This window comes from Brucella pseudogrignonensis (assembly GCF_002252525.1).
Taxonomy (GTDB): Bacteria; Pseudomonadota; Alphaproteobacteria; order Rhizobiales; family Rhizobiaceae; genus Brucella; species Brucella pseudogrignonensis.
In genome coordinates this window covers 1-54,805 of sequence record NZ_NNRM01000015.1, presented here as the reverse complement: position 1 = coordinate 54,805, position 54,805 = coordinate 1, and the positions used below count along the sequence as shown (strand labels likewise).

The window sequence follows — 54,805 nt, the reverse complement described above, 5'->3', positions numbered from 1 at the left end:
GGCCGTCGCCGCAGTCCCGGAAGGCCTCCCCGCCATATTGTCCCTGGTGCTCGCGCTTGGCGTCCAACGCATGGCGGGACGAAAAGCCGTGGTCAAGACGCTCTCGTCGGTCGAGACGCTCGGCTCGGCTTCCGTCATCTGTTCGGACAAGACAGGAACGCTGACCCGATCCGAAATGACGGTCGAGCGCATCGTAACGGCGTCCGGCAGCAGCCGTGTCACTGGCGTCGGGTATGCGCCTGTCGGCAATCTGGAAGTTGAGGGCGGTGGAGGTTTCAAGGGGCCTCTGCGCGCCGAGCAGATCGTGGTTCTGAGCGGCGGCAGTCTGGCTGGCAATGCTGCCCTGCGCCAGGCGGAGAACGGAGTCTGGGAAATTCAGGGCGATCCCACTGAGGCCGCTTTTCTGGTTGCCGAGCGTAAGCTCGAAATTGACGACCGCCGCAGGCGACGCTTCGAACGCATCAACGAAATTCCGTTCAGTTCAGACCGCAAGATGATGTCGACCATCGAGATCGACCATGAGCATGGCAGCGAGCGGATTCTCGTTACCAAGGGAGCACCGGATGTTCTGATGGCTCGTTGTACGCATGTACGGATCGGTATGGATGTCGTTCCATTCGACGCCGGACAGCGCGCGCATGCCGCCGCCGAAGTTGAACGGCTCTCCGACGACGCCTTGCGCACTCTGTCGGTCGCCTATCGGCCGCTGGCCGATGGCGAAGACACGGAGGAGGGCGAAGACCTTGAACATGATCTGATCTTTGTCGGCACGGTCGGGATCATCGATCCGCCTCGGCAAGAAGCGGCCGTCGCCATATCGAAAGCCCGCCGGGCCGGAATACGCGTGATGATGATCACCGGCGACCATCCGCGTACGGCATCGCGCATAGCCGCTTTGCTTGGCATCGTCGATCGCGGCGCGAAGGCTTTGACCGGGGCCGATCTCGACGCAATGGACGATGCCGCGTTCGCGGCGGCAGTTCGCACGATTTCGGTCTATGCCCGCGTCGCTCCCGTGCACAAGCTGCGCATCGTCGATGCTCTGCAGGCCGATGGCAATGTCGTGGCGATGACGGGCGACGGCGTCAACGACGCGCCGGCGTTGAAGGCGGCGGATATCGGCATCGCAATGGGAATCAACGGGACGGAAGTTACCAAGGAAGCGGCCAATATGGTGCTGGCCGACGACAATTTCGCCACGATCGTCGACGCCGTGCAGGAAGGACGCGGAATCTTCGACAATATACGCAAATTCCTGCGCTATCTCTTGTCTTCCAATATGGGCGAGGTGCTGACCGTCTTCCTCGGCGTCATCGGAGCGGGCATGATAGGATTGGCTGACGCCGGCGGTGGCGAACTGGTTCTTCCGCTGCTGGCAACTCAAATCCTTTGGATCAATCTGATCACGGACTCCGGCCCTGCTCTTGCCATGGGTATCGATCCGGAAACGGACGACGTGATGGCGCGACCGCCTCGCAAATCCAACGAGCACGCAATCGACGCGCAAATGTGGCGGAGCGTTATCGCGCTCGGCCTGGTGATGGCGCTGGCAGCGCTTCTGACCATGGATTTCTATCTGCCCGGCGGGCTCATCGAAGGGTCTCAGAGCCTGGAACGAGCACGCACGGCGGGGTTCACCGTGTTGGTTTTCTCCCAACTGTTCAATTGCTTCAGCGCCCGATCAGAATCCAGCAGCGCGTTCAGCTATTTGTTCGCGAACAGGTGGCTTTGGGCGGCGGTCGGCTTGTCTGTTGTCCTGCAGATAGCAGTCGTCAATGTGAGCTTTCTCAACGCCGCGTTCGGAACGGTGCCTTTGTCACTTGATCAATGGTTGCTCTGCCTTGCGATGAGCAGCAGCGTCCTTTGGTTCAGCGAAATCCGGAAGTGGATCACCCGACGTTACAACAAGAAGCGGGACTTCGTTGCCGCCTGAGACAGCCGGTGGCACTAGGGCATCTTCGATAGAGAAACTAATGATCGTAACAGGCTTCGCATGACGCCCCGATAGCTCGCGTTCCACCCCCTGACGGTCCACGGCGAGGAATCCACATGACTATAAGCCCTTGCCGGATATCCAACGGCTCCTTGGGCTCGGCTTCTCACTATCGAAACCGTGCCCGCGGAGCACGACGTGGATCTTCTCAGGTTCGATGCCTGCGGTATGCTTCAAAGATGAGCATGGCTAGGAACGATCATGATGTCACACTGGACCTCATGGAGAATATTGCCTGCCACACTGTCGATAAACAGGTTCAGGATCGTGCTCCTGCTTTCTGTGCCGGCAATCACCAGATCAATATCGTTATCGTCGACATATTCAGCCAGTTGCCCCGCTGGATCGCCCTCCAGCGTGACGACTTGAACCTGGCAAGCTCCGCCTGTCATCAGAGATTGATCCAGGGTGTCTCTGGCTCGTTGGGCGATATCTTTTGAGAACTGGTGACTATAAGCCTCTTTGTTCTCGACCCAGTTCTTGAACGGAGGATCGAATGCATGGAACAGAATAAGGGTTTCAGGTCGGAAGAACCTGACAGTGGTTTCGAGCACGGCAGACGCAGCCGGGGAAACATCTGTCGCTACGACAATCCGGTCGCCTGTATCGACCGACTTCTTTTTCACCACAAGCACGGGCAGTCCGCTCTCTCGCAATAGAGACGTCGTCGTGCTGCCCAATAAGGACCGACCATCGGTTTCGTTGCGCGATATTCCCGTGACGATCAGATCAGCTTTATCCCATAAAGCGATCTCCTTGATCTCGACGAGTGGACGGCCTCGTCTGACGACGACGGCGCTTATGAGCCCATCAATACCTGTAAGCTCTTCACGCAGGCGTATAGCGTTGCGCGAAACGGCGCGCGGAACAGAGCTCATCTCAGGCTGCTCAAGGAAGTCGTCTTCGTCTTCGATCACATGAACCACCGTCAGACGCGCCTGCCACTGAAGAGCCAACTGAATGGCGCGCTCCTGTGACCTGTCGCAACGGGCCGAGAAATCCGTTGCGAAAAGTATATGTCTCGGGGGGCATGTTCTCCATGCCGTCCTCACCTTCAGTTCGCGGAGCGCTCGGTCGTCAGCTATCAATGGGAGGGACGCCCGTAGGCATGCCCTGTTCGGCAGAACGAATGTGCGAAGGCCGAAATATGATATCCGGCCGGTCTTCGACTGAAACGAAGCCCTCCGAGGCGTGGAGCCATTCCTGTATCATCAAGTCGATGACTTCCTTGCGCGGAAGGGCGAGGATCTCCGCCACAGCGTCGACCGCCATGGCAAGGTCGTGGTCGAAGGTGACCTCGCCGGTATTCCATGCGTGAGCGGCAGCAATGAACAAGGCTTCCCGCATTTCCCGCGGCACGACCAGTGCGACCGCCTGGTCAAGCCCAGCTATCGCAGTTTCAGAATCCAGCACATCTCACTCCTCAGTAATGCAGAACACGGCCGTACGCATATATTGTGCGACGCAAACGCAAGAGCGGGCCTGTCGAAACGCCGCCAATGAATACTTGCGATATCAGCTCGCTTGATTGATCGCCTGAAGCGTCACCAACGTGCCTTGCCGCCCTTCCAGAATCCCGCGCGCATCTTCAAGCCGGCCTATTCCAGCAATCCCGCCCGCGTTCGCAAAATCGCACGCCGCTTCGACTTTCGGTCGCATGGACCCGGCCGCGAACACGTCGCTGGTCAACTCGGCAGGCGTTACTTTGCGGATCGGCCGCCTATCGACCGTTCCCCACCCCTCATAAACAGCGTCCACGTCGGTCAGCATCAGGAAAGCGTCGGCCCCGAGCGCCTTGGCGAGAAGCCCGGCTGCTCTGTCCTTGTCGATCACCGCTTCCAGTCCCCGAAGCGTCCCATCGGCTTCGCGCATGACCGGGATACCTCCACCGCCGGCGCAGATGACAGTGACGCCAGCCTCGACAAGGAGCCTGATCGTCTCGATCTGGGTAATATGCTGAGGTAGTGGTGACGGGACGACCCGGCGCCAGCGGCCCTGCGCTTCTTCTACCACAGGCCAGCCATGTGCCTCTTTCGCCTTTAGCGCCTCGTTCTGCGTGTAGACCGGACCTATCGGCTTTTCCGCGCGAGCGAAGGCGGGATCGTCCCGGTCCACCTCTATCTGGGTCAGCAGTGTCGCGATCCTTGAACCCGCAGGCATCGCATTGGTCAGCTCCTGCTCGACCAGATAGCCGATCATGCCGACGCTCTCTGCACCCAGGACATCGAGCGGATAGGGGTCGACGTCTTTGTAGGCCGCCGCCTGTAAGGCGAGGAGACCGACCTGTGGTCCGTTTCCATGGGCGACCACGATGTCATGGTCGCGCGCCAGATCGGCCATCGCTGCGGCCGCCTTGCGAACGTTGGTGCGTTGCGCATCGGCCGTCATTGGCTCGCCGCGCTTGAGGAGCGCATTGCCGCCCAGTGCTATCACGACCCTCATGTCACGACCCCAAGGTTGCGACCAGCAGGGCCTTGATCGTGTGCATTCGGTTTTCCGCCTGGTCGAAGACGATGGACGCTTCGGACTCGAAGACCTCTTCGGTCACTTCCATGCTGTCGATGCCGTATTGCTGGAAGATCTTCTCGCCGACCTCGGTCTCGCGATTGTGGAACGCGGGCAGGCAGTGCATGAATTTCGCATGCGGATTGCCCGTCGCCGCCATGATGCCAGCGGTGACACGATAGGGTGTGAGCAGTTCAATGCGTTCCTTCCAGACCGAGTCCGGCTCCCCCATTGACACCCACACATCGGTGTAGACGAAATCGCAGCCGTTGACGGCCTCGTAAGGATCTTCGGTCAGGGCGATCTTCGCACCGGTCCTGGCTGCGATCTCCTGGCACTGACGCACCAAATGGTCCTCAGGCCAGCAGGCTTTCGGCGCGCCGAGGCGCACATCCATGCCGATCTGCGCGGCGCCTGCCAGCAGCGAGTTGCCCATGTTGTTTCCGGCGTCACCGAGGAAGGCGAAACTTACCTGGGACAGGTGCTTGCGCGTGTATTCCCGCATGGTCAGGAAATCGGCGAGAATCTGCGTCGGATGGAACTCGTCGGTCAGTCCGTTGTAGACCGGAACGCCGGCATAGGCCGCCAAGGTTTCCGCCTGTTCCTGTCCGAAGCCGCGATACTCGATGCCGTCATACATCCGCCCGAGAACGCGGGCGGTATCCTTCATCGACTCCTTCTTGCCGATCTGGGTGCCGGTTGGCCCGAGATAGGTAACGTGGGCGCCCTGGTCATAGGCGGCCACCTCGAAACCCGTGCGTGTGCGCGTCGAATCCTTCTCGAAGATCAGCGCGACGTTCTTGCCTTTCAGGCGTTGCTCCTCGTAGCCGCCATATTTCGCCTGCTTGAGCGAAGCTGACAGTTTGAGCAGGAAACGGATCTCGTCCGGCGTGAAATCGAGCAGCTTCAGGACACTGCGACCTCTCAGGTTAACGGGCATGATAGACCTCCTTTAAACCGGATCCCGGATGAGGGGGCACGTCATGCAATGACCGCCACCCCTGCCGCGGCCGAGTTCGGCGCCCGGCACGGTGATGACCTCTACGCCTGCCTTGCGCAGTTGGGTGTTGGTGTAGGTGTTGCGGTCGTAAGCGACGACGACGCCAGGCTCGAGCGCCACGACGTTGTTGCCGTCATCCCATTGCTCGCGTTCAGCGACATAGGCATCGCCGCCCGTCTCGACCACGCGCAACTGCTTCAGCCCCAGCACCTCGGCCGCGACCTCTACGAGCGGCCGCTCTTCCTTGCGTACATCGATCGTGCCTTCGCGCTCGCCCGGACGAATGGAATAGGGCTCGATCTTGTGGGCGACATCCGCAAACAGCGTCACGAGATCGCGGTCGCAGAAGCTGAAGACGGTGTCGAGGTGCATGGAGGCGCGCTCGATAGGCAGTTTGCAGGCGATCACTCTTTCCGCGCCGCCCTGTGCGAACAGCGACCGCGCGAGCTGACCGACGGCCTGTGGTGTCGTCCGCTCGCCCATGCCCACAAGAACCGTTCCGTTGCCGATCGGCATGACGTCGCCCCCCTCGAGAGTGGCAAGGCCGTGGTCCTTGTCGGGATCGCCCCACCAGACCGGGAAGCCCATGTCGCGGAAATCCGGGTGGAAGCGATAGATGGCGGCGATGTTGACGGTCTCGAGCTTGCGCGCGTTCCAGCGCATCGGATTGAGCGTGACGCCGCCATAGATCCAGCAGGTCGTGTCACGGGTAAAGAGGTGATTGGGAAGCGGCGGCAGGACAAAATCCTCCGGCCGCAGCGTTTCGGCGAGAAGGCCGGCGCTTTTGATCGGTAACTCCGTCTTGCTCAGTCCGCCCAGCAGGATCAGGGAAAGGGCGTCCGCCTCGATCTCCATCAGATGCGCCCTGAGATCATCGGCGAAGCCGACGCCAACCGTGTCGTCATTGACCCGCCGTTCAAGAAGCCATCGGCGAGCCTCGGGAATCTGTAGCGTTTCTACCAGCATCTCGCGCAGAAACACGACCTCGACGCCGCGATGGCGCATGGCGTCCACGAAGGTCAGATGCTCGACGCGGGCCTGCTTGACCCAGATGACGTCGTCGAAGAGCAGTTCGTGGCAATTCGACGGGGTGAGCCGGGCAAGCGCTGCCCCAGGTCGATGGACCAGAACGCGCCGAAGCTTGCCGACCTCGGAATGGACTCCGTAGGCGTGGGGCATGACAATCTCCTTCAGACGATGATGGCGGCGATGCTGAGGCTCGCCATGATGATGACGGTGAGGATCACGAGAAGCGGCCACATGAAGCGCAGCCACCGTTCGTATGGGATGCGACCTATGGCGAGCGCACCCATGACCACGGCGAAGGTCGGATTAATGAGATTCACGATGCCATTCGCCGACTGATAGGCAGTGACCACCAGATCGCGGCCCACGCCGGCAAAATCGGCGACCGGGGCCATGATCGGCATCGACAGGACTGCAAGACCCGACGACGACGGCACGAAGAACGACAGCAGGATCTGAAGCCAGTACATCACGTTGATAAAGGCGACCTTGCCGAGGCCTGCGACCGAACCTTCGGCCCAATGCAGTATGGTGTCGGTAATCTTGCCCTCATCCATGATGACAACGATGCCGCGCGCCAGACCTATGATCAGGGCAACACCGAGAAGGTCGCGTGCTCCGTTAACGAAGGCATCCGTGAAGTTCTTCTCACCCGTTCGCGCAATGACGCCTATGACAATGGCGGAGGCGAGGAAGAGACCGCTCATCTCGCCCATCCACCAGCCGCCCTTGAGCACACCCCAGATCATCACCACGAAGGTGATGCCGAAGACCGCAAGCACGACCTTGTGTACCAGGGTGAAGTCGATCGTCCCCTCGTGATGAGCGCTGAGGAAAAGCTTCTCGTTGTCGGCTTTCATGTCGTAGACGAGCGATTTGCTCGGATCGAGCCGAACCCGTTCCGCATACCGCATGACGTAGGCAACGCAGGCGAGCCAGCTCAGCCCGAGAATGACGACGCGCAAAACCAGCCCTTGCGTGAACGGCACGCCGGCCGCGTCAGAGGCGATAACGGTGGCAAATGCGTTGACCGTGGACCCCAAGACACCAACGCCTGCTCCAAGGAGGATGATGGCGACGGCGGTAACCGCGTCATATCGCGCGGCGATCATAATCGGGATCAGCAGCATATAGAAAGCGAGCGTTTCTTCGGCCATTCCATAGGTGGTGCCGCCGAAGGCAAACAGCGCCATCAGGAACGGGATCATCCACTTTTCCCGTCCCTTGAGCTTGGCCATAGCGCGCTCGATTCCGGCATTTATCGCGCCTGTCGAGGTGACGACCCCGATGAACCCGCCAATCACCAGGACGAAAAGAGCGACATCGATGGCGTTTGCGGTGCCGGCTGCGGGGTCGTAGAACCCGCGGATTGGCGCCATGATGATGTCGACTATCCCCTGCGGCGCCGGCTCAGCGACCGCATAGGTCCCGGCGACGGGCACTTGCTTGTTCAGGGCCGCATTCTGAACACGGTCGTACTGCCCGGCCGGTATGATCCATGTGAGTGCGGCGACTAGAACGATCAAGCCAAAGAGGATGGTGAATGCGGTTGGGAACTGAAAACGTCGTTCCTCCGGTGCTTCAGAAACAGTGCTCATACCCCCTCCCAGGAAATAGTTGACAAGCTAAGCTGGCATCTGACCGCAAGCGAATGCTCCGGAACAGAGAAAGGCTTCTCCATCGAGCCAAAGTGACCATTGCTTATTTTCTAGGCCAGGGAATTGATCTGAGTCAACAGATGATGACTAGTAGAATTCAACGCTATGGCACTTTCCCGAAGGCTGATTCCTGGGCTGTTGTGTTCAACCAAGGCGTCGGTCAACGATCTCGCGCTGCATTGTCTGCTTGCTGACCGAATTCTGGGAAAGGAGCCGCGCTTCGATATCCGGCGCAGTCAGGTAAGGTATACCGGATGCCAAGCGTAGATATCGATCAACATCGGTTTGGGCGAAGACAATATCAAGTCGGTTTGCCGGAGAAGCTCGCACCCGGTATGCCCTCGATGACACATTTCACGGCCCGGAGTTGAAGATCTGTCAAATGTACTCCGGTGACCGCGACCGTCCCGCCGTGCACGTCGATCTTCAGCCTTTCCGGATCAAATCCGAGGTCATTGCGGATACGCGCCGAAGCTGCAAGCCTGATACCTTCGTCTCCACGCGCAATGTGTTCGATACCCGAAAAGGAGGTCGCCTTTAAAAGGTCGCGGCGGCTGACGATCCCGATAACCGCACGGTCGGACGTTACCGGAATACGCTTGATGTTGCGGCTCAGCATCATCTCGGTCACCGTCGCCAAGGAGGTGGTATCAGCTACTGTCACAACTTCCGGGGACATGACATCACCAACGCGCCAGCTGTTGCAATGAATGTAATTTTTAAGATCGTTCTCATCGGTCATCGGATGGTCCTGCCGATCGAGCAAAGACCTTCCGATCTCCTTGCGGGACATCAGATCGCCTTCCGTAATGATCCCAACGAGCTTTCCGTCGCTATCCGTCACCGGCAGACCGCTGACGCCACGCTCCAGCATGACTGAAACAGCGTGACGCACATGAGCATCCACACTGATCGTGGCAACGTCCCGCGTCATGATGTCGGATGTGATCATGTCTAACCCCTTTTCAAAAACCGCAGCGCCAAACTGATCAGGCTGCCTTGCCTGTCATGTCGAGAACCACACGGCCGTCGACGCGGCCGGCTTTCAGCTCCTGAAATATCCGGTTGATGTCCTCAAGCGGCGCCGGCGTGACCTGAGCCTTGATTTTGCCTTCGGCAAAAAAGGCGATGGCCTCGTCAAGATCCCGGCGCGTGCCGACGATTGAGCCCCGCACGGTTATGCGCTTCAGGACGACATCGAAAATAGGGGTCGCGAATTCGCCTGGCGGCAATCCGACCAAAGCAACGGTGCCTTTTCGTCGAACGAGCTGGAGCGCCTGCGAGAACGCCGGAGGCGATACCGCGGTGACGAGCACTCCGTGTGCTCCGCCGCCTGTTGCTTCGAGGGCCTCGGCGATGGCGTCCGGGGACCGCGCGTCAAGCGCCAGATCGGCTCCGGTTCTTCTGGCCAATGTGAGCTTCTCAGACGCCAAATCCAGTGCAACGACCTTCAGTCCCATTGCTTTGGCGTATTGGATGGCTACCTGGCCCAGGCCGCCGATGCCGGAGATTGCGACCCATTGCCCGGGTCGCGCTTCGGTTTCCTTGAGCCCTTTGTAAGTCGTGACCCCGGCGCAGAGAATAGGCGCGACCGCCGCGAAATCAACGTCGTCAGGCAGTCTTGCGGCGAATGCAGCATTGGCAATCGCGTATTCCGCGAAGCCTCCATCGCAGCTGTAGCCCGTATTGTGTTGATGCTTGCAAAGCGTCTCCCAGCCGGTTTCGCAATGTTCGCACCGCATGCAGGCGTCATGGAGCCATGCGATGCCGACGGCATCGCCGATTACAAAGTCCGTGACACCTGGACCGAGTGCCGCGACGGTGCCTGCTACCTCATGGCCGGGAATGAAGGGCAGGGATGGCTTGACCGGCCAGTCGCCGGAGGCGGCATGCAGATCGGTGTGGCACACGCCACAGGCGGCCACTTTCACCAGCAGTTCGCCCGGGCCGGGTACGGGTATCGGAACGTTTTCGATCAACAGTGGCTTTCCGAATTCATGAACAATTGCAGCTTTCATAAGTCCTTGCATGACGACAAACCTCCCGTTCGAATAAATCGCTGCTGTATTTCGATCGATTACCTGGATAAGGCTGCGCGGATCACCGCGGCCTCACTTATTGCAAGAAGGTTCGGAAGCGGCGGAGCGCAAACACAAAGAGCGCCGCGCCGATCAGCACGAGAGCCAGCAGCTGTGGCCAGACCACATCGAGGCCCGCGCCGCGAAACAGGATCGATTGTGCAAGGATCACGAAGTGGGTGTTTGGCGCCGCGAGCATGATGTCCTGAATGATCTGCGGCATGCTTTCGCGCGGTGTGAGGCCGCCCGAAAGGACCTGAAGAGGAAGCAGGACCAGCATCAGCAGCAGGCCGAACTGCGGCATCGAGCCGGCGATGGTGGCAAGGAAAATTCCCATGCATGTGGTGGCGATGAGCTGCAACGCTGCACCCGCCAGAAAAAGGCCGACGGAACCCTGGATCGGCACCTGAAGAACCCCCTGCACGACGAACACGATCGACACGGCGCAGGCAACAAGCACGACCAGCCCCATCGACCATATTTTGCTCAGCATGATCTCTGTCGGCGTCACCGGCATCACGAGAAGATGCTCGATGGTGCCATGCTCGCGTTCACGTATGAGCGCCGCGCCCGTGAGCACGATCGAAAGCATCGTGATCGATGAGATCACATTGGAAATGGCGCCGAACCAACCCTTGTTGAGCTCCTGGTTGAAGCGAGAACGCAGAGCGAGATCCACAGGAACCTCGGTGGTTCCACGGTAGCGGTCGAGATACTCGTTGACTTCGCTGGAAACGATGGACTGGATATAGCCGCCGCCGCTGAAGGCCTGCGACATGCGGGTGGCGTCGACATTGAGCTGGATCGTCGGCGTTCGACCGGCAAGCAGATCACGCTGGAAATTCGGGGGAATGTCGAGGGCGAAGGTGTCGAGCCCCGCATCCATGCGACTGTCCATCTCATGCTGCGATATGATCTTGGGAATGGAAAAATAAGGCGGATAGAACGCGGTCAGGATCCGGGAGGAGACAGGCGACTGGTCCTCGTCGACGACGGCGATGGCTGCCTTGTTGAGCGTCTCGGGCATCGAGGTCGAGGCCGTGTAGATCGACAGGGTGAAGGCATAGAGGATAAGGACGACAAGCATAGGGTCCCGGGCGAGACCGCGTAGCTCCTTGACGCCGAGTTGAAGGATATTGGCCAAGCGCATGGATCACCCCGCCTGTTTCTTGAGGAGCGCCGCGCTGCTGGCGAGAAGAACCGGGACAGCGATCAGGAGCGGGATGAAGGACGCTGCGAGATCGCGGAACTCCAGCGCTTTGGAGAACGTACCGCGGGCGATTGTGACGAAGTAGGTCGCCGGATAGATCTGTCCGATAAATGCGCCGGCCCCCTCTAGGGAGGAGACCGGATCGATCATTCCGGAATACTGGACGGCCGGAATGAGTGTGATCAGCGCGGTCCCGAAGATCGCAGCGATCTGGCTGCTCATGAAGGTGGAAATGAGAAGTCCCAGCCCGGTCGCCGCCGTGACGTAGAGAAGTGCAGCACCGGTCAGCGTCAGGAAGCTGCCTGTCACCGGCACCCGGAACACGAAGATCGCGAAGGCCGTCAACATGAAGAAGTTGAGCATGGCAAGCGCGGTATAGGGTAACTGCTTGCCGAGGAGGAACTCCACCCGAGTGACGGGCGTCACGTAGAAATTGATGATAGAGCCGAGTTCCTTTTCGCGCACGACGCTCAGAACGGCGAGCATGGCGGGGATCATCATCAACAGCATCGGGATGACGGCCGGCACCATGGCCTTGAGGCTCTCGACGCTCGGATTGTAGCGGTATCGAAGGGCGATCTGGAAGGTGCCGGTGGTTGCCGCGTCGCCATAGAGTTCACGTGCCTTCTGGGTGAGCCATGTCTGATGCATGCCTTGCACATAACCCCGCACAGTCTCGGCCCGCGAAGGCATTGCACCGTCGATCCAGGCGCCGATTTCGACCTTGGTGCCCCGCGCGACATCGCGCCCGAAGCCTGGCGGGATCTCCAGTGCGAGGCTGAGTTCGCCATTGCGCATGCGTCGATCGAGGTCGTTGTAATCGACGATCGGCGCCTTCTCCGTGAAATAGCGGGATCCGGCGATCTGGAGTGTGTAGTCGCGGCTGATCGTGGTGTCGTCCCGGTCGAGCACGGCAAAGGACAGGTTCTCGATATCCATGTTGATGCCGAAGCCCACGACGAACATCAAAATGACGCTGCCGAGAATGGCGAGCGTCGCGCGGATCGGATCCCGGCGCAATTCGAGCGATTCCCGCCGCGTATAGGCGAGCATACGGCGTAGGTTGAAAGTCGAGCTGGCGGATGAAGCCGGCGGGGGCGCGGCGGCTTCATCCGCCTCTTCACGCTGCGCGATTGGGGCGGACGCAGGTGAAGTCTTGTCGCCGATAGCCTCCTCCAGATAGGAAATGAAGGCTTCCTCCAGCGTCCCAGCTGAACGCTTTTCGATGATGCCGCGTGGCGTGTCGCTGACAAGCACTTTGCCGGCATGCATGAGTGAAATACGGTCGCAAAGCTCGGCTTCGTTCATGAAATGGGTCGAAACGAAGATCGTCACGCCATCCTTGCGCGACAGGTCGGAGAGGATCTGCCAGAACCCGTCGCGCGCCACCGGATCGACGCCCGATGTTGGTTCGTCCAGGATCAGAATGTCGGGCGCGTGGATCATCGCTACGGCGAGCGACAATCTCTGCCGGATGCCGAGCGGCAACGCATCCGGCAACGTATCCATGATTTCATTGAGGTCGAAGCGCTCGGCCATGTCCGCAATGCGCGCCGGGATTTTATCGGGCGGCAGGCTGAACAGCCTGGCGTGCAGGTCGAGGTTCTGGCGGACCGTAAGCTCGGTGTAGAGCGAGAAAGCCTGGCTCATATAGCCGACCTTCCGTCTGACCTCGATATCTTTCGGATCGACCTCGTGGCCGAACAGCTTTGCGGTTCCCTCGGTCGCCGGCAGGAGGCCGGTAAGCATCTTCATGGTCGTGGTCTTGCCGCAGCCGTTCGAGCCGAGGAAGCCGAAGATTTCGCCGCGCGGAATCTGGAAGCTGACATTGTCGACGGCGGTGAAGTCGCCGAACCGCATGGTCAGGTGTTCGGCTTCGATGGCGAAGTCCGCCCGCCCCTCGTCGGATCGGGGCGGTATGACCACCTCGTGGTGACCGGAACGTCTCTCTTCCGGAAGAAGGGCGACGAACGCGGCATCGAGGTTGGCCGCTCCGGTGCGCGCGAGCAACTCCTGCGGCGTTCCGGTCGCAAGGATCTTGCCGTCATCCATCGCCACCAGCCAGTCGAAGCGCTGCGCCTCCTCCATATAGGCGGTCGCGACAACCACACTCATCGACGGGCGGTCGCGGCGGATATCGTCGATCAGCTCCCAGAATTGCCTGCGTGACAGGGGATCAACGCCTGTGGTCGGTTCGTCGAGGATCAGCAGATCCGGGTCATGGATCAGGGCGCAGCAAAGTCCAACCTTCTGCTTCATTCCGCCCGACAATTTACCGGCAGGGCGATCGGGGAAGGGGGCTAACCCGGTGCGCCGGAGCAGGTCGCCGATGCGGATCTCACGCTCACGCTTGTCCTGGCCGAACAGGCGCGCAAAGAACTCGATATTCTCGAACACCGACAGCGTCGGGTAGAGGTTTTTTCCGAGGCCCTGGGGCATGTAAGCGATCTGCGGGCAGGTCCGGTCGCGGTGCTTCTTGTCGGCGATGTCGCCGCCCAGCACCTCGATATGGCCGTCCTGAACCTTGTGCGCGCCCGCAATCAGGCTGAGCAGACTGGATTTTCCGACGCCGTCGGGACCTATCAGCCCGACCATGATGCCGGCGGGAATGTTGAGGCTGACAGCATCAAGCGCGCGAGTCTTGCCGTAAGACAGGCTGACATCCCTGATTTTGACGACGGCGGAAGGAGATCCCTGCGCGTCGTTCTCTCCCGGCGATAAACTGCTCATTTCACCAGGGCCTCGGTGAAATGTGCAGGCCATTCGGCATCCTGCGCAATGCGGACATAGGCCATACCGGGGAGCCCAGTCTTGACGTACTGAATATGCTCGCGCAGCAGTTCAGGCGATATTTTCGCCCTGATGCGGAACATCAGTTTTTGCCGCTCCTCCTCGGTCTCGACGGTCTTGGGTGTGAATTGTGCGACGTCCGCCACGAAGCTTGCCGTAGCGGGGATGACGTATTGAGGGGCGGCGTCGAGAACCAGACGAACCTCGGATCCCATCTGAATGCGGCCCGCCTGTTCGGTCGGCAGGAAGAAGGTCATGTAAACGTCGCTGAGATCGACGATATTGAGGACGCGGCCACCAGACGACAGCACTTCGCCAGGCTGGGCAACGCGGTACTGTACGCGCCCTTCGCGGGGTGATCTCAGCGTGCTGTCATTGATATCCGCAACGATGCTTTCGATGGCCGCCTGCGCAGCCACGACGGAGGCCTCCGCATCGATGATCTGGGCCTTGGCGGCGCCGATGGCGGCCTCGGACGCGGAAAGCGACGCCTTCGCAGCCGCGACAGCTGCCCGTGCTCTCTGTGCCGATGCCCGGTCATCGTCAAGTGTTTGCAGGGATGTCGTATTGGTTCTGATCAGTTGCTCGGTGCGTGCGAGTTTGCGCTCTGCGGCATCCTGTTCAGCTTCGCGCTGGCCGATCACCGCTGCGGCAGCTTCCCGCTCCGCCTCGCGCTGGGACTGAAGGCTTCTCGCGGTGTCGACGCTGATGATAGCGCGCTGCAACGAGGCTTCGGCCTGCTTCCGCTGCGCTTCCAGTTGCTGGGTATCCATGATGGCCAGCACCTGGCCGGCGCTGACGAACGCGCCTTCGTCGACCAAAATCTCCTTGATGCGTCCGGGGGTCTTCGTGGAAATGTCGATTTCGGTGGCCTCGATCCTACCGTTTCCGCCGGCGATCCCGGCCGGAAGCCCGGATCCGTCATAAATGCGCAAGCCGTAATAAGCGCCGGCGACGCCGGCAAGGACGACGATCGCGACAATCCAGTTCTTGAGAGATTTCATGCGCGGACCTCCCCTCGCGGAGCGGCCGCACGAGCGTACCGCGGATGGCTATGGAGATTATCTGAGGTCATCATGCGAAATGTCATTGCCATGGAAAAGAGCCTGTGTTGGTCACGGAAAGCCGCGCTCGGGCAAATACGAGACGGTCCCGCTTCCCTCCCCGGTTGCGAACGAGTGGTTGATTGCGCGCGATAATCGAGAGAGCGAGGAAGTCGGGCGAGAATGAGTCGTCGCAGCGATCTGCTGCCTTCGCACGGCTTGCAACTAATCTGCCTTGTGGTCTCGAGATTCAAACCTAATAGAAAGCTCGCCGTAGACGGGTTTTTTTGCACGTTCTTCATGGTTCACCAGAGTGTTTGCGTGAAGAACTGCTATTTGCCCCAGCCTCATCAACGCTTGTCTTGAAATCGCGAGCATATCATCACTCGATGACTAAAATGTCAACGGTGGACGCCGATTTGTCTTGAGCGGATGGTTCGGGCGTAGGATTGCGAGCGCCGCCGCCGCGGCGGCGAGGGATGGCCAGGTGACTGGTGGCTCAACCTGATGCCAGATCGCCAGCATCGTCCAGATCGATACCGACACGACGACGAGGACCAGCAAGGCGCCGCCGACACGCGAGCGTGAGCGGCTGTCGGTCGGGAGGGCGAGGCCCGGCCTAATGCGGTCGTGCATTCCCGTCTCCATGGCACGCGCCCTCCCAAAAGGTGGCAAAAGAAACTCAAGCGGGTGACTGTGGTCGCCGTCTCAGCGCAAAGGCAAAAATGATCATGGCCAAGCCGTTGAAAAGGAGATCGAACGCCAGCAGCGCCCCGATCAGCCACAGGCTGTTGACAGGCCATCCGGCAATAACGATCGCCCCGGCGACGAATGCAATAATACCCGCCAGCACGAGCCAGCCCCATCCTTGCGCGGGTCGCAACGCAAAGCCGGTAACGATACGCATAGCGCCCGCCGTGATGATGCTCAGAGAAAAAAGCAGCGTCAGGATCGTCGAGGCGAAAAGCGGGTTGGCAAATGCGAACAGACCGGCGACGATGTAAAAGGCACCGATCAGCAGCCAGCCGGCGAACTGTCTCCAACCTTTGACGTTGAAGGCGCAGATGACCTGCACGGAGCCTCCGACGAGCATCATCGCACCGACGAAGAAAACTGACGCCACAGTGGCCATAAGGACATTGGCGAGAGCCAGTACTCCAACTGCCGCAAGGGCGATGCCTGCGCCGACCAGCACCCCCATCTCGATCGCAGACGTTCGAGATCGTCCCGAGTGAGCTTTAATGAGTTCAATGCTGCCATGCAGCTCTCCTTATGTCTGTGCAGCGCAGAGCGATTCGCGGTCGCCGCACCCCACCCTAAAACCCTAGATGCAAACCGGTTGAGATTCCCCGCTAAACAGAGTAAACGACACCGTATCGTTTAACAAGCCAACTCGTCAAGGAACGCCAACTGAAGGAGTGTTCCGTCTCCGGGGGCATTCCCTGCCAATCCCTGTGACGTCAGAAAGGGCCGACTTTGCCCGCAAGCCCCTCCGTTCATAAGGCAACGTTGCAGAAAGCGCTTCAATGACGCGGACCGACAAGATCAATCACGCGCGTGTGGCGAGCCACCACGGCGGACGGCCGACACCGGCGGAGTCTGAACGCATATCGGCCCGGATCATGGCGGCTGCGCGCAAGCTGTTCCTGCGAGACGGGTTTGCGCAGACGAGCATGGACGCGATCGCCGCGGAAATTGGAATTTCCAAGCGGACTCTTTATTCGCGCCATCCAGGCAAGGCCGCACTTTTCGAAGCGATTGTCCTCGATGTTGTAAACACGGGCCTATCGAATATCGTCACGGAGCAGTTGTCGGGCAAGACTCCGCGGGACAAGCTGCTGGCTTTGTCGTTGCGCATTCTAGAAGTAGCGACTGATCCGCTCATCATTTCCCTGGAAAGAGTTGTTGTTGGCGAGTCGTGGCAGTTTCCGAAGTTGGCGAGTCTCGTCGGCCAGTATGGAATGCCGCCGATCCGCGAGGAGGTAATGGCCGTGCTGCGCGACCACGGTGCAAGTGAACCCGGTCTGGCCCGTGATGCGGAGATATTCCTGTCCATCACGATGATACCGCAACTGCGGCAGGCCGTTCTTCAGCGGACGCCGCCGGGGATCGCGGGGATAGACCGGGCCGCCCTTGAACGCACCATCGATATCTTCGTCCGAGGAATTGAGATGGAACTATGAGTGGCATCCACACGATCGGAAAACGCCGCGCAATAACACGCTGGCTGCCTGTTTCGGACTGTGCCTCCCGATCTCAGGACACAATGGTTCCGAGCAGAGCCACGGTTGAAGGCGTCACGCAGGTGGGTGCGCTGGGGGCGGCGACGAGACACGCGAGCATCGATGCCGACGTTGGTCTGGGGGACCACCTCGGGGCGGGGGCGATGCAAGCAGCGCAGACCGTCGGCGTAGCGGCGAGCGTGGCCGTCAGTGCGCCGATCACTGTTTTCGAATCGACTATGCGGCGCAGCATCGGCGAGCAGGTCGAAAGACTTGGCCGCGCGGCAGGTAACGCGCTCGGATCGGCAGTAAGCCGATGACCCGAGCCTCTTCTGCAAACGCATGGAATCGAAAGGCCACCACTGGAATGGGTTGTCTGCGCACGCTTAGGGATGGTCCCGCCAGAAATCAATCAATGGAAGTCCGCCGAAAAAGATGATTCAAGTTAGCCCCTTTCTATCTTTCACGATTGCGGTCCTGCTCCTCATCGTGGGCAAGATCTTGACGATGAACATCGCGGTGCTGCGAAAGTACTCGATACCGGAGCCTGTTGTCGGCGGCATTTTGTGCGCCTTGCTAGTGGCTTTGGCCTACTGGATTGCGGGCTGGAGAATCCAGTTCGAACTCGGCGTGCGTGACCACCTGCTGCTGCTGTTCTTCGCCAGCATCGGTCTGAAGTCGGATACGGCCACCCTTTTGCAGGGCGGCAGGCCGCTCATCGTGCTGCTCGCGCTCGCAACCGCGTTCATGCTCATCCAGAACGTCACGGGGATGGGGATCGCCGCATTGTTCGGGCTCGATCCGAAGGCCGGCCTGATGGTCGGGTCCGTCTCGCTGACGGGCGGGGTCGGCACCACGGTCGCCTGGGCGCCGATCTTCGTCGGGGACCTCGGGATCGCCAACGCGATGGAGCTCGGCATCGCCAGCAACACGGTCGGGCTGATCGCGGCATGTGTGATCGGCGGCCCCATGGCCGCCCTGCTGATCCGCCGCAATGGAATCGTCACCTCGGGCGACGCAGATATCGACGTCGGCGCCGCCCATGAGGAGCCGGAGCCGAAGATGGACTATTTCTGCCTGCTCTGGGCGATCCTGGCGCTCAATGTCGCGGTCATGCTCGGCATGGCGCTCGACTCCCTGATCGCGCTGACGGGCTTCAGACTCCCGACCTTCGTCAGTTGCCTGCTGGCCGGCATTGCAATCCGCAATCTGATGCCGCTGGCAGCCGGGGCGGCCATCACCCGCATCTGGCCCGGCGTGCGACAAGGATTGTCGCTTCTGTCCGACCTCTCTCTCGGCCTGTTCCTGACGATGGCGCTGATGGGCCTGCAACTGTGGCAGTTGAGCGGCGTCTTCACCTTTGTCGTCGCCGCGCTCGCGGTGCAGATCGCGCTCACGATCGTCTACACGGTTTTCATCGTCTTTCCCGCCATGGGGCGTGACTACGAAGCGGCCGTGATATCTGCCAGCTTCGGAGGCATCACGCTCGGATCCACTGCCACTGCCATCGCCAACATGACGGCCGTCACCCAGCAATATGGCGCGGCGCACAGGGCCTTCATCGTCGTGCCGCTCGTCTGCGGCTTCTTCATCGACCTCGTCAATGCGGTCGTGATCGCCATATTCGCAGGATAGCGCCGGCTACGTTTCGTCCGAACCCCAAGAGAAAAAAATGGATGATAAGAACCAACATGACCTGCCGACAGGCTCTTCTGAGGACAGGCCCGCCGACCGTGCCCCCGAAGCGTTGGCTGACGCTCCGGTCGAGGCGGGGCCGACCAGGACGGGAGTCCGGGTCGGCGTGCTCGTTATCGGGCTCATGGTCGCCTTCGTAGCCTGGTACGCCGTTTCCGACAAGCTCGCCCCCTATACCGACCGCGGCACGGTCAGCGGCTACATTGCCCGACTAGCGCCCCGTGTTTCAGGCCCGGTAATCAGCGTCCACGTTGAGGACAATACGATTGTCCAGGAGGGCGATCTTCTTTACGTGGTCGACCCGCGCCCGTTCGAGATCGCGGTCCAGCAGGCGGAAGTCGAACTCGAACAGGCGACCCAGTCAATCAACGCCTCGTCGGCGGCGCTGATCGCTGCACAGGCCAAGGTGTCGCAGGCCAGGGCCAAATTCGAAAACGCCAAGACCTCGAACGCCAGGACGCAAAGCCTTGTCCAGCGTGGTGTTGCCGCGCGGAAGCAGGAGGAAGCATCTCGCGCGGAACTCGAGGTCGCGCAGGCGGAGGTCGATGCGGCGGAGGCTGATCTGTCTAGCGCGGAAGCCGAGTTGGGGGCGGCGGGCGCCAGCAATCCGCGCATCAAGGCCGCTCGACTCAAGCTGGAAAGGGCGCAGCTCGACCTGATCTACACACGGGTCGTGGCACCGACGCTCGGCGTGGTCACGAATCTCGATCTAGCAGTCGGCCAGTACGTGAGCGCGGGTTCGGCCGCTCTCACCTTCATCGACGGAAGGGGAGCCTGGATCACGGCCGATATGCGCGAGAACCAGCTCGCCAATATCGAGCCGGGCAACAAGGTGGGCCTGCTTTTCGATGCCTTGCCGGGGCAGATTTTTACCGGGACCGTACACAGCGTCGGCTGGGGCATCGATACCGGACGGACCGCATCCAGCGGTCTGGTGCAGAACGAGCCGGAAACGCGCTGGTTCGAGCCGGCCCGCCGGTTTCCCGTGCGCATTGAACTCGATCGAGCGCTTTCGGAATGGCCTCGCACCGTCAGGGTGGGCGCGAAGGCCACCGTCGTGGTCTACGCCGCAGGCGAAAGCAATCCGTCAGCGTGGATCGCAATGGCCCTGCACCGCGCCCAGTCGCTTCTGTCCTATCTGTATTGAGGTGGGGCCATGTATGTTTCGCCCCGGCCGAGCTTTCGCGACGACCCAAATTTTCCTTTGCGCATGGCGCTGCTTGCGGTGATCTCGGTGGGCGCGATACCCTTTGTCATGCCCTCTATGCCGGCGCTGATGGCGGCCCTGCCGTTTGGCCTGATGGCCGGCATGCGCAAGGCCTTCGATCCGAAGAAAGCCATAGGAGGTCCTCTGGCGCTCATCATGATGATTTGGTTGGCAAGCGGCGTGCTCACCCTTCTCATGTCTTGGCCGGTGGCGTTCCTGATCGCGGTCGGCAGCCTCTATTTCGTCGCGTTCTATCTCATCCAGAGCACCGGCAACCCGATGGGGATGCTGATCCTGGTGTCCGTTGGCCTCGCCTCTATCCTGGGTATGAACTCCATCACTGCGCTCGACGCCCTAAGTGATTCGGTGGTCGAGGCGGGCATCCTCGCATTGATCGCGATTCCGGTCCTTTACCTCCTCATTCCGCCGGCTACCCAGGAGAAAATGATCGACGAATATACGCCCGCACCGGGCAATCACGTGCGATCGGCGCTCATCCGGGCGGTCGTCCTGCTCGGGCTCAGCTTCTGGCTCTACAGCTTCATCGATATGTCCAACATGATGATGGCGATCGCCGCGATATTCGTGCTGTGTTTCCCGACACGCGAGCAGTTGTTTGCAGAGGCCCGGGAACGGATCTTTGCGACGGTGCTAGGTGCATCCGCAGCGGGTGTCGCCCTGTTCCTGATGACCCTGAACGCCCATTTCTTCATGCTGGTCGGTCTGGTCTTTCTCACGGTGCTATATTTCGCCACCATGATGATGATCGGCCGCCATCCTCCGATGGTCTACCAGTTCAGCGCATCGGCCGCTCTGTCACTGATCGTTGGTGCCCTTACCACGCAGGAACCTTCCTATGCAGCGTTAACCCGCCTGGCACTGACCTTCGTCGGAACCGCAGTCGCAGCGCTGATGACGGCGACGCTCGAAAGCATGGCCAATGCGTGGGAACGACCAACCCTGCGGCGCTGAACGAAAGCAAGGGTTTGAACATTTTAAATGACTCGCGATCAAGCGCTCCTCTCTCAAGGTAATTTGGCGCGATTACTCCGAGTTTGTGAAAAAACGCGAAACGAAGAGCACATCACAGCGTCGGTCATCGGCTGTTGACTGCCTTTCGTTGCGCCGATAGACTGGACAACCGTTTATTTGGAGAAATTATGCCCAACCGAATGATCCGGCCCGTCCCGGAAGACACCACCCGTGAGCGCATCCTGAAAGCCGCGATACTTCGCTTCTCCACCCACTCCTATGAGGAAACCGGGTTGCGAGACATTGCCGCCGATGTCGGTGTCGACATGGCCTATGTTCATCGTTCCTTCGGTTCGAAGGAAGAGCTGTTCCGGGCAGCAGTCAAGGCGATACTTCAACCGGAGGCCTGGCTCGTCGGCGAGGCGAGCGAGTTGCATATGACGCTCGCGCAAGACATCCTCGCTGAGAAGGGCGCCAACGAAATCCGGCCTTTTGACATCCTCGCGCGATCTTTTTCCAGTCCAGAGGCATCGCGTGTTTTTCGTGAGCTCATCGACGACGGGTTCGTCAAGCCGTTCGCTTCCAAATGCCCGCTCATGTCCGAGCGGCGCGCGTCAATGGTCGCCGCGTTTCTGGCCGGGGTCAGTATTCTTCGTGACGTCATCGGCACACCAGCCCTCCAGAAGAGCGGAAGTGATCGTGAACTGATGGCTCTGGTCTCCCAGATTGTCGAGTTCATCATGAACGAAGACAAGGAATGCCAGACCATGAGGGCCACCGTGCCGATCAGTCGGGAGACATAATGAATGATTTGAGCAGGTCAGGAATGAGGGCGGCAGATGTCCCTCACGATACTCTCGGCACGGAGGCCTTCCGCGCCATTGATCGGATGCGCGAAGCCTGGAGCGCGCGGATCACCGGCGGGCTTTCGCCCGCGGCGCTGGCGCTAGCATTGTTCGACTGGTCGATTCATCTGGCCTCGGCGCCGGGGAAGCGTCTGGAGCTTATCGACAAGGGGGTGCGGAAAAGCGCCCGGCTGTCGGGCTATCTCTGCGCCGCCAGTCTCGGTGACGACACTCCATCCTGCATCGAGTCCTTGCCGGGCGACTACCGCTTCACCGGGGAGGCGTGGAAGGGACTCCCCTTTGCGGCCTATGCCCAGGCGTTCCTGCTCGCCCAGCAGTGGTGGCACAATGCGACGCGGGAGGTGCCGGGCGTCGCTCCTCACCACGAGGACGTGGTCTCCTTCGCCGCGCGGCAAGTGCTCGACATGTTCTCGCCCTCCAACAACCCGTTCACTAATCCCGAGGTGATCAACAAAACCATCACCACTGGAGGGGCAAACTTCCTCTCGGGGTTCCAGAACTGGTTCGAAGATGTGAACAGGCTTGCAGGCGGCCGCCCGCCCGTCGGTGCGGAAGGGTTCGCACCGGGCCGGGATGTCGCGATCACTCCCGGCAAGGTCATCTTCCGAAACCATCTGATCGAACTGATCCAGTACAGCCCCACGACCAACACCGTGGTGGCGGAGCCGGTGCTGATCGTGCCGGCCTGGATCATGAAATACTACATCCTTGACCTGTCGCCGGAGAACTCCCTGGTACGCTATCTGGTCGGGCAGGGGCACACGGTGTTTGCCGTTTCCTGGCGAAACCCTGGGGCAGACGATCGCGATCTGACGCTGGACGATTATCGCCGTTTGGGTGTCATGGCCGCGCTCGACGTGATCGCCGCCATCGTTCCCGACAGCAAGATCCACGCCACTGGCTATTGTCTAGGCGGTACGCTTCTCGCGATGGCGGCGGCTGCGATGGGGCGCGCCGGCGACGGGAGGCTGGCAACGCTCACCCTTTTCGCAGCCCAGACGGATTTTTCCGAACCCGGCGAACTGGCGCTGTTCATCGATCCGAGCCAGATGCATTTTCTTGAAAGCATGATGTGGGATCGGGGCTATCTGTCGGCGAGCCAGATGGCCGGCGCCTTTCAAATCCTGAAGAGCAATGACCTCGTCTGGTCGCGACTGGTCCACGACTATCTCATGGGCGAACGCACGCCGATGAACGACCTTATGGCCTGGAATGCCGATTCCACGCGCATGCCTTACCGCATGCATGCCGAATACCTCCAGCGTCTCTACCTGGACAACGAGCTTGCATCCGGCCGCTTCATCATCGATGGCCGTCCGGCGGCGCTGCAGAATATCCGCGTGCCGATGTTCGTCGTGGGAACGGAACGCGATCATGTCGCGCCATGGAGATCGGTCTACAAGATCCACCAGCTAGCCGATACCGATGTTACCTTCGTTCTCGCCAGCGGCGGGCACAACGCAGGCATTGTCAGCGAGCCGGGCCATCGCGGTCGCCGCTATCGCATCGCGACCAGGCTGGCAGCCGACATCTGCCTCGGACCCGACGAATGGGCAGCAGAGGCAGAGGAGAGGGGCGGTTCCTGGTGGGAGGCGTGGCTGCCGTGGCTGGCTACACATTCAGGCAAGGTTCGTGTAGCCCCGCCTCAGCTTGGTGCCGCCGAGAGGGGTTTTCCTGCCATTGCAGAAGCGCCCGGTGCCTACGTGTTCCAGAAGTGAGAGTGCGATGGCGGAAAAATTACTGACAAATCATACCTTCGCCGATTTACAGGTCGGCGATACCGCAAGCCTCACACGGGTGGCAGGTGATACCGACATCGATCTGCTGGCAGCGATGCTCGGCAAAAGGCCGGCAGTTGGTGACGGGGCAGCGGAGGCAACGACGTTCTTCAACGATATCGTTGCCAACGGGCTTTGGACAGGCGCGCTGGTCTCTCTGGTGATCGGCACAAGGCTTCCGGGGCCAGGGACGATCTATCTGGGACAGGATTTCCGTTTCGTGAAGCCGGTCGCCGCCGGCGACACGATCACGGCAACCGTGCGGGTGGTGCAGAAAAACCCGGACAATCGCACTGTTGCACTGGAGACGATCTGCGCAAATCAGAAAGCGGAACTTGTCCTGACCGGTAAGGCCATGGTGATCGCGCCCGACAAGTCGGTCGAATGGACCGCAACACCCTCCTCCGTCGCATTGCAGGATACAGGGCGAGCAAGCCGATATGAGGCTTTTGTTGCCGAAGCTCGTAGTCTCCCCCCGGTTCGGGCCGCCATTGTACACCCGTGCTCCGCCGGAGCAATCCTGGCTGCGGTCGAGGTCCGCCAACAGGGCCTGTTCGACCCGCTGCTGGTCGGGCCGGAGGCGAAGATTCGCGCAGCCGCCGAAGCCTCAGGGATCGATCTCGGCGACATGGCGATCGAGGACGTTGCGCACAGCCATGCGGCAGCCGCGCGCGCCGTGGAACTCGCGGTCGGCGGTACGGTTTCGGTTCTGGTCAAGGGCAGCCTGCATACCGACGAGCTTCTGGGCGCCGTCCTCGCCACCGGGTCCGGTCTCAGAACGGAGCGGCGCGTCAGCCACGTCTTCGCCTTCGACGTCCCGGCCTATGGCAAGCCGCTGATCGTCACCGACGCTGCGATCAACATCCAGCCGACGCTCGACCAGAAACGCGACATCTGCCAGAACGCTATCGACCTTCTTCTAGCTCTTGGCGTCAAAGAGCCGCGCGTGGCGGTGCTCGCAGCAGTCGAGACCGTCAACGCGAAGATGCCATCCACCCTTGACGCCGCGGCGCTGACCGTCATGGCGGCGCGTGGCCAGATCATCGGTGGACGTGTCGATGGCCCGCTTGCCTTCGACAATGCCATCGATCTCGATGCGGCGAAGACGAAGGGCATTGTCTCTCCCGTCGCGGGCGAGGCCGACATCCTGCTCGTGCCGGACCTTGAGGCTGGCAACATGCTCGCCAAGCAACTGATTTATTTCGCGGGGGCGACCGCGGCCGGCATCGTGCTCGGCGCGCGCGTGCCGATCGTGCTGACCAGCCGCTCCGATCCGCTTTCGGCGCGCATCGCCTCGGCAACGCTCGCAAGACTGCTCGTCGCCCGCAATCAGGTACCCGGAACGGGGGCCATCTCATGAGCCAGCAACTGCTTGTCACCTTCAATGCCGGCTCCTCCACGGTCAAGATCGGCCTGTTCGCCGTTGAAGGCGGTGGCCTCACGCGAATCGGCAAGGGAATGATCGATTTCCGCAAGGCCCCGTTGCGCTTCGAGCTTTCCGAAGGCCCGGATCGCTTCGATGTTGAGCTGGAAGCCAAAGCGGAGGAAGAACTGGACGAGGTCTTGCGCGAAGCGTTCGACCGGCTGTCCTGGCACTATGATTTATCCGGCATCGCCGCTATCGGCCACCGCGTTGTGCACGGCGGTGACCTGTTTGACGGACCGGTGCTCATCAACGATCAGGCGATGTCGCAGATGGAAGCGCTGATACCGCTTGCGCCGCTTCATCAGCCCCAGGCGCTGCGCCTTGTCCGGGCGATCGCGCGCCTTCGGCCAGAAATCAGGCAGACCGCCTCCTTCGACACGGCTTTCCACCGCTCGCATGCCGACGTCGTCCGCCGCTTCGCCCTGCCGCGGCAGCTCTACGAAGAGGGTATCAAACGCTATGGCTTCCACGGCCTTTCTTATCGATCGATTGCCAACCAGCTTATCAGCAAATGGCCGGAGCAGGCGGCGGGCAAGGTCATCGTCGCCCATCTCGGTTCCGGCGCCAGTCTTTGCGCGATGCACAACTGCGTCAGCCGCGACACCAGCATGGGTTTCTCAACGCTGGACGGCGTACCGATGGCGACGCGCTGCGGGGCGCTCGACGCCGGCGTGGTCATACACCTCTTAAAGGCCGGGCGAGATCCTGGCGAAATCGAGGATCTCCTCTATCACCGTTCGGGTCTGCTGGGCGCTTCCGGCATCAGCGCCGACAGCCGCGTGCTTCTGGAGAGTGATGAGCAGCAAGCCAAGGAAGCAATCGAGCTGTTCACCTTCAGGGTCGCCGGTGAGATTGCCCGGCTTGCCTCGACGCTGGGCGGCCTCGACACTCTCGTATTCACCGCCGGGATCGGCGAGCATCAGCCGACGATCAGAGCTGATATCTGCACCCGGCTGATGTGGCTCGGCATTGATCTCGATCCTGGAGCGAACGCCGGGAGCGGTCCCGTCATCAGCAGTCCTGCCAGTCGTCTTACCGTCCTTGTCATCCCGACCGATGAGGAGCAGGTGATCGCCACTGACGCCTTGAGAATCTCGGGAGGCTGAGCGATGGCTGCGATCGTTGATATATTCGGAAGACGTGGCCTCGTCGTCGGCATCGCCAACGATTCCTCCATCGCAGCCGGCTGTGCAACCGCGTTCAAGGCTGCCGGCGCCGATCTGGCGGTCACCTATCTCAACGATAAGGCTGTCCCGTTCGTACGCCCGGTCGCCGATGCCCTGGGCGCGTCGCTGTTCATGCCCTGTGACGTTCGCATTGATGGGCAGCTCGAGGCGGTTTTCGACACCATAGCAAATGAATGGGGCCGCCTCGATTTCTTGCTTCATTCGATCGCCTTCGCGCCACGACAGGACTTGCAGACGAGCATCGTCAACTGCTCCGCTGACGGTTTCGCGCAGGCCATGGATATATCGTGCCATTCCTTTATCCGAATGGCGCGGCTCGCCGCCCCGCTGATGAAGGAAGGCGGATCCTTGATAACCGTCAGCTTTTTCGGGGCTGAGCGCGTCGTCGACAACTACAATCTGATGGGACCGGTGAAGGCGGCCCTGGAAGCAAGCGTACGCTACCTGGCCGCCGATCTCGCAGCGCGGGACATCCGCGTCCATTGCCTGTCCACCGGGCCGATCGCCACCAGGGCAGCTTCCGGAATCGAGCGTTTCGATGAGCTCATCGACACGGTGCGTGAGAGAACACCATCGCGACGCCTCGTGAGCATCGCTGAGGTTGGGCGTATCGCCGCATTCCTGGCAAGCGAGGCGGCAACGCCTCTGTCGGGGTCGGTGGTATACGCCGACAACGGTTTCCACATCACGGCCTAGCCAGAAGGCGGGCTGATGCAAACTAAGTCGGGGTCGCCGCTCGCGCGGCGACAGGGTGAACTCTGTCATATCGAGAGCGCGATGCTTCGAATGCATAAGTAAGAAATCGGTTCAGTCAATGCGTGAATTCAGTCTACGCCTTACGCTACTTCTTCTCACAAGCCTGCTTGCAGCCTGTGCCGGCCGCCCCGGCCCGGAACTGCTCGCCCAGAGGGCCGAAGCCGTTCCGGGGGCCAAGCTCACGACGGTTTATGTGGCGACCACGCGCAAGCGTGATGAGAACGGTATCTACACGTCGGGTCGTAGCCGCGAGGTTAGCTATATCCGCTACAGGGTCTCCATCCCGCCAGGTCACAAGACGGGCAATGTCGAATGGCCGAAATCGAAGCCGAACCCGAAGACGGATTTTGTCACCGTCGACCAGCACATTCTCGACGCGGCGACATTCGAGGCGGAAGTCACGCGTAAACACAACGGCAAACCGCCGAGTGTCGGCGTGTTCGTGCATGGCTACAACACCAATTTCACCGAGGCCGTGTATCGCATAGCCCAGATGACAGCTGACGCCGGCGTCGATGCCGCCCCGATCCTGTTTGCCTGGCCGTCCGAAGGCGCTTTGAGCGGCTACGTCGCCGACAAGGACGCGGTGACGTTCTCGCGGGACCAGTTGGCGGATCTGCTCAGCACCCTGGCGCGCAAACAGACCCAGGGTCCCATCACGCTCGTCGGCCACAGCATGGGGGGATGGCTGACGACGGAAGCCGTGCGCCAACTGCGGCTTACCGGCAAGGACGCGGCGATCCGTCGACTGCAGGTCGTGCTTGCGGCGCCCGATATCGATGTCGACGTGTTCCAGGCACAGCTTGCGACGATCGGGACACTGAACCCGCCGATGACAATCCTTGTTTCCAAGGATGACAGGGCGCTGAAGGTCTCGGAATTTCTATCCACAGAACGTCAGCGCCTGGGCAGGATTGACGTGACGGATCCGAAAATCGAGGAGGCGGCGCGCAGGGCGAATGTGCAGGTGATCGATATATCGGATATCGAGGCCTCAGACAGCTTCCGCCACAATCGTTTCGTCGGTCTCGCTGCCTACTATCCGAAGCTTTCGGGCCGGGATGGAACGAGCGACCCCCGAAATCTCAGGCAAGCCGGAGCGTTTGTATTCAATTCGGCTGGCGCGGTCCTTTCCAGCCCGTTTGTCCTTGCCGGCAAGATCGTCGGCGGAAACTGACACGACGCGAAGCAGCTTTCTTCACGCAACTATCGCAGGAGAATACTTATGATATTCAATTACACCGCAAGCCTCGACGCCGCCGACCTGCAACTGTTGCGATCGCGATGGCGATGGCTGCTGGTCGCCGGCATCGTGCTCGTGTTGATAGCTCTTGTCGCCCTCTCCAACCTGTTGCTGGCCACGGTCGTTTCCGTCCTCTTTGTCGGTGTCACGATGCTACTGGCGGGTGCGGCGCATATCGTCTTCGCATTTCAGATGAAGCGATGGGGCCAAACTGTCGGTTTGCTCGTTGTCGGTGTGCTTTATGTCGCGGCCGGTGTGATGACATTCTGGAACCCGGTCCTGGCATCCACTTTCCTGACACTACTGATGGCTCTCAGCATGCTCGTCGCAGGCATTGTCAGGACTGCCGCCGGTCTGGCGATCCGCCCGGCTTCCGGTTGGCTATGGCTCGCGGCGGCCGGCGCCGCGACGGTGCTTGTTGCACTTGTCATCCTTGCGGGCTGGCCGGTCAACAGTTTGTGGATCATCGGCGCACTGCTGGCGATCGACGTCATGGTGACCGGCTGTGCCCTGAGCGCATTGGCGCTCGCGCTGCGACGGTCCCTCAGGATCGACCGCAATCACGAATAAGAACCGGAGGTTGGAAACGACAATGAAGCAAACAACACCGTTCACCGTGGAGGTCCGAAAGAAACGCCGGATGCAACAGCACGAACTCTCTCCAAGCCGCGCCCTGAAAAAGACAGACGAGACCAGATCCGCGCCGGAAGGGGAAAACACAGCCCCGAATGAAATCACGCCTCAGAACGACCCTGCGGCCCACCGTCCCCGCACACGGTAAGGCTGAACGCTGGCCCGCCGGACTCCCTGACACAATCGTGAGGCACAAGAAAAAGGATTTTCGCCCTCTCAATCATCAGCTGTTGACTCACGGAGTATGTTCATTAGGGTAAAGCTGATGTTTGGTGACGAGGGGGGGAATGAAGACGCCAAAAGATATTGTCGTTTATATCGATACAGCCGATGTTTCTGTTTGTCGGGTTTATATTGATTATGCTGTCTCACTCGCAAGCGCATGGGATGCGCATGTCGTTGTGGCCTTCGTGCCGGAAGATTTAATCGCCACTCCCTCCCATGGCTTCGCCCGAGGGCAGGCGATCAACAGCATGATAACCTCCTTCGAAGGGCGCCGGCATGACGCCGAAGAGCAGCTGCGGGGGCTCCTTTCGGATGTAGCGTCCGCTACCGGCGTGAATTGCGAGCTTCGCATATGTTCCGGTGAAACGGGCGAGGCGCTGATGCTGCACGCCCGCCACGCAGCCTTGGCGATCGTCGGAACGGGGCGTGACCCGGACCGCGCTGAGACGGCTCTCACCGTCTCGGAGGATATCATCTTCGCCTCCGGTCGCCCTTCGATCCTTTTGCCCACATTCTGGCAAAGCGATGGCGCCGTGCCCGAGACGATCGTGGTTGGATGGAATGCCAGCCGGGAAGCGGCCCGCGCCATTGCCGATTCGATGGCGTTCCTGGCCACCGCTCGCGCCGTCCACGTCGTCGTTGTTCCCGAGCCCAAGGTCGCGCGGCTTCTGGGGGAGGACCCCGGAAGCGATATCTCTCTCCATCTCGCGCGCCATGGGATCAGGGTGACGCTTGACCGCCTGGAAGGCAGCAATGCCGGTGATCTGATCCTGTCGCGCGCGGAAGAGGTTGGCGCCGACCTGGTGGTCATGGGCGCCTATGGGCAGTCCCGGATCACCGAGTTCGTTTTCGGCAGCGCAACACGCACCATTCTGGCCAATCCGAAAATCCCGATCTTTCTTTCGCGATAAGACGTGATCGTCCAACAGGGTGGGTGGGCCCCGCAGGCCGTCGGCAAAAAGAGATTACAACACAGGAGAAGAAAACATGTCCGATCTGGTCGTCGTCGGTTTCGATACGGTTGATGAAGCCGACAAGGTGCTTCTCAAGCTCGCTGCTCTCAGAAAAGAATATCTGGTCGATCTGGAAGATGCCGTCGTCGTCGTTCGTGACGGCGAAGGCAAGGTCCATCTCAAGCAGAGCCTTAACCTGGCGGCTCTCGGCGCCACATCGGGCCTTCTCTCGGGAACGATCTGGGGCGGCCTTGTGGGCCTGCTCTTTCTCAATCCGCTTGCCGGCATCGCCATTGGCGGCCTGACGGGAGCGGGTGTCGGCGCCTTGTCCGGCTCCCTTGCCGACTATGGCATCGACGATACGTTCATCAAGTCTCTGGGCGAGACCATTCCAAGCAATTCGTCTGCGCTGTTCGTTCTTGTCCGCAAGGTCCAGCCGGAAAAGGTGCTGGCGGAGTTCGAAGGCCTGCGTGGTCGAGTTCTCAAGACGTCCCTGTCGCCAGAGCAGGAAGAGAAGCTGAGGATCGCCTTGTCCGAAAATGTAACCGGGTCAGGCAACGCCTAGGTGGCCACGCCCGGTTGATGTCCGATCGGGAAGGGAAACGTCCAGCATCGCTTACGTGGGAGGGGTATTTTTTGCAGGTACATATCAGGGGCGGGATCGATCTTCGATGGGAAGGCAAGCCGATAGACACGATTGAAGATGCGGTCGTGGCTCGCTCGGTTGCGCTTATGGGAGAAGATTACCCGCGCCTGCGCCCGGTTATCGATGTCGCGATCGGACAAGCCGTGCGAGCCGGCGAGCGGCTGTTTACGGATCGTCACCGCCCTCATCTGACGTTTACAGCCCCTGTTGCTGGAACAATCCGCGCAATCTCGCGCGGCGCGCGTAGAAGCCTCGATTCCATTATTATCGACGTCGAGGACGAAGCCGCCGTCGAATTCGACAGGCCCTCACGGCCAGATCGCATGACCATGCAGTCGCTCCTGCTCCAAAGCGGTTGCTGGCAGTCATTTCGCACCCGGCCATTCGGTCGGCTCGCCGATCCCCGGCAGGCTCCTGATGCGATTTTCGTAACAGCCACCGATACCGCGCCGCTCGCAGGTGATCCGGCCCCCGTCATAAGGCGCTTCGAATCATGGTTTCGTCTCGGCGCGGAGGCGCTGCGTCACCTGACCGACGGTCCCGTTTACGTCTGTCACGGGGCCGATGCCTCCCCGGCCGTTCCCGAAGCCGTCAAGGCTGTCTGTTTCGCGGGCAGGCATCCGGCGGGTCTGGTTGGAACCCATATCCATCATCTCAATCCTGTCGGTGTAAACAGGATGGTTTGGCACATCGGCTATCAGGACGTAATCGCGCTGGGATGCCTGCTCGATACGGGCCGGATATGGACACGGCGCGTCGTTGCGCTGACCGGACCGGGGACGTGCAGTCCGCGCCTCGTTGTCGCTCCCGCAGGCGCGAATCTGAAAGATCTTTTCGGCGCCTCGCTCACCGGTCCCTCGGTTCAGTTGCTTTCGGGCTCTCCGCTCGGCGGAACGGTCGAGCATTTCCTGCGGCGTTATGACGTGCAGGCCACCGCCATCCCACACAGGCATCCGCTCCGGCGCTCCTTTCTCATGCGCTACCTGACCTCATTCAACGAGCAATTTCCGGCGCCGCTCATTCCCAATGCCGTTCATGAACGGGCCGCGCCTTGCGGGATCCTGCCCGCGCCGTTCCTGCGCGCCATCAGCACGGGCGATGTGGAAACCGCCGCGAAACTTGGTGCGCTGGAACTTGTGGAAGAGGATCTGGCGCTCCTGAGCCATGTCGACGGGTCGGGCACGGATTATGGCGCCCTGTTGCGTGCGACGCTCGATGAGTTGGAGGAAGCGATATGATCGCCTTCTTCCATGACCTGCAGGCGGGCCGCGTCGGCCGCACCTTGTTGTCCGACAGCGCCACGCCCGCGCTGCTCGGCGTGATCGTCCCGGTCGTGTCCGCGCTTGTCGCAGATACGGAACAGTTCGCAGCGCGGCTGCTGATCTCTGTCAGCCTGACCCTTGCGTGGCAGCATGTCTTCACACGTGTCCGGGGTCTCAGGCCGGGACTTGACGGTATTGTCGCCGCCACGCTGATCGCCCTTCTTGTCCCGGCCGATGCGCCGCTCTGGCAGCTCGCTTTGGGCGTCAGCTTCGGCGTGGTGATCGCCGAACAGGTGTTCGGTGGGCGCGGGCGCAATTTCGTGCATCCTGCCGTCGCCGCCCTTGCCTTCGTGATGTTCTCCTTCACTGAAATCGACTATCGAGCCGGGCCAAACATTCCTCTGGCGGCATTGCTTCCGGCTTTGGTTCTCCTGCTCCTCAGCGGCCAGGCGTCATGGCGATTGCTGCTTGCGGCCTACTGCACGATGGCCCTCATGGTTTGGGCGCAGGGAAGCGATCCGTCGGTCAACCTGCTTTCGGGTGCGATCGGCTGCGCGATCCTCTTTCTGGCGGCAGATCCTGTATGTTCCTGCACGACAAATCCAGGTCGTTTTGCACAGGGCATTCTGACCGGCGTGCTCATCGGCCTGTTCTCGCAGGCCGGATCGACTTTTGGAGCCGCGATCTTCGCGATCCTGATGAGCAGCATTTTCGCACCATTGATCGATTACGTGGTCGTGGCGATCCATGTAAGGCGGAGGGCAAGGCGACATGGCTGACGCTCGTCCTCCCAGCCCGCGCCCGGGCATGTGGCGCCGCTTTCTGAACCGTCCGAACACCGATGGCGTCAAGACGATCGGCATGTCGCTTCTGGTGGCCATTGGCTGCGGCTTTACCGTCTCCATCGCAGCGGTCGTCCTGCGGCCGATCCAGCAGGCCAATATCGTCGCCCAGCAACAGGGCCGCATGGTGCAGATGCTGGAAAACGTTCCGGGCATCGGGGAGATATTGAAGGAATCTGGCGCAAGCGGCGTCGAAACGCTCGTCATCGACCTCGCAAGCGGAACGGTCGCCGCCGATGTCGATCCGGGAAGCTTCGATCAGCGAGCGGCGGCGGCGGACGCAGAGCGAAGTTCGGCCCTGCCGCGCGCTGACGACCTCGCTGGTCTCAGCCGCCGCGAAAACCACGCGCTTGTCTATCTTCTGCGCCGCGGCGAGGAACTGGCGCTCGTTGTGCTTCCGGTCCGCGGCGCCGGCTACCAGTCGACCATCCGGGCCTATCTGGCGCTGGAGGCCGATCTCGACACCGTTGCCGCCTTCACGGTTTATGAGCAGGGTGAGACGCCCGGCCTCGGCGCCCGCGTCGCCGAGGACGGTTGGCAGGCGCAATGGGCAGGCAAGCGCATCTTCGACGATGGCGATTTCGCCATTTCCGTGGTGCGCGGCAATGCCAGCGGCCCCAATGAAGTCGACGGCATCTCCGGCGCCAGCGTCACGAGCTATGCGATCTCGGACATGCTCGAATTCTGGATGGGCGAGCACGGCTTCGGGCCGTTTCTCGACAGGCTGAAGAAAGGCGAGATCGAATGACTATCCCTTTCCGCAACCTGACAGATCCGCTCATCGACAAGAACCCCGTCACCGTCCATATCCTCGGCATCTGCTCGGCACTGGCGGTCACGACATCGATGTCCACCGCTCTCACCATGTCGATCGCCCTGACCGTCGTGCTCGGCCTGTCGGCAGGCGTCATCAGCGCCATCCGCCGACACATCCCGTCCTCCGTGCGCATCATCCTGCAGATCACCATCATCGCCTCGCTGGTCATCGTCGCCGACCAGATGTTGCAGGCTTTTGCCTATGAGATGAGCCAGCGGCTGACGGTGTTTGTCTCGTTGATTGCCACGAACTGCATCGTGCTCGGGCGCACCGAAGCCTATGCGCTGCACAATCCGGTCGTTCCCAGCATCGTGGATGGCGTCGGCAATGCACTCGGCTACAGCCTGGTGCTGCTCACTGTCGCCGCCATCCGCGAGTTGTTCGGCGCCGGAAGCCTGTTCGGCGTCGGCCTGCTGCCACTCGTGGCCGACGGTGGCTGGTACCAGCCACTCCGTCTTATGCTGCTCGCGCCGAGCGCATTCATCATCCTTGGCCTTCTGGTCTGGGCTGTTCGCAGCCTGCGCCGGGGCCAGAGGGAAGCGCCTGAATTCGAGTTGCGCGAGCAGCAAAGGACGACTGAGACATGATCGAACTGTTCCAGCGCTCCATTTTCGAAGAAAACCTCGCGCTGTCCTTCTTCCTCGGCATGTGCACCTTCCTCGCCGTCTCCAAGCGCGTGGAAACAGCCTTCGGCGTGGGTGTTGCGATGATCGTCGTGCAATCGCTCAGCGTGCCGGTGAACTACCTGCTGCACGCCTATATCCTGAGTGCCGGGGCGCTCGCGTGGATGGGGCTGCCGGATGTCGATCTCGGTTTCATGCGGCTGATCACCTTCATCGGCATCGTCGCGGCGATGGTGCAGATCATCGAGATGCTGCTCGATCGTTACGTGCCCGCCCTCTACGGCGCGCTTGGCATCTACCTGCCGCTGCTCGCCATCAACTGCGCCATTATCGGCGGCAGTCTGTTCATGGTCGAGCGGCAATATGATCTCACTGAAAGCACGGTCTATGGGATCGGCACCGGGATCGGCTGGGCGCTGGCCATCGTCGCGCTCGCGGCGATCCGCGAGAGGCTGCGCTATGCCAATGTCCCCGAAGGATTGCAGGGCCTCGGCATTGCTTTCATCGTCACCGGTCTCCTGTCCATGGCGTTCTCCGCCTTTGTGGGAGTGCGCGTGCTATGACGGAGATCCTGCTCGGCATCGGCTTCATTTCCTTGCTGCTCGTCGCGCTGGCAGCCGTTGTCCATAAGGTTCGGGAGTATCTGCTGCCGTCGCGACCCGTGGCGGTCACCGTTAACGGCGGGCGTGAGATTGGCGCTCTGGCGAATTTCAAGCTTCTCGATATTTTGAATTCCAACGGCATCGCCGTGCCCTCGGGCTGCGCCGGCGCGGGAACGTGCGGCCTGTGCCGCGTCAGCGGCGTCACGGGTACGGGAGAGCCGTTGCCGACGGAACGCGCCCGGCTTTCTCCTGCCGACGTTCGGGCTGGAATGCGGCTCGCCTGCCAGATCGTGGTGCGAAACGACCTCGCCGTCACCGTCCCGGACGAGGTGCTCGGCATCACCACGATGAACTGCCGCGTGGCATCGTCGCGCAGTGTCACGCCTTTGATCAAGGAAATCGTGCTCGCCTTGCCGGAGGGCGCGGAATTCGACTTTCGTGCGGGCAATTTCGTGCAGGTCACCGCACCGGCCTATCGTCTCGACTTCTCCGGCATCGCGCTTGAACCGCAGCATGCCGCCGAATGGAAAAAACTCGGAATTGACAAGCTCTCGTCGCAAAGCCCTCAGCCCGTCTCTCGCGCCTATTCGGTTGCCAGCCGACCCAAGGATGTCGGCATGATCGTGCTCAACATCCGTCTGGCCACGCCACCGCCAGCCAAACCGCATGCACCTCCCGGCATCGTCTCGTCATGGCTGTTCGGTCTGCGCGAGGGCGACCCGATCGAAGTGGCGGGCCCGTATGGTCACTTCGGGGCGCAGGATACCGGGCGCGAGATGGTGTTTATCGGCGGCGGCGTCGGCATGGCGCCCTTGCGCGCCATCATAACGGACATGCTCGAGCGTCAGGGAAGCCGCCGCAAGATCAGCTTCTGGTACGGCGCGCGAAGCCGTGGCGAACTGTTCTACGCCGACGAATTCGACGAGCTTGCCCGGCGTCATGAGAACTTCCGCTGGGTGCCAGCCCTCTCCGAACCAGCCAGAAACGACCCCTGGGACGGTGAGTTAGGCTTTGTCCATGATGTCGTCTTCCGCGCCTATCTGAAGGATCACCCGGCGCCGGAGGACTGCGAATATTATCTGTGCGGCCCTCCGCTCATGATCGAGGCCATCTACGCGATGCTCGATGAATGCGGTGTGGAGAGCGAGAGCATCTTCAATGACGATTTCGGGATCTAGGAGCATGACGACAAGGCGCGAGATCGTATTTGGACTGGGAGCCCTGGCCGGACTGATGTCCTTGCCGTCTTTGGCCCGAGCCGGTGCCGATGATCTCACGCGCATCTCCGGGCGCGCTTTCGGCACACGATGGCAGGTCACCGTTCCGGCCGATGCCGATGCCCGCAAGATTGGCGCGGATCTCCGGCACTTACTGGCCGGGATCGATCATTCGATGAGCCCGTTTCGTGCGGGTTCGGAGCTTTCGCGCTTCAACAGCCGTTCGGAAATCACACCGTTCGCAGCCTCCGAGCCGCTTCGGACGGTTGCTAGCAAGGCACTCGAGATTGCGCGATTGACCGGCGGCGCGTTCGATCCGGCCGTCGGGCCCGCTGTCCATCGTTACGGTTTCGGGCCGATCGCTGCCGGGCGGTCCGGTCGCTACACCGCTTTTGCCGTCAGTGCCGAAGGCCTCTCCAAAGCAGAGCCGGAACTTTCGCTCGATCTGTGCGGCATAGCCAAGGGCTACGCCGTCGACCGGCTTGCAGGACACCTGAGAGATCAAGGGCTGCCGAGTTTCCTGATCGAGGTGGGTGGCGAAGTCTATGGTTTCGGTGCGCGCCCTGACGGCCGTCCATGGCGCGTCGGCATTGCGGACCCGCTTCGCACCGGTGTCCACACGACGCTTCCCCTGACAGGCGTGGCGATGGCGACCTCGGGCGATGCGATCAATGCCTATGAGATCGCGGGCCGCCGCTACAGTCATACGATCGATCCCGCAACCGGAGAGCCGGTTCGCAACAGCGTCGCCTCGGTTTCCGTTCTGGCCCCGACAGCGCTGGAGGCCGACGCGTTTGCGACCGCCCTTCTGGTAATGGGTCCTGAAGGCGGCCTTGCATTCGCCTCCGCCAACCGTCTGCCCGCGCTTTATCTGCTTCGCGAGGCGGGAGGTCTTAAGGCCAGAGCCAACAGGTTGTTCATCGACCAGGGGAGGGCATAAAGCCATGCAGACCATTTTCGCCGCTGTTCTTCTGACCGGGCTTGCCATGCTCGCGCTGGCCGCCGGCCTTTTTGCCGGCCGCGCACCGCTCAAGGGATCGTGCGGCGGCGCGGCCTGCGGCGGCAAATGCCATGCTTGCGAACGATCCGAAGGAAGCGGGACATGAAACTCGACACGGTCGCCGATCATATGCGCACGGACCTGATCACGCTAACGCCGGACATGGAGATAGTACGGGCCGTGTCCGTGCTCATGCAAAACGGCGTGTCGGGTGCATGCGTCATCGACGGCGCCGGCGATCTCGTCGGCGTTCTGTCCAAACGCGATTGCCTGAAGGCCGCACTCAACGCCTCCTACTACAAACAATGGGGTGGCAGTGTCGCCGACTATATGAGCACCGAACTCGAGACGCTCGATGCGGGTATCGACATCGTCGAAGCGTGTGAGCGCTTTGTCGCAAGCTCGTACCGGCGGTTCCCCGTCACCCGCCATGGCCGACTTGTCGGCCAGATCAGCCGTACCGACGTCCTCAACGCCCTTTCACGGCAGTGGACATAACAAAGCCCCGGAAAAGAAAAGGACCGATATCATGACACGACAGCTCTCCAGAAGATTGTTTCTCGCAGGAACCAGTGCGGCAGCGTCCGCAGGTATCGTCGGGACAGCCAATGCGCAGGTGGCCTCCGGCGGCGCTGCAACCGTCTCCGTGCAGGAAGCCCTGAAACAGCGCCGCTCTACCAAGCGCTTCGGGCGTGGTGACGTTGCGCGCGAAAAGGTGCTCGAAGCACTGTGGGCGGCCAATGGTGTCAACCGCGCGGACGGTGATGGACGCACAGCGCCCGCCTGGCACGGTGCGAAGAACGTCGATATCTACGTCGCGCTGGAAGATGGCGTCAGTCTCTACGACCCCGTGGCAAACGCTCTCAACAAAGTGGCCGATACAGATATTCGCGCGGATGTCAGCCCCACGGCTTTCGTACGCAGGGCGCCCGTGGTGCTGATCTATGTCTCTGATGCCGAGAAACTTGCCGCTGCCGCCGGTGACCTGGCCAAGTCTGCGCCCGAAGAACTGGTTATCGCCGCACGCGTCAACTCAGCCATCATGGCCCAGAACGTCTATCTGTTCTGCGCTGCCGAAGGGCTCGGCACATGCCTCCTCGGTACGGTGGACCGCGAAGCTATTAAAACAGCGCTGAAGTTCCCGGATCATCTTTCGGTGACATATATCCAGCCCTTAGGCGAAATCGGCTGATCCGGAGCGTGGTCATAGAGCGGCATGCAGGCCTTGCCGCATATCCGGTGCTTCTGCAGAGACACAAGCCTTGACGGCCGCAATTCTCTGGTGCGCGCTTGGCCTCCTCGCTTTGGTCGGCGGAGCGGATATACTGGTGCGCAGCGGGTCGACGCTCGCGCGCCGGCTGAGCATATCCCCGCTCGTCATCGGGCTCACATTTGTTGCGATCGGGACAAGCACACCTGAGCTGGCGGTGGGCATCAATGCCGCGTTGACGGGAGAAGGAGGGTTGGTCGTCGGGAACATCGCCGGCACCAACACCTTCGGTCTGCTGTTCATCCTTGGACTATGTGCTATCGCTCGGCCCGTTGTTTTGGAACCGGTCTCCGTTGGGCTTGAACTCCCTGCAATGATAGCCGCCGCACTGGCGTTCTGGGTGTTTGCAGCTGATGGTTATCTGTCGAGAGCCGAGGGCCTTGTGTTCCTGCTTGGTGGTATCGGCTATATCGTCCTGGTCGTTCGAAGCGCGCGCTTAAGAAGTTCGCCACCCGACAAAGAGTTGCCAGTCCTGCCACGCCCGATGCGCGACGCTCCGCGGAGCGGATGGTTGAACGTCGCCGTCATGATTGGTGGTATTGCGGTCATCACAATAGGCGCGGATTGGCTCGTATGGGGATCCTCCGATCTTGCTCGCAGGTTGGAGGTCTCCGAAGCTCTTATCGGACTGACCATAGTTGCAATGTAAGCGGCAAGCTGAGGCCGTTCAGGCCTTGTAGCTCCACGGCATAAGGGTATGGATTTCGCTGCTAGGCCAGCCGTTTGCAAGGCGCTCGAGCGTCTGCGTGAGCCAGGCCTGGGGATCGACAGAATTCATTTTTGCCGTCTGCAAAAGTGTCGCGATTGTCGCCCATGTCTTGCCGCCGCCGTCGCTGCCGGCGAAGAGACTATTTTTTCTTGTGATCGCCTGAGGTCTGATCGCTCGCTCGACGATGTTGGAGTCGAGCTCGACACGGCCGTCGGTCAGAAAGCGTTCGAAGACGTCACGACGCTTGATCGAGTACCGTAGAGCTTCGGCGAGTTTGGATTTGTGTAACCCGCAATATCATATGGCAGTGATAGGTATACTGCGGGATTATATGGGATTCTGCGGTACCTCGCGGGATAGTCTCAATTAAAACAGAGGCTTGCGAGATTTGAAGAAGCGCGATTAGAAGCCATTATGTAAATCGGCGGCGCAAGATCAAATGGCAGGGCGACTCTTTGGCATCAAATTTAAATCGACCGCCCGAACCACATTACACGACCAGCAACATGCAATTGCTCTATCTCGCCAGCGGTGACCTCTTCAGGTGGATATAGCGGATTATCGCTAATCAGTTGAACCGTACCGTTCAATCGACTGTGCACGCGTTTCACTAGCAATATATCGCCATATACGATGACATAGATCGTGTTGTCCAGAATATGGTTGATTGATGTATCGACAAGCAAGACGTCTCCGTTGCGGATAGTCGGCTCCATCGAGTCACCCTTGGCTGTCAGCACCCGCGCGTATGATGGATTGATTTTCCGTGCCCTCAGCCAACTCTCTTGGAATGCAAGATAATCAATGGCTTGCTCGTTGTGCGCAAGCGCGCCTGGTCCCGCCGATGCTTCAACATCGAGACGCGGAACAAGCGTAAAGCCCGGTGCCTCTTGGTCGCTGAAAGGCTGAATGAATGCTTTATCAGGCGGGAATTTTGGTTCGACGCCTGTTGCCAACCAAGCGAGATTTACCCCCAGCCCTTCGGCCAGCTGAACCAATTTCGGAACAGTCGGCATCGTGCCTTGCAAATAAGAAGCGAACGTCCGCTGAGCAATACCGCAACGTCGTGCCGATTCGGAAACTTGGCGGTCTGGCACCAGCTCCCTCAGGCGCTCAGAAATCGACAGATCGGCAATATCATGCTGATCCAAACTTTGTTTAGTATCCGTTTTCTTCGCAAGCATCGCAAATAAACCAATAAAATCAACAATATGCCTCCATTTCGGCGCGATTTCGCTAATTCAGGAAACCAAACTCATAATTCGCGACATATGGCTTGATAAATTAGCGATATAATGCAACATTAGTGGTGGCTCTTGTTTGAACACGTTGCAGCCGACCGCCCCTGCCAGGGCAACCGACCAAAGGAGTTGTCATGACCACCAAGAAGTGGGACCGCCACGAAATCCTCGCGGAAATCAGACGCCGAGGAATGACCCTGACAGGCATTGCCCGCGATGCCGGTCTCTACGCCAGCGCTTGCCGCGCTGGCATGATCGGTGCGAGCCGTCCCGGTGCGGAAGCAATTGCCACTGCACTTCAGGTTCCTTTCCGCGAACTCTTCCCTGACAGCTACACACGCGGCCGTCACGACGAGTTGCACACTACCAGCAACAAGAGTTGCAACGGAAGGGCAAAAAGTCACCCGCGCGCTGACGGTACACAGTCAGCCGCCTAGGGATTCCGTCAGCCATTTTGCTTTTCCCTGACAAATCATTGAGACCAACATGAAACACGACATTATTCCTTCCGCGCTCATCGATGTATCTGCCGATTATAAGAGCGTGCCTGATGACGCTGCTCGTGCAATCGCGGACAGCATTCTTCGGATCGGTCAACGTCAACCGATCGAAGTTATCGCCACGCAGACTGATCGCTTCCAGCTTGTGTTCGGTGCAAAGCGTCTTGCTGCCTGCAAGCTGCTCGCTCGCGATGTTATGGTCATCATTCGCGAACCTGATGAGTTCAAGGACGAAGCCGAAACACGCCTTGTAGGCATTGCTGAAAACTTCTACCGCCATAGCCTGACAGCACTGGAACGCAGCGTTGATGTCGCTGACTGGTGCACAATCTGGCGCACGGCGCATCCTGTAAAGCGGGGCCGAAAAACCAAATCCGAATTAAGTGACAACTTGTCAGTCAATCCCGCCGACGCCGAAATTATCGATGTCAGCAATGAATTTGCATTGAGCTTTTCAGATGCTGCGCAGCGCTTCCTTAACATCAACAGTCGTGAAGTTTTTCGTGCAACAAAAATCGCCAGCATATCTGCCGACTTGCGCGAACGTATCACCTTGCATCAGTCTCTGGCGAACAATCAGCAGGCCTTGCTGGCAATCGCTGCAGAACCATATGAGCGCGCTTCCAAGATTATCGAGATCATACTTGATGGAAAAGCGCAGACCGTTCCAGATGCGGTAGCCATTCTGGACGGTATTCCACCAGTCAACGAACAAGCGCGTTGGGAAAAGATATCCGACAGTTTCGCGCGGCTCAAACCAGCCGAGCAAGATGCATTTTTCAAGCTGAATGAAGCTGCAATCCTTCGTTGGTTCGCTGAGCGCAGGGTCGCAAACTGATGAACAAGCGCCGCGATGCTCTCACGAAAGACCTATTCGAGTGGACGCCACCACAAGTGGCGATTCGCTATGAAGAAGGCGTGACCGGTCGCGGCTCTCTTGACAATCAGATCGCACGGCTCGTTTCACGCGCTCTTCGAGATGCGCGGGACGACAATACAGGCCGCAGCGAGATTGCCGCGAGTATGTCCAAGTACCTCAAGCGATCAATCTCTGCTGCCATGCTCGACAAATGGGCATCGGAAGCAAGCGAGGAACACCGCATTCCGCTCGATGCCTTCATCGCCCTTGTTCACGCAACCGGCGCCAAGGAACTGCTCGGCTTTGTCCCCGGCATGTTCGGCCTGACGGTTATCGAAAATGAATACGCTGATCTGATCGAAGACAAGCTTCTCGAAGATCACATCGAAGAATTACAAGCGCGACGGCAGATGTTGTCTGCGCAGCGAAAGAAGGCACGTCGATGAACGAGCTATCACGCCCAATCGTTTCGGACACCGGTTGCTTGAAAGAGTGGCTGACGGCTCGTGAGATCGCTGAAGAAGCATTGCCAGGCCTTCCTTCAACCGAAGTTGGGGTGGCAAAAATGGCACATCGGCAGAATTGGGAAGATAGCCCAATTTGGTACCGTAAACGTGCAGGTACGAAGGCATACGAGTACCATTACCTGCTATTTCCCACACTTGCGCAGATCACTTACGTCCAGCGCTACATGGTTACGGGGAGGGTCGAAAAATCGACTTTGCCGCGGCAACAAGCCAGCGAGCTTACAGCTTCTTTGACGGACCGCGCACAGCGTGAGCGAGATGCTCGTCTTGCTGTCGTCGCCGCCTTTGAATTGTTCTCAAAGGGTCTTTCACTGAGCGTGCAAGGCTCAATGTTCATTTTCTGCGACCGCTACAATGTTGGCATGATCCAGGTGGACCCATGGGTTAAGGAACTTTTGCCGAGTATTTCACAGCGTTCGGTCTTCCGCTGGCGGTCAGTCAAGGCAAAAGGCGCGAAAGATGCTCTTGCCGTTGATCGTTCTGAGGCCCGCAAGGGCAAAGGTTTGCTTGAGACCGCCAATAATGGCGAGGTTCGGGCATTCATACTCGCGTGGCTTGCGTCCAATCCGCACCTGTCCGCCGATATCATCCGTGGATATTGCGAGGACCATTTCGGACCCAAGCTAACCGACCGCAACGGCGAGGTTAAGCCTTTGCCGCCAGTTCGTACCTTCCAGCATTTTATTGCAAACCTGAAGGCAGCGGAAAAGCTGGTCCTGACCAAGATCACAGACCCCGACAAGTTCCGCTCCACCATGAAGCTGTCCGGCACGGGCACCTATCGCCATGTTGATGAGCCTAACGCGCTCTGGATGATCGACGCATCGCCCGTTGATGCCCTGTGCGTGGATGGGCGCTATTCGATGTATGCCTGCATCGACATTGCAACCCGCCGCTTGGTCATCACCCTTTCGAAGACGCCGCGCGCATCAGCTGTTGCGTTGCTTATCCGCAAGGCCATTCTGCAGATGGGGGCCGCCACCGTTATCAAGACGGACAATGGCTCCGATTTCGTAGCCATCGCCACCAAGCGCCTGTTCAGCAATCTCGATATCACCGCCGACATTTCGGACGCATACAGCCCGGAGCAGAAAGGCCATGTCGAGCGCGTAATCAAGACGTTCCAGCATAATGTCTGCCCGCAGCTGCCGGGTTATATCGGGCACTCTGTTGCCGATCGTAAGGCAATCGAAGGCCGGAAAAGCTTCGCACAGCGCCTCGGCGCAGATGAACATGAACTGTTCGAAGTATCGCTTACGGCCGCGCAGCTCCAGCGGCATATCGATGACTGGCTGGAGTTCGTTTACCACGAAAGCGCCCATAGCGGCCTGAAGGGGCGGACACCGAACGAAGTCGCCCAGGCTTCCACAACGCCGATCCGTCGCATCGACGAACGCGCGCTTGATACACTGCTGATGCCGGTTGCCGGTAAGAACGGCCTGCGCAAGATGACCAAACAGGGCATCAAGGACAACGGCCTGCATTACGTTTCCGGCACGATCATGGTTGGTACGGAAGTGTTCTGCCGCCGCGATCCGCTCGATATGGGCAAGATGTATGTATTCTCCGCTGAAGGCGGTGAGTTCCTCGACGTGGCGATCTGCCCAGAGCTGGCAGGCGTCAATCCGCAGGAATACGTGAAGGCGCAGAAGGACATTGCCGCCGATATCGTTCGTCAACGCGAACGCGAGATCAAGGCCGATATCCGGGAACTGAAAAAGGGTCCATCCGGTATCGAACGCACCCTTCGCCTTGCCAAGCGCAAAGCAGCTGAAAAAGCTGGCCAGACCGCCAACGTCATCCAGTTGCCGAAGCGCGAAGAGCAGCATTCGACACCAGCCATTGCCGCCGCCATCGATGCCGCCACACTTCCGCAGGCAGGTATCCAGCCCAAGCCGCTCAACGAAAAGGCGGCAGAGTTGCATGAAGCGATCAAGCGCGAGGCCGAGGATCGGAAGTCATCGACGGTTGTCCATCTCGATCCCGATGCGGGTCTAAGCGCCAATGCGCGCCGCTTCAAATGGGCGATGGACCTTGAAACCAAGATCGCCGCTGGCGTCGAACTGGATGCAGACACTGCTGCGCAGCTCGTCCGCTTTCAGGCCACGGCGGCATACCGAACCATCAAGGACACAGCAAAGGATTTTGGACTGGAGCAAGCGCTGAAGATCGCTCGCTAAAAATAAAACCCCGTTGGCGCGGGGTTTCAAGAAGCACTTCCCAAATGACGAGGTTAAAAAATGACTGGTAGCGAACAATTTGTCAATGGAGGCGATACAGCGCCGATCAAGAATGTGGCGGCATGCCTCACTCTGGTCCGCTCGCTGCAAAATCGTCATCCGTTGCAGCCCAACCTCGGCGTCTTCGCCGGGTTCTCCGGCTATGGCAAGAGCGTCGCCGCGCTCTATGCCATGAACAAGACGGCTGCGGCCTATGTCGAGGTTTCCGACACCTGGACTAAAAAGAAGCTGCTCACCGCGATCTTGTCGGAGCTTGGCCATCCAGATGCACGGGGTACGCTTTCCGATCTGGAAGACGACATCATAGGCATTCTGGCGCGCGATCCGAAGCGTCCGCTCATCATTGATGAATCCGACAAGCTGGTCGATCGGAACATGATCGAACTGGTGCGCATGATCGCCAAGAAAAGCAACGTTCCGGTGCTGCTGATCGGTGAAGAGCTGTTTCCGAAAAAGCTGGAGCGTGTCGATCGGTTCCGCGATCTCGTGCTTGAATGGGGGTATGCGCAGCCTTGCGATCTGGACGACACGCGCACACTTGCCCGGACGTTCTGCCGTCACATCGATGTCAGGGATGATCTTCTCGATCAGGCGCGCATGGAAGGTGACGGCCGCGTCCGTCGCATCTGCAATACCCTCCATTCCATCGCCAACACCGCCGACGAACTCGGCCTGAAGGAAATCAGCCTTGCGCAATATCAGGAGCATGGTGCGGGTTATTTCTGCACCGGCGCCGTTCCCTCCCGCAACCGGAGGGCTGCTTGATGGGCATCGTTCTCAAGGTTACCGCCGTTAAAGGCAAAAGCCCCAAGCGTGGCTTCGATCACTATTGGACGGTCATGATGGACTACGCAGTAGCCGAACGCACCTTTACCGCTCGCGACGTGTTCAATCGTTCAAACGCGCCACAATCGGACATCAACGATTTCATGCGGCGTCTGGTGAAGGCTGGCTTTATCGAGCCTGTTGCTTCTGACCGGGATGCTGCGACCTACAAGGTCGCCATCCGCCAGTCGATGACACCCAAGGTACGTCGCGACGGCACCGTGATCGAAGGCGTCAGCAAACAGAAGGCCATGTGGAACCACATGCGCATGAGCGCAGGTGCACAAGGTTTCACCGCGCAGGATATTTCCATCTGGGCTTCGACCGATGAAACTCGCATCGGTATCGAGGCCGCAAAATCCTACATCAAGTTTCTGGCCAAGGCTGGCTACCTGATTGAGATGCAGAAAGGAAAATCCGGCAATCTCGGTATCTATCGGCTTTCGCCGGACATGAACACGGGACCGCTGCCGCCGATTATTCTGCGCGCCAAGGGCGTCTTTGATCAGAACCGTCATGAGATTGTCGGCCCGGTTGTCACCGAAGAGGTGCAACCATGATTGCCGCCAAGCTCTCCAACATCGACAAGGCGCGCGCTGCCTGGGGACATGTCATCCCGGACTGGATCGTCATTCTGGCGGAAGCCTGTGACCATGAAAGCCAGTCTGCGATTTCTCGCAAGGTCGGTTATTCGGCTTCCGCCGTCAGTCAGGTTCTCTCCAACAGCTATCAGAACGGCGATATCGGCCGGGTTGAACAAGCTGTTCGTGGGGCCTTGATGGCAGAGACCGTTGACTGCCCGGTCCTCGGCGATCTGCCACGCAACACATGCGTGATCTGGCAGCGCAAGCCTTTTGCAACAACCAACGCCCATCGCATCCGCATGTTTCAGGCATGCCGGAGTGGATGCCCGCACAGCCTTTTGAAGGAAGGAGCATAACCATGGATGCCGATCTTTACGAACTGAGCGACACCCTTTTCGAATGGCGTCGTGAGTTCCTCCGCTACGAAAATCAGGGTGTGTTCCTCACTCCGGCTGATGTTCGTGCTGTTACCGCCACTCTTTACGGCTGCGCCGCGCTCGCAATGAACCGCGAGCATGAAATCAGCCGACATCGCTGGAATGGCATGGGCCGCTCCGATGACAGGACGCGGCAGGCCCTCCTGGACGAACTCTTCCGGCCCGATTCCAACATCGTCCTCTTCAAACCCGATTTCACCCTGCGCGCTGACCGCGCCTGAGCCACCAGAACACAAGGAAACGACAATGACCGAAGTAATTGCCACTGCTGCTTTCGCAGGAAACTCCGAACAGGGCGTGACCATGGTTGGCGACAAGCCATACATGGCCGATGCCAAGGGAAACCTCGTCCCTGTGGAAGCGATCAAGCCCGCAGACAAGCTGGAAGATGAAGTTGTCCGCAAAGTCATGCGATACGCATCCAGCCTTTCGGAACAAATCAGCCGGTTTCGCGGTCACACCATGACTGATCTTGGCGAGTTTGATGCGCTTCTCCAGCAGGAATATGGCGTCACCAAGGGTGGCCCCAAGGGCAACCGCACCTATCAGAGTTTCGACGGCCTGAAGCGTGTCACTGTACAGATTGCCGATTTCGTGGATTTCGGACCGCAGCTGCAGGTGGCCAAGCGCCTGTTGGATGAATGCCTGACCGAATGGGCCGCTGATAGTCGGCCGGAAATTCGCGCAGTCATTACGCGGGCTTTCAACACCGACAAGGAAGGCAAGGTCAACCGCTCCGAAATCTTCATGCTGCTGCGGCTCGATATTGACGATCCACGTTGGCAGGAAGCCATGCGGGCCATTCGCGAGGCAATGCGCATCACCGGTTCCAAGGAGTATGTGCGCTTTTACGAGCGGTCCTCCATCACCGATCAGTGGCGTGCAGTCACGATCGATATGGCCAAGGCGTGAGGTGCGGCAATGGCCAGTAATAGTTTCCAAACGAAACACACAGCCATCGGAATGATTATCGATGGAGTTTGCATCATTTGCACAGGGGCCGGAATTCAGTTGTTCGCTGTGCCTTCAGGAGTCGATGGACGGGAGTTCCTTAAAGAACTCCTCAATCAGCACAATCATTCTCTCGACCAATCGAAGTTCGATATCTGGAGGAAGCGAATTTTCGGAGTGCGCGCCTTTAGCCGCATTTTTCAGCTCTTCGATCAACGCAGCAAGTTCTTCTTGGCGCGGCTGAGTTTCAAGCCAGCGAACCGCAAGCTTCCGAGCCACGATATTGTAGGCCATCGTCGCGGCCATCAAGTCCAAGTTTGCCGTCCAGGTCATCATCATCCCCCTCGTTCGAATGTTGGACACATCGCTGAGTCTCGGGATAATCACAAGGCAGGTGCAGCATGAGCAACCGTCCTCAATCCACCACCTGGACCGAAGATCGCAAACTAGTCGTCGCCGAGCTGCTCCGCGAAGGTCTCTCAGCAGGGCAGATGAGCAAGCGCCTCGGTATCAGCCGCAATGCGATCATCAGTGTCATTCACCGCGACAAGATGCTGAGTGAGATCGGGCTTCGGGCCGGTGTAGGCGGCGCGCGTCAGCCGAAGGCGGAATCGTCACCTTACAAATCAGGCCGCATGAAAACAGCGGCTCGGTCTCCAGCTCGGTACGTACAATCCGCACCAGTCGTCGTGCCGGTTGCTGAGCCGGAGCCCGTGTTCATTTGCGAGGATGTCGCCGAGATCGAAACACCGATCGATCCACTCGGCCTGCCGTTAGCTGACCTAAACCTTCGCCAATGCCGGTTCGCGGTCAACAACGCAGCCAAGGGCGAACAGCATCTGTTCTGCGGCCATCCGGTCAAAATCGGTTCGAGCTTCTGCGAGCACCATCATCGCCGGGTCTTTGTGCGTCCAACGAAGGCGGGTGTGGCATGACTACTCCCATCATAAATGCCGTCTGGTTAGAAGAGTTCATCAGCTGGAATTTTGCCACGTTCGGCCCTGGACGGCGCACAGAAGGCACAATCGATCATATCCGAAAGGAACTGATCGAGATCGAGACCAATCCAACTGATCCGAAGGAATGGGCTGACATTGTCCTGTTGGCACTCAACGGCATGGCGCGGCTCGATTTGTCGCCCGAACAGATCATCAAGATCATCATCGCGAAACAGGCATGCAACTTCATTCGCCGGTGGCCGGACTGGAGAAGCGCGGACCCGTTGAAAGCCGTAGAGCATATTCGGGAAGCTGACACCTTCAATCCGTTCGGGTCCGGACCAGTTCCAATCGCGCCGAGGGAGGATTGATATGAAATCCACCGCCGCCATACACGTCGCGAAAAAGCAGCTTGACCTGGACGACGATACCTATCGTGCGATCTGCATTCGCGTCACCGGCAAACATTCGTCTGCAGCGATGACCGAAGGCGAACGGCTGAAGCTGATTGATGAGTTTCGTCGCCAAGGCTTCAAGCCCGCTTCAAAAGGGTCTCGAAAGCGCCTTGAAGGCAAGTTCGCCGGTAAGCTTCAGGCGCTCTGGATCGCTGGATGGAACCTTGGTGTTTTCGACAATCCAACTGACGAAGCGTTGATCGCCTTCGTGAAGCGTCAGACGAAAATCGATCATGTTCGTTTTGTTCATGATTGGGCCGACGCGCGCATAGCGATCGAAAGCATCAAGAAGTGGATCGAACGCGAAGTCGGTCCAGTCTGGCAGGAAGATATGTTCATGCAGGGCTGGAGGCGAACAGACGGCGCGAAGGTTGCCGCTGCGCAATGGAGTGTGCTTTCGCAGCAAGGCAGACTGCCAGAGCCGGGCAGCTTCACCCGATACGTTCGGGCGGTTCTTGGTCTCAATGACCAGTTCGATTTTGAAGAACTGAAGCCGCAGAACTGGCAGCCGGTGATGAACGCGCTTGGCGCAGAAATCAGAAAAGCGGCGCGGCCATGATTTTCACGGTCCGCGCCACATCAGAAACGATATCAACTTGCTGGAAGAAATCCGGCCGAGTAGCGCGGCTATTGAATAAATCCGAACGACTTTGCAGTGTGTTCCGTTGCAGCGCAGTAAGCGGACTTCTCGGCCCCTACCAAATCAGAAACGTCGCTTTTCTGTGCCTCGGTCCATCTCATGAGAGTTGCGGGAAAACTGATGGACGATGCCGGAACGTTTTCCGCGATGTACTTTTTAATGGCAGTCTGATCGTAAGAAAAACCGCACGGTTGTTCCGCTGCGAGGATAGTGCCCAGGTGAATACCCATGCGTTCTTCGTTGAAGTCTTCCGCGAACGCAATAGCAACATATCCAAACAACGCCAGTCCAGCCAGTACCAGTCTCATATCAACCCCCAGAAATTTCCTCCAATAAAGCGCGCCTTCCGCGTTTTGGCAATGGTGAGGGCATGATGATGGTTCAGCAATCCGCGCCTCTGGTTAATCTGCCTTTGTTCATCGCGCCGGAATTGGCAGAGATCGAGCGGCTCCAGACTGAGCGCAATATCTTGCGTCAACGCATCCACGCGCTCCGGCCGCACTGCCATAAGCGTGTCGAGCTGGAAGCCCGCCTGCGTCTCGTTACCGCGCAGCAACTTGCGCTTTCTGCGGAGATCGGGAGGCAGCATTGAAGGATCATCGTCTTGTAGGAGAACTGCTCGGCCTGCTTGGTGAGGAAGGATTAATCCGGCTGGCCGAAGAGCATGCTGGCGTTCGTCTTTATGTGCCTTCCTATACCGAACGTTCCCAACTGATCGATACGGTTGGTCAAGATATTGCAAGCAAGCTTTCGCGGCGCTATGGCGGTGATTACATAAGTGTGCCATTGGTGCGAGATCTCCGCGCCCGCCGCTATCGTGACGACGATGGCTTGTCGAATGCACAGATTGCCCGTAAGTTGGGCATAACTGAAAGCGGTGTTGAGCGCTTGTTCCAGCGCTCACCGATCAAGTATCGGATGAAAAAGTCCGATGATCGTCAGATCGAGATGTTTCCCCTCAACCAAGATTAATCTTGATGCCTGTGCCTGTTGGCATGGGTTGGTTTCGCCACTCCGCGTAAAAAGTTCGTAGTGCCTGCCACCTTTGGCATGGACTTCAACGAGCTTTTCGCGGAGGGCGTGATGTGACCGACCTTGCATCCCAGATCAATCACACGGTGCTGGCCGCGCTGGCTCCGCGCGTCGCGGTCAAAAAGATCGCACAACAGCAATCCATCATATCATCGTTCGGGCCTTTGCTGCCGGAACTGCTGAAGCGGTTTCAGGTAACGAATGCGCTTCGCATCGTTCATTTCCTCGCGCAGCTCGCCCACGAGAGCGACGGCTTCTGTGCGATGGAAGAATACGCCAGCGGAGCTGCATATGAAGGTCGCGCCGATCTCGGCAATACACAGCCCGGTGACGGCAAACGCTTCAAGGGCCGTGGCCCGATCCAGTTGACCGGCCGCGCCAATTATCGCGCCTTCGCAATGTGGATGCGGCAGTACCACTCTGATGCGCCCAACTTCGAGCTGAAACCCGAACTGGTGGCGACGTGGCCATGGGCTGCATGGGCCGTCTTCTATTTCTGGTCCACCCGCAACCTAAATGACCTCGCCGACCGCGATGATCTTGTCGCTATCACCAAACGCATCAACGGTGGCACAAACGGCTTGAGCGACCGCGCAGCATATCTTGCCAAGGCCAAGGACATTGTTGCGGAGATCAGCGCCGACGCTATCGCCTTCCAGCCGGGAGACACCGTGCTGCGTCGTGGCATGCGAGGTCTTTCCGTTGCCGATCTTCAGCGTGGTCTTCGTGCTGCTGGATTTTACCATCTGTCGATCGACGGCATTTTCGGACCGGGAACCGAGCAGGCCGTGAAGGCATTCCAGCGCGATCATCGTCTGGTTGCCGATGGCTTGGTCGGGCCGAAGACGATGAACAGCCTTCAGCGTTTTATGCCGGAGGACGTGGCATGAGCGAGCCGATCAAGGAACCGGGCTACACCTCGACCCGTCGCTATCTGTGGGGCAGTTTCTATCTCGCCTGGGCTGTCATCATCATTCTTGTCGGTGCTGCCTCTTTCGGCTCCGAGCAGGCCGTCGCCATCGCTCCAATCGTTGTGCCATCCATGGTCGCCCTGATCGTCGGCGTTCTAGGTGTCCATCGCGGCTTCGGTTCTGTCGATTATTGGGCGCAGGCAAAAGCACTATTCACCGATCGACGGGAGGACCGGCCATGATTGCATGGTTCTCCGCATGGTTCGCCAAGTGGACCTCCCAGATCGTTGTTGCCGCCATCATACTGCTGGCGGCGGCGACCTTGGCTTTCGGTGCTGCCCGTGCGCTCCACGATACAATCAGCGATGCGGTTGCAACTGCCGAGAAAGCCCGTGATGCGGATTGGTCTAGACAGATCGCCGAGGCCAATGAAGCTGCCGCGAAGAACATCATCGAGCAGATGAAAGCCTCCCAGGCCGTGCAGGAAAAAGCGCAAGCCGAAATCAACCGCCTCAACAACAAGGTTTTAGAACTGGAGGATGCCAATGCGGCACTTTCTGACACTCCTGGCAGTGGCATCGATGTCGATCGCTCACGGTTGCTCAACAACCAGTTCCTCGGAGGGAAGGCCAATCCTCCGTACTGAGTTCGTAACGGGCCAAGTGCCGTCTGAAGCGCGCAAGCCATGCGACCCGCCTGTCACTCTGCCTGATCGCGCGCTGTCGGCGAAAGAGCTGACGCCGCTTTGGGGCAAGGATCGCGCCGCACTTGCCGCCTGCGAACAACGGCGCGGTGCAGCCATTGCCGCCATCGACGCGGTGCCGGTGCCAGCGGAGCGGCCGAAGTGATGGAAGCGGGCAACAAGGCACATGAACTGGCCGATCTGCGCGCCGAGCAAGAACGGGACGCGGGAATCGCTGCCGCGTCGGCTGCGTTGATTGGGGACGGATCGGACATCTGCGTCCGCTGCGGCGAAGAGATTGAACCGGAGCGGCTTGCAGCCCTGCCATCGGCGCGCCGGTGTGTGGACTGTCAGAGCAAACTTGAACGCGAGCAGTCCAAGGGGCGTCGTTAATGCTGGAGAATATCTCACTGGCCCAGATCGGGCAGCTTATCAATTTCTTGCTGGCGGCTGCGGCCTTCCTCGGCGTGGTCAGCGGCTACATCGGCAAGGGCGCGAAAGAGATGTCGGCCAAGGTTTCGGATCACGAGCACCGACTGTCGAAGGTCGAGAATGATCTGTCGCACATGCCGAACACTGAAACCGTCCATCAGCTCCAGCTCGCGATCACCGAGATCAAGGGCCAGATGGGCATAATGGCGAAGTCGTCAGAGGCGACCGAACGGACGACACGCCGTGTTGAAGAATTTTTGATGCAGAAAGGACGTTAGGAATGACGGCGGGTTACAAGGATTTTGTCGATCAGAATGTACGCCTCATCATCCTGAAGGCGCTCGCGATGGAGACGAATGCCAGTCTGAACGACAGCCTGCTTGAACGCGAGCTGGAGGTGTTCGGCTACAAACGCACCCGCGAATATCTGCGCAATCAGATGCGCTGGCTTGAAACCGAAGCTGGCGCTGTACGCATCAGTGCCGCAGGCACAGCCCTTATCGCCACATTGACCAGGACAGGCCGCGATCATGTCGAGCGCCGTCTCGTCCTCGAAGGCATCCAGCGACCGGGCGACGTGGAGTAACATACCATGGCAAATGACAGGCGTGGCCGTTCCCGGCTCGACAGCATGGAATTGTTGCCAGAAGAAGCCCAAGACGATGTTGTCTGGGCAATCAGTCAGCTTAATGAACGCCGCCGCAGTCAGGCGGATATTCTTTTTGAGCTGAATGATCGTCTGGAGGTCAAAGGCATTGGGCCGATATCGAAGTCGGCTTTTAATCGCAAATCCACGCGTCTTCGCCGTCGATCCGATCAACTGGAAGAGCGCCGTTACATCTATGCCGGTATCGCCGAGAAGCTCACGCCTGAAGAAATAGGACGGTCCGATATCGTTCTTGGTGAGTTCCTCAAAACGCTCATCGATGAGCTGCTCGACGGCGATGGACTTAATTCCAAGAACGCCATGGAACTGGCGCGCGCCTATAAGGAAACCGTGGTTGCGCAACGCCATTCTGCTGAGCATCGCCGCAAGGCCGAACAGGAAGCCAGTGCCAAGCTGGCGAAAGCGGTTGGTGACGCGACCGACGCTGTCGAGAAAGCAGGCCGCAAGGTGGATGGCGAAGAAATCCTGCGCATGATCCGTGAAGCGTATGGGGCATCCTGATGACACAGCCTTTGCTTTACGGCTATCAGCGCCGCTGGATCACGGATAAAAGCCGTTTCAAAATCGGCAAATTTGCCCGTCAAACAGGCAAGACGTTCACCACAACACTTGAGTGTGTTGATGACAGTTTTGAGCATGCCGTAAAGAGCCAGCGTACACGATGGGTGATATTGAGCCGTGGTGAACGGCAGGCCCGTGAAGCCATGTTGGAAGGAATATACCCTCACGCCAAGGCTTACGGCATGGCATTTGACGCCAGCGAGTTTGATTGGAAGGGTGATACCGGCAGCTACAAGGCGCTGGAAGTAACATTACCGCATGGCACCCGTATCACGGCTCTGCCTGCAAATCCCGACACAGCGCGCGGGTTCTCTGCCAACGTTTTTCTGGATGAGTTCGCCTTCCACAAAGATAGTAACGCGATCTGGAAGGCGCTCTTTCCGGTAATCTCGGCCAACTGGAAACTGCGTGTCACGTCGACACCGAATGGCAAGAGCGGGAAATTCTTCGAGCTGGACACCGCCAATGACGATACCTGGTCACGGCATGTTGTCGATATCTATCAGGCGGTCAGGGACGGCTTGCCGCGCAACATCGAGGAGCTGCGCGCCGGTATTGCCGACGAAGATGCGTGGGCGCAGGAATATGAGCTGCAGTATCTCGATGAGGCGAGCGCCTGGCTATCATACGAATTGATCTCATCGGTCGAAGACGACAATGCAGGAAGCCCGGAAGGATATCAGGGCAACGCCTGCTATGTCGGGCGCGATATAGGCCGACGCAACGACCTTCATGTGATCTGGGTATGGGAAGAGATCGGCGATGTCCTGTGGTGTCGCGAAATCATCGAACAGAAGCGCGCCACCTTTGCCGACATGGATGCTGCCTTTGATGACGTGATGATGCGTTATCGTGTGGCGCGGGCCTGC

General features: G+C 59.6%; 64 protein-coding genes and 1 pseudogene (1 of these 65 cut by a window edge). 47 read left to right on the top strand and 18 right to left on the bottom strand.

Annotated features, from left to right (window positions below):
• Positions 1–1,933, top strand: the 3' portion of a protein-coding gene (locus CEV34_RS05600) for a cation-translocating P-type ATPase (protein ID WP_064332045.1). 908 nt of this gene lie to the left of the window's left edge; the window shows 1,933 of its 2,841 coding nt (coding positions 909–2,841); its start codon lies off the left edge, out of view; the stop codon is at positions 1,931–1,933.
• Positions 1,934–2,166: 233 nt separating this feature from the next.
• Here CEV34_RS05600 and CEV34_RS05595 read toward each other — a convergent pair whose 3' ends face one another.
• The 13 genes from CEV34_RS05595 to CEV34_RS05530 form a co-directional block, all read right to left on the bottom strand.
• Positions 2,167–3,045, bottom strand: a complete 879-nt coding sequence (locus tag CEV34_RS05595) for a universal stress protein (RefSeq protein ID WP_234189395.1) — start codon at positions 3,043–3,045, stop codon at positions 2,167–2,169.
• A 25-nt stretch (positions 3,046–3,070) separates the two neighbouring features.
• The gene (locus CEV34_RS05590) at positions 3,071–3,406 is read right to left on the bottom strand and encodes a hypothetical protein (RefSeq protein ID WP_064332046.1); all 336 of its coding nucleotides are present in this window, start codon (positions 3,404–3,406) and stop codon (positions 3,071–3,073) included.
• 102 nt (positions 3,407–3,508) lie between these two features.
• Positions 3,509–4,435, bottom strand: coding sequence for a carbamate kinase (gene arcC, locus CEV34_RS05585; protein WP_064332047.1), 927 nt, complete (start codon positions 4,433–4,435; stop codon positions 3,509–3,511).
• Position 4,436: 1 nt separating this feature from the next.
• Positions 4,437–5,438: an ornithine carbamoyltransferase gene (gene argF, locus CEV34_RS05580; RefSeq protein ID WP_009450513.1), complete on the bottom strand. Its 1,002-nt coding sequence runs from the start codon at positions 5,436–5,438 to the stop codon at positions 4,437–4,439.
• A gap of 12 nt (positions 5,439–5,450) precedes the next feature.
• Positions 5,451–6,677 (bottom strand): arginine deiminase, encoded by a 1,227-nt coding sequence (gene arcA, locus CEV34_RS05575; protein ID WP_009450512.1) that lies wholly within the window; start codon positions 6,675–6,677, stop codon positions 5,451–5,453.
• Between the two features lie 11 nt (positions 6,678–6,688).
• Positions 6,689–8,122, bottom strand: a complete 1,434-nt coding sequence (locus CEV34_RS05570; protein ID WP_009450511.1) for a YfcC family protein — start codon at positions 8,120–8,122, stop codon at positions 6,689–6,691.
• Positions 8,123–8,483: 361 nt separating this feature from the next.
• The gene (locus CEV34_RS05560; RefSeq protein WP_009450508.1) at positions 8,484–9,134 is read right to left on the bottom strand and encodes a CBS domain-containing protein; all 651 of its coding nucleotides are present in this window, start codon (positions 9,132–9,134) and stop codon (positions 8,484–8,486) included.
• A gap of 37 nt (positions 9,135–9,171) precedes the next feature.
• Positions 9,172–10,212 carry an alcohol dehydrogenase AdhP gene (adhP, locus tag CEV34_RS05555; protein WP_040672457.1) on the bottom strand — a complete coding sequence of 347 codons (1,041 nt, stop codon included), beginning with the start codon at positions 10,210–10,212 and terminating at the stop codon, positions 9,172–9,174.
• Positions 10,213–10,297: 85 nt separating this feature from the next.
• Positions 10,298–11,410, bottom strand: a complete 1,113-nt coding sequence (locus tag CEV34_RS05550) for an ABC transporter permease (RefSeq protein ID WP_009450506.1) — start codon at positions 11,408–11,410, stop codon at positions 10,298–10,300.
• A 3-nt stretch (positions 11,411–11,413) separates the two neighbouring features.
• A complete protein-coding gene (rbbA, locus tag CEV34_RS05545; RefSeq protein ID WP_064332048.1) occupies positions 11,414–14,200 on the bottom strand; it encodes a ribosome-associated ATPase/putative transporter RbbA in 2,787 nt (928 codons plus the stop codon).
• Positions 14,197–15,264 (bottom strand): HlyD family secretion protein, encoded by a 1,068-nt coding sequence (locus CEV34_RS05540; protein WP_064332049.1) that lies wholly within the window; start codon positions 15,262–15,264, stop codon positions 14,197–14,199. Before CEV34_RS05540 ends, rbbA begins: the two co-directional genes overlap by 4 nt.
• A 432-nt stretch (positions 15,265–15,696) precedes the next feature.
• The gene (locus CEV34_RS05535; protein WP_179253466.1) at positions 15,697–15,978 is read right to left on the bottom strand and encodes a hypothetical protein; all 282 of its coding nucleotides are present in this window, start codon (positions 15,976–15,978) and stop codon (positions 15,697–15,699) included.
• 7 nt (positions 15,979–15,985) lie between these two features.
• Positions 15,986–16,504 (bottom strand): HdeD family acid-resistance protein, encoded by a 519-nt coding sequence (locus tag CEV34_RS05530; protein ID WP_064332051.1) that lies wholly within the window; start codon positions 16,502–16,504, stop codon positions 15,986–15,988.
• A gap of 325 nt (positions 16,505–16,829) precedes the next feature.
• Here CEV34_RS05530 and CEV34_RS05525 point away from each other — a divergent pair, with 325 nt between their 5' ends.
• The 24 genes from CEV34_RS05525 to CEV34_RS05405 all read left to right on the top strand — a co-directional run bounded on the left by CEV34_RS05525 (position 16,830) and on the right by CEV34_RS05405 (position 39,394).
• Positions 16,830–17,486, top strand: coding sequence for a TetR/AcrR family transcriptional regulator (locus CEV34_RS05525; protein ID WP_064332052.1), 657 nt, complete (start codon positions 16,830–16,832; stop codon positions 17,484–17,486).
• A gap of 474 nt (positions 17,487–17,960) precedes the next feature.
• Positions 17,961–19,160: a sodium/glutamate symporter gene (gene gltS / locus CEV34_RS05515; RefSeq protein WP_009450499.1), complete on the top strand. Its 1,200-nt coding sequence runs from the start codon at positions 17,961–17,963 to the stop codon at positions 19,158–19,160.
• A 37-nt stretch (positions 19,161–19,197) separates the two neighbouring features.
• Positions 19,198–20,367, top strand: coding sequence for an HlyD family secretion protein (locus CEV34_RS05510; RefSeq protein ID WP_009450498.1), 1,170 nt, complete (start codon positions 19,198–19,200; stop codon positions 20,365–20,367).
• A 9-nt stretch (positions 20,368–20,376) separates the two neighbouring features.
• Positions 20,377–21,399, top strand: coding sequence for an FUSC family protein (locus CEV34_RS05505; RefSeq protein WP_009450497.1), 1,023 nt, complete (start codon positions 20,377–20,379; stop codon positions 21,397–21,399).
• Positions 21,400–21,587: 188 nt separating this feature from the next.
• The gene (locus tag CEV34_RS05500; RefSeq protein WP_233290649.1) at positions 21,588–22,202 is read left to right on the top strand and encodes a TetR family transcriptional regulator; all 615 of its coding nucleotides are present in this window, start codon (positions 21,588–21,590) and stop codon (positions 22,200–22,202) included.
• The gene (locus CEV34_RS05495) at positions 22,202–23,983 is read left to right on the top strand and encodes a PHA/PHB synthase family protein (protein WP_064332054.1); all 1,782 of its coding nucleotides are present in this window, start codon (positions 22,202–22,204) and stop codon (positions 23,981–23,983) included. Before CEV34_RS05500 ends, CEV34_RS05495 begins: the two co-directional genes overlap by 1 nt.
• Before the next feature lie 7 nt (positions 23,984–23,990).
• Positions 23,991–25,403 (top strand): bifunctional enoyl-CoA hydratase/phosphate acetyltransferase, encoded by a 1,413-nt coding sequence (locus CEV34_RS05490; RefSeq protein ID WP_064332055.1) that lies wholly within the window; start codon positions 23,991–23,993, stop codon positions 25,401–25,403.
• Positions 25,400–26,575: an acetate/propionate family kinase gene (locus CEV34_RS05485; RefSeq protein ID WP_064332056.1), complete on the top strand. Its 1,176-nt coding sequence runs from the start codon at positions 25,400–25,402 to the stop codon at positions 26,573–26,575. The genes CEV34_RS05490 and CEV34_RS05485 overlap by 4 nt, the downstream gene beginning before the upstream one ends.
• Before the next feature lie 3 nt (positions 26,576–26,578).
• Positions 26,579–27,352 carry an enoyl-ACP reductase FabI gene (fabI, locus tag CEV34_RS05480; RefSeq protein WP_009450492.1) on the top strand — a complete coding sequence of 258 codons (774 nt, stop codon included), beginning with the start codon at positions 26,579–26,581 and terminating at the stop codon, positions 27,350–27,352.
• Between the two features lie 118 nt (positions 27,353–27,470).
• Positions 27,471–28,589, top strand: coding sequence for an alpha/beta hydrolase (locus CEV34_RS05475; RefSeq protein ID WP_009450491.1), 1,119 nt, complete (start codon positions 27,471–27,473; stop codon positions 28,587–28,589).
• 48 nt (positions 28,590–28,637) lie between these two features.
• Positions 28,638–29,225 carry an HdeD family acid-resistance protein gene (locus CEV34_RS05470; RefSeq protein WP_009450490.1) on the top strand — a complete coding sequence of 196 codons (588 nt, stop codon included), beginning with the start codon at positions 28,638–28,640 and terminating at the stop codon, positions 29,223–29,225.
• Positions 29,226–29,575: 350 nt separating this feature from the next.
• Positions 29,576–30,424: a universal stress protein gene (locus tag CEV34_RS05460; protein WP_009450489.1), complete on the top strand. Its 849-nt coding sequence runs from the start codon at positions 29,576–29,578 to the stop codon at positions 30,422–30,424.
• Between the two features lie 76 nt (positions 30,425–30,500).
• Entirely contained in the window at positions 30,501–31,031 is a 531-nt protein-coding gene (locus CEV34_RS05455) for a DUF1269 domain-containing protein (protein ID WP_009450488.1), read from the top strand.
• Between the two features lie 71 nt (positions 31,032–31,102).
• The gene (locus tag CEV34_RS05450) at positions 31,103–32,350 is read left to right on the top strand and encodes a Na+-translocating NADH-quinone reductase subunit A (protein WP_009450487.1); all 1,248 of its coding nucleotides are present in this window, start codon (positions 31,103–31,105) and stop codon (positions 32,348–32,350) included.
• Positions 32,347–33,153: an RnfABCDGE type electron transport complex subunit D gene (locus CEV34_RS05445; RefSeq protein ID WP_009450486.1), complete on the top strand. Its 807-nt coding sequence runs from the start codon at positions 32,347–32,349 to the stop codon at positions 33,151–33,153. The genes CEV34_RS05450 and CEV34_RS05445 overlap by 4 nt, the downstream gene beginning before the upstream one ends.
• Positions 33,146–33,964: an NADH:ubiquinone reductase (Na(+)-transporting) subunit C gene (nqrC, locus tag CEV34_RS05440; RefSeq protein ID WP_009450485.1), complete on the top strand. Its 819-nt coding sequence runs from the start codon at positions 33,146–33,148 to the stop codon at positions 33,962–33,964. Before CEV34_RS05445 ends, nqrC begins: the two co-directional genes overlap by 8 nt.
• Complete coding sequence (locus tag CEV34_RS05435; RefSeq protein WP_009450484.1) at positions 33,961–34,620, top strand: NADH:ubiquinone reductase (Na(+)-transporting) subunit D; 660 nt, start codon at positions 33,961–33,963, stop codon at positions 34,618–34,620. Before nqrC ends, CEV34_RS05435 begins: the two co-directional genes overlap by 4 nt.
• The gene (nqrE, locus tag CEV34_RS05430; RefSeq protein ID WP_009450483.1) at positions 34,617–35,219 is read left to right on the top strand and encodes an NADH:ubiquinone reductase (Na(+)-transporting) subunit E; all 603 of its coding nucleotides are present in this window, start codon (positions 34,617–34,619) and stop codon (positions 35,217–35,219) included. The genes CEV34_RS05435 and nqrE overlap by 4 nt, the downstream gene beginning before the upstream one ends.
• Positions 35,216–36,436, top strand: coding sequence for an NADH:ubiquinone reductase (Na(+)-transporting) subunit F (nqrF, locus tag CEV34_RS05425; RefSeq protein ID WP_009450482.1), 1,221 nt, complete (start codon positions 35,216–35,218; stop codon positions 36,434–36,436). Before nqrE ends, nqrF begins: the two co-directional genes overlap by 4 nt.
• A 4-nt stretch (positions 36,437–36,440) precedes the next feature.
• The gene (locus tag CEV34_RS05420; protein ID WP_009450481.1) at positions 36,441–37,415 is read left to right on the top strand and encodes an FAD:protein FMN transferase; all 975 of its coding nucleotides are present in this window, start codon (positions 36,441–36,443) and stop codon (positions 37,413–37,415) included.
• Positions 37,416–37,419: 4 nt separating this feature from the next.
• A complete protein-coding gene (locus CEV34_RS26955) occupies positions 37,420–37,581 on the top strand; it encodes a hypothetical protein (protein WP_167495040.1) in 162 nt (53 codons plus the stop codon).
• The gene (locus CEV34_RS05415) at positions 37,578–37,973 is read left to right on the top strand and encodes a CBS domain-containing protein (protein ID WP_009450480.1); all 396 of its coding nucleotides are present in this window, start codon (positions 37,578–37,580) and stop codon (positions 37,971–37,973) included. The genes CEV34_RS26955 and CEV34_RS05415 overlap by 4 nt, the downstream gene beginning before the upstream one ends.
• A 31-nt stretch (positions 37,974–38,004) precedes the next feature.
• The gene (locus CEV34_RS05410; protein WP_009450479.1) at positions 38,005–38,667 is read left to right on the top strand and encodes a nitroreductase family protein; all 663 of its coding nucleotides are present in this window, start codon (positions 38,005–38,007) and stop codon (positions 38,665–38,667) included.
• A gap of 70 nt (positions 38,668–38,737) precedes the next feature.
• Positions 38,738–39,394 (top strand): sodium:calcium antiporter, encoded by a 657-nt coding sequence (locus tag CEV34_RS05405; RefSeq protein WP_235819017.1) that lies wholly within the window; start codon positions 38,738–38,740, stop codon positions 39,392–39,394.
• 18 nt (positions 39,395–39,412) lie between these two features.
• Here the strand turns inward: CEV34_RS05405 and CEV34_RS05400 are convergent.
• Together CEV34_RS05400 and CEV34_RS27280 are read right to left on the bottom strand one after the other, a co-directional pair.
• Positions 39,413–39,736, bottom strand: a pseudogene (locus CEV34_RS05400) (IS66 family transposase); the annotation flags it as partial.
• Positions 39,737–39,921: 185 nt separating this feature from the next.
• Positions 39,922–40,638, bottom strand: a complete 717-nt coding sequence (locus tag CEV34_RS27280) for an XRE family transcriptional regulator (protein ID WP_235819016.1) — start codon at positions 40,636–40,638, stop codon at positions 39,922–39,924.
• Between the two features lie 191 nt (positions 40,639–40,829).
• Here CEV34_RS27280 and CEV34_RS05390 point away from each other — a divergent pair, with 191 nt between their 5' ends.
• The 9 genes from CEV34_RS05390 to CEV34_RS05350 all read left to right on the top strand — a co-directional run bounded on the left by CEV34_RS05390 (position 40,830) and on the right by CEV34_RS05350 (position 47,579).
• Positions 40,830–41,132 (top strand): helix-turn-helix domain-containing protein, encoded by a 303-nt coding sequence (locus CEV34_RS05390; protein WP_094543399.1) that lies wholly within the window; start codon positions 40,830–40,832, stop codon positions 41,130–41,132.
• Between the two features lie 49 nt (positions 41,133–41,181).
• Positions 41,182–42,033 carry a ParB/RepB/Spo0J family partition protein gene (locus CEV34_RS05385; RefSeq protein ID WP_094543397.1) on the top strand — a complete coding sequence of 284 codons (852 nt, stop codon included), beginning with the start codon at positions 41,182–41,184 and terminating at the stop codon, positions 42,031–42,033.
• Complete coding sequence (locus tag CEV34_RS05380) at positions 42,033–42,500, top strand: hypothetical protein (protein WP_235819015.1); 468 nt, start codon at positions 42,033–42,035, stop codon at positions 42,498–42,500. The genes CEV34_RS05385 and CEV34_RS05380 overlap by 1 nt, the downstream gene beginning before the upstream one ends.
• Positions 42,497–44,761, top strand: a complete 2,265-nt coding sequence (locus CEV34_RS05375) for a DDE-type integrase/transposase/recombinase (protein ID WP_094543395.1) — start codon at positions 42,497–42,499, stop codon at positions 44,759–44,761. The genes CEV34_RS05380 and CEV34_RS05375 overlap by 4 nt, the downstream gene beginning before the upstream one ends.
• Positions 44,762–44,821: 60 nt before the next feature.
• Positions 44,822–45,586, top strand: coding sequence for an AAA family ATPase (locus tag CEV34_RS05370; RefSeq protein WP_094543393.1), 765 nt, complete (start codon positions 44,822–44,824; stop codon positions 45,584–45,586).
• The gene (locus CEV34_RS05365; RefSeq protein ID WP_094543391.1) at positions 45,586–46,206 is read left to right on the top strand and encodes a helix-turn-helix domain-containing protein; all 621 of its coding nucleotides are present in this window, start codon (positions 45,586–45,588) and stop codon (positions 46,204–46,206) included. Before CEV34_RS05370 ends, CEV34_RS05365 begins: the two co-directional genes overlap by 1 nt.
• Positions 46,203–46,586, top strand: coding sequence for a transcriptional regulator (locus CEV34_RS05360; RefSeq protein ID WP_094543388.1), 384 nt, complete (start codon positions 46,203–46,205; stop codon positions 46,584–46,586). Before CEV34_RS05365 ends, CEV34_RS05360 begins: the two co-directional genes overlap by 4 nt.
• A 2-nt stretch (positions 46,587–46,588) precedes the next feature.
• A complete protein-coding gene (locus CEV34_RS05355) occupies positions 46,589–46,888 on the top strand; it encodes a hypothetical protein (protein ID WP_094543385.1) in 300 nt (99 codons plus the stop codon).
• A gap of 82 nt (positions 46,889–46,970) precedes the next feature.
• Complete coding sequence (locus CEV34_RS05350) at positions 46,971–47,579, top strand: DUF3164 family protein (protein WP_235819018.1); 609 nt, start codon at positions 46,971–46,973, stop codon at positions 47,577–47,579.
• Positions 47,580–47,693: 114 nt separating this feature from the next.
• Here the strand turns inward: CEV34_RS05350 and CEV34_RS05345 are convergent, their stop codons facing one another.
• Positions 47,694–47,951, bottom strand: coding sequence for a hypothetical protein (locus CEV34_RS05345; protein ID WP_094543379.1), 258 nt, complete (start codon positions 47,949–47,951; stop codon positions 47,694–47,696).
• A 68-nt stretch (positions 47,952–48,019) separates the two neighbouring features.
• On the opposite strand from CEV34_RS05345, the gene CEV34_RS05340 reads away from it, so the two are divergent.
• From CEV34_RS05340 to CEV34_RS05330, 3 genes are read left to right on the top strand one after another with little or no spacing between them, the layout of a single operon-like run.
• Positions 48,020–48,553 (top strand): GcrA family cell cycle regulator, encoded by a 534-nt coding sequence (locus CEV34_RS05340; RefSeq protein ID WP_094543376.1) that lies wholly within the window; start codon positions 48,020–48,022, stop codon positions 48,551–48,553.
• Positions 48,550–48,927 carry a dATP/dGTP pyrophosphohydrolase domain-containing protein gene (locus tag CEV34_RS05335; RefSeq protein WP_094543374.1) on the top strand — a complete coding sequence of 126 codons (378 nt, stop codon included), beginning with the start codon at positions 48,550–48,552 and terminating at the stop codon, positions 48,925–48,927. Before CEV34_RS05340 ends, CEV34_RS05335 begins: the two co-directional genes overlap by 4 nt.
• 1 nt (position 48,928) lies before the next feature.
• Positions 48,929–49,570: a gp16 family protein gene (locus CEV34_RS05330; protein WP_094543372.1), complete on the top strand. Its 642-nt coding sequence runs from the start codon at positions 48,929–48,931 to the stop codon at positions 49,568–49,570.
• A 68-nt stretch (positions 49,571–49,638) separates the two neighbouring features.
• Here CEV34_RS05330 and CEV34_RS05325 read toward each other — a convergent pair whose 3' ends face one another.
• Both CEV34_RS05325 and CEV34_RS05320 read right to left on the bottom strand, forming a co-directional pair.
• On the bottom strand, positions 49,639–49,959 hold the full coding sequence (locus tag CEV34_RS05325) for a hypothetical protein (RefSeq protein ID WP_094543369.1): 321 nt from the start codon (positions 49,957–49,959) through the stop codon (positions 49,639–49,641).
• Positions 49,956–50,240: a hypothetical protein gene (locus CEV34_RS05320; RefSeq protein WP_094543366.1), complete on the bottom strand. Its 285-nt coding sequence runs from the start codon at positions 50,238–50,240 to the stop codon at positions 49,956–49,958. Before CEV34_RS05320 ends, CEV34_RS05325 begins: the two co-directional genes overlap by 4 nt.
• On the opposite strand from CEV34_RS05320, the gene CEV34_RS05315 reads away from it, so the two are divergent.
• The 10 genes from CEV34_RS05315 to CEV34_RS05270 all read left to right on the top strand — a co-directional run.
• On the top strand, positions 50,240–50,623 hold the full coding sequence (locus CEV34_RS05315; RefSeq protein ID WP_094543364.1) for a hypothetical protein: 384 nt from the start codon (positions 50,240–50,242) through the stop codon (positions 50,621–50,623). The genes CEV34_RS05320 and CEV34_RS05315 overlap by 1 nt on opposite strands.
• A gap of 113 nt (positions 50,624–50,736) precedes the next feature.
• Entirely contained in the window at positions 50,737–51,573 is an 837-nt protein-coding gene (locus tag CEV34_RS05310) for a peptidoglycan-binding protein (RefSeq protein ID WP_094543362.1), read from the top strand.
• Positions 51,570–51,836 (top strand): NAD(P)+ transhydrogenase beta chain, encoded by a 267-nt coding sequence (locus CEV34_RS05305; RefSeq protein ID WP_094543359.1) that lies wholly within the window; start codon positions 51,570–51,572, stop codon positions 51,834–51,836. The genes CEV34_RS05310 and CEV34_RS05305 overlap by 4 nt, the downstream gene beginning before the upstream one ends.
• On the top strand, positions 51,833–52,240 hold the full coding sequence (locus tag CEV34_RS05300; protein WP_094543358.1) for a hypothetical protein: 408 nt from the start codon (positions 51,833–51,835) through the stop codon (positions 52,238–52,240). The genes CEV34_RS05305 and CEV34_RS05300 overlap by 4 nt, the downstream gene beginning before the upstream one ends.
• 16 nt (positions 52,241–52,256) lie before the next feature.
• Positions 52,257–52,442: a hypothetical protein gene (locus CEV34_RS05295; RefSeq protein WP_235819014.1), complete on the top strand. Its 186-nt coding sequence runs from the start codon at positions 52,257–52,259 to the stop codon at positions 52,440–52,442.
• On the top strand, positions 52,442–52,669 hold the full coding sequence (locus CEV34_RS05290; RefSeq protein WP_094543353.1) for a TraR/DksA C4-type zinc finger protein: 228 nt from the start codon (positions 52,442–52,444) through the stop codon (positions 52,667–52,669). Before CEV34_RS05295 ends, CEV34_RS05290 begins: the two co-directional genes overlap by 1 nt.
• Positions 52,669–52,986 (top strand): DUF2730 family protein, encoded by a 318-nt coding sequence (locus tag CEV34_RS05285; RefSeq protein WP_094543351.1) that lies wholly within the window; start codon positions 52,669–52,671, stop codon positions 52,984–52,986. The genes CEV34_RS05290 and CEV34_RS05285 overlap by 1 nt, the downstream gene beginning before the upstream one ends.
• A 2-nt stretch (positions 52,987–52,988) precedes the next feature.
• Complete coding sequence (locus CEV34_RS05280) at positions 52,989–53,294, top strand: VpaChn25_0724 family phage protein (protein WP_094543349.1); 306 nt, start codon at positions 52,989–52,991, stop codon at positions 53,292–53,294.
• 6 nt (positions 53,295–53,300) lie between these two features.
• Positions 53,301–53,876 carry a phage protein Gp27 family protein gene (locus CEV34_RS05275; protein WP_094543347.1) on the top strand — a complete coding sequence of 192 codons (576 nt, stop codon included), beginning with the start codon at positions 53,301–53,303 and terminating at the stop codon, positions 53,874–53,876.
• A partial coding sequence (locus CEV34_RS05270; RefSeq protein ID WP_094543344.1) for a terminase large subunit domain-containing protein occupies positions 53,876–54,805 on the top strand: 930 nt, incomplete at its 3' end. The genes CEV34_RS05275 and CEV34_RS05270, both read left to right, overlap by 1 nt.

Coding starts and splice junctions, on each gene's coding strand:
- arcC (WP_064332047.1), bottom strand. CDS start 4,435: ATGAGGGTCGTGATAGCACTGGGCGGCAATGCGCTCCTCAAGCGCGGC.
- argF (WP_009450513.1), bottom strand. CDS start 5,438: ATGCCCGTTAACCTGAGAGGTCGCAGTGTCCTGAAGCTGCTCGATTTC.
- arcA (WP_009450512.1), bottom strand. CDS start 6,677: ATGCCCCACGCCTACGGAGTCCATTCCGAGGTCGGCAAGCTTCGGCGC.
- CEV34_RS05570 (WP_009450511.1), bottom strand. CDS start 8,122: ATGAGCACTGTTTCTGAAGCACCGGAGGAACGACGTTTTCAGTTCCCA.
- CEV34_RS05560 (WP_009450508.1), bottom strand. CDS start 9,134: ATGATCACATCCGACATCATGACGCGGGACGTTGCCACGATCAGTGTG.
- adhP (WP_040672457.1), bottom strand. CDS start 10,212: ATGCAAGGACTTATGAAAGCTGCAATTGTTCATGAATTCGGAAAGCCA.
- CEV34_RS05550 (WP_009450506.1), bottom strand. CDS start 11,410: ATGCGCTTGGCCAATATCCTTCAACTCGGCGTCAAGGAGCTACGCGGT.
- rbbA (WP_064332048.1), bottom strand. CDS start 14,200: ATGAGCAGTTTATCGCCGGGAGAGAACGACGCGCAGGGATCTCCTTCC.
- CEV34_RS05540 (WP_064332049.1), bottom strand. CDS start 15,264: ATGAAATCTCTCAAGAACTGGATTGTCGCGATCGTCGTCCTTGCCGGC.
- CEV34_RS05530 (WP_064332051.1), bottom strand. CDS start 16,504: ATGGGGGTGCTGGTCGGCGCAGGCATCGCCCTTGCGGCAGTTGGAGTA.
- CEV34_RS05525 (WP_064332052.1), top strand. CDS start 16,830: ATGACGCGGACCGACAAGATCAATCACGCGCGTGTGGCGAGCCACCAC.
- gltS (WP_009450499.1), top strand. CDS start 17,961: ATGATTCAAGTTAGCCCCTTTCTATCTTTCACGATTGCGGTCCTGCTC.
- CEV34_RS05510 (WP_009450498.1), top strand. CDS start 19,198: ATGGATGATAAGAACCAACATGACCTGCCGACAGGCTCTTCTGAGGAC.
- CEV34_RS05505 (WP_009450497.1), top strand. CDS start 20,377: ATGTATGTTTCGCCCCGGCCGAGCTTTCGCGACGACCCAAATTTTCCT.
- CEV34_RS05500 (WP_233290649.1), top strand. CDS start 21,588: ATGCCCAACCGAATGATCCGGCCCGTCCCGGAAGACACCACCCGTGAG.
- CEV34_RS05495 (WP_064332054.1), top strand. CDS start 22,202: ATGAATGATTTGAGCAGGTCAGGAATGAGGGCGGCAGATGTCCCTCAC.
- CEV34_RS05490 (WP_064332055.1), top strand. CDS start 23,991: ATGGCGGAAAAATTACTGACAAATCATACCTTCGCCGATTTACAGGTC.
- CEV34_RS05485 (WP_064332056.1), top strand. CDS start 25,400: ATGAGCCAGCAACTGCTTGTCACCTTCAATGCCGGCTCCTCCACGGTC.
- fabI (WP_009450492.1), top strand. CDS start 26,579: ATGGCTGCGATCGTTGATATATTCGGAAGACGTGGCCTCGTCGTCGGC.
- CEV34_RS05475 (WP_009450491.1), top strand. CDS start 27,471: ATGCGTGAATTCAGTCTACGCCTTACGCTACTTCTTCTCACAAGCCTG.
- CEV34_RS05470 (WP_009450490.1), top strand. CDS start 28,638: ATGATATTCAATTACACCGCAAGCCTCGACGCCGCCGACCTGCAACTG.
- CEV34_RS05460 (WP_009450489.1), top strand. CDS start 29,576: ATGAAGACGCCAAAAGATATTGTCGTTTATATCGATACAGCCGATGTT.
- CEV34_RS05455 (WP_009450488.1), top strand. CDS start 30,501: ATGTCCGATCTGGTCGTCGTCGGTTTCGATACGGTTGATGAAGCCGAC.
- CEV34_RS05445 (WP_009450486.1), top strand. CDS start 32,347: ATGATCGCCTTCTTCCATGACCTGCAGGCGGGCCGCGTCGGCCGCACC.
- nqrC (WP_009450485.1), top strand. CDS start 33,146: ATGGCTGACGCTCGTCCTCCCAGCCCGCGCCCGGGCATGTGGCGCCGC.
- CEV34_RS05435 (WP_009450484.1), top strand. CDS start 33,961: ATGACTATCCCTTTCCGCAACCTGACAGATCCGCTCATCGACAAGAAC.
- nqrE (WP_009450483.1), top strand. CDS start 34,617: ATGATCGAACTGTTCCAGCGCTCCATTTTCGAAGAAAACCTCGCGCTG.
- nqrF (WP_009450482.1), top strand. CDS start 35,216: ATGACGGAGATCCTGCTCGGCATCGGCTTCATTTCCTTGCTGCTCGTC.
- CEV34_RS05420 (WP_009450481.1), top strand. CDS start 36,441: ATGACGACAAGGCGCGAGATCGTATTTGGACTGGGAGCCCTGGCCGGA.
- CEV34_RS26955 (WP_167495040.1), top strand. CDS start 37,420: ATGCAGACCATTTTCGCCGCTGTTCTTCTGACCGGGCTTGCCATGCTC.
- CEV34_RS05415 (WP_009450480.1), top strand. CDS start 37,578: ATGAAACTCGACACGGTCGCCGATCATATGCGCACGGACCTGATCACG.
- CEV34_RS05410 (WP_009450479.1), top strand. CDS start 38,005: ATGACACGACAGCTCTCCAGAAGATTGTTTCTCGCAGGAACCAGTGCG.
- CEV34_RS27280 (WP_235819016.1), bottom strand. CDS start 40,638: ATGCTTGCGAAGAAAACGGATACTAAACAAAGTTTGGATCAGCATGAT.
- CEV34_RS05390 (WP_094543399.1), top strand. CDS start 40,830: ATGACCACCAAGAAGTGGGACCGCCACGAAATCCTCGCGGAAATCAGA.
- CEV34_RS05385 (WP_094543397.1), top strand. CDS start 41,182: ATGAAACACGACATTATTCCTTCCGCGCTCATCGATGTATCTGCCGAT.
- CEV34_RS05380 (WP_235819015.1), top strand. CDS start 42,033: ATGAACAAGCGCCGCGATGCTCTCACGAAAGACCTATTCGAGTGGACG.
- CEV34_RS05375 (WP_094543395.1), top strand. CDS start 42,497: ATGAACGAGCTATCACGCCCAATCGTTTCGGACACCGGTTGCTTGAAA.
- CEV34_RS05370 (WP_094543393.1), top strand. CDS start 44,822: ATGACTGGTAGCGAACAATTTGTCAATGGAGGCGATACAGCGCCGATC.
- CEV34_RS05365 (WP_094543391.1), top strand. CDS start 45,586: ATGGGCATCGTTCTCAAGGTTACCGCCGTTAAAGGCAAAAGCCCCAAG.
- CEV34_RS05360 (WP_094543388.1), top strand. CDS start 46,203: ATGATTGCCGCCAAGCTCTCCAACATCGACAAGGCGCGCGCTGCCTGG.
- CEV34_RS05355 (WP_094543385.1), top strand. CDS start 46,589: ATGGATGCCGATCTTTACGAACTGAGCGACACCCTTTTCGAATGGCGT.
- CEV34_RS05350 (WP_235819018.1), top strand. CDS start 46,971: ATGGTTGGCGACAAGCCATACATGGCCGATGCCAAGGGAAACCTCGTC.
- CEV34_RS05345 (WP_094543379.1), bottom strand. CDS start 47,951: ATGACCTGGACGGCAAACTTGGACTTGATGGCCGCGACGATGGCCTAC.
- CEV34_RS05340 (WP_094543376.1), top strand. CDS start 48,020: ATGAGCAACCGTCCTCAATCCACCACCTGGACCGAAGATCGCAAACTA.
- CEV34_RS05335 (WP_094543374.1), top strand. CDS start 48,550: ATGACTACTCCCATCATAAATGCCGTCTGGTTAGAAGAGTTCATCAGC.
- CEV34_RS05330 (WP_094543372.1), top strand. CDS start 48,929: ATGAAATCCACCGCCGCCATACACGTCGCGAAAAAGCAGCTTGACCTG.
- CEV34_RS05325 (WP_094543369.1), bottom strand. CDS start 49,959: ATGAGACTGGTACTGGCTGGACTGGCGTTGTTTGGATATGTTGCTATT.
- CEV34_RS05320 (WP_094543366.1), bottom strand. CDS start 50,240: ATGCTGCCTCCCGATCTCCGCAGAAAGCGCAAGTTGCTGCGCGGTAAC.
- CEV34_RS05305 (WP_094543359.1), top strand. CDS start 51,570: ATGAGCGAGCCGATCAAGGAACCGGGCTACACCTCGACCCGTCGCTAT.
- CEV34_RS05300 (WP_094543358.1), top strand. CDS start 51,833: ATGATTGCATGGTTCTCCGCATGGTTCGCCAAGTGGACCTCCCAGATC.
- CEV34_RS05290 (WP_094543353.1), top strand. CDS start 52,442: ATGGAAGCGGGCAACAAGGCACATGAACTGGCCGATCTGCGCGCCGAG.
- CEV34_RS05285 (WP_094543351.1), top strand. CDS start 52,669: ATGCTGGAGAATATCTCACTGGCCCAGATCGGGCAGCTTATCAATTTC.
- CEV34_RS05280 (WP_094543349.1), top strand. CDS start 52,989: ATGACGGCGGGTTACAAGGATTTTGTCGATCAGAATGTACGCCTCATC.
- CEV34_RS05275 (WP_094543347.1), top strand. CDS start 53,301: ATGGCAAATGACAGGCGTGGCCGTTCCCGGCTCGACAGCATGGAATTG.